Annotated in this window: 58 protein-coding genes and 1 pseudogene (1 of these 59 running past the window's edge); 27 read left to right on the top strand and 32 right to left on the bottom strand. The window is 65.2% G+C overall.

Translation table 11 applies throughout. The annotated features are described in order from the left end of the window. Positions 1–152, top strand: a pseudogene (earP, locus tag GCN75_RS29670) (elongation factor P maturation arginine rhamnosyltransferase EarP); the annotation flags it as partial. On the opposite strand, the gene GCN75_RS23995 reads toward earP, so the two are convergent. Together GCN75_RS23995 and GCN75_RS24000 are read right to left on the bottom strand one after the other, a co-directional pair. Beyond that, the gene (locus tag GCN75_RS23995) at positions 85–822 is read right to left on the bottom strand and encodes a YbfB/YjiJ family MFS transporter (RefSeq protein ID WP_405002835.1); all 738 of its coding nucleotides are present in this window, start codon (positions 820–822) and stop codon (positions 85–87) included. The pseudogene earP and the gene GCN75_RS23995 overlap by 68 nt on opposite strands. Next, entirely contained in the window at positions 753–1,628 is an 876-nt protein-coding gene (locus tag GCN75_RS24000) for a LysR family transcriptional regulator (RefSeq protein ID WP_152284633.1), read from the bottom strand. Before GCN75_RS24000 ends, GCN75_RS23995 begins: the two co-directional genes overlap by 70 nt. Before the next feature lie 87 nt (positions 1,629–1,715). Between GCN75_RS24000 and GCN75_RS24005 the strand changes: the two genes are divergently transcribed. Beyond that, positions 1,716–2,777 (top strand): NAD(P)H-dependent flavin oxidoreductase, encoded by a 1,062-nt coding sequence (locus tag GCN75_RS24005; RefSeq protein ID WP_152284634.1) that lies wholly within the window; start codon positions 1,716–1,718, stop codon positions 2,775–2,777. 90 nt (positions 2,778–2,867) lie between these two features. Here GCN75_RS24005 and GCN75_RS24010 read toward each other — a convergent pair whose 3' ends face one another. From GCN75_RS24010 to GCN75_RS24020, 3 genes are all read right to left on the bottom strand, one after another. After that, positions 2,868–3,071 (bottom strand): hypothetical protein, encoded by a 204-nt coding sequence (locus GCN75_RS24010; protein WP_152284635.1) that lies wholly within the window; start codon positions 3,069–3,071, stop codon positions 2,868–2,870. Positions 3,072–3,166: 95 nt separating this feature from the next. Further along, on the bottom strand, positions 3,167–4,276 hold the full coding sequence (locus GCN75_RS24015) for an agmatine deiminase family protein (RefSeq protein ID WP_152284636.1): 1,110 nt from the start codon (positions 4,274–4,276) through the stop codon (positions 3,167–3,169). Positions 4,277–4,298: 22 nt separating this feature from the next. Continuing rightward, positions 4,299–5,456 carry an agmatine deiminase family protein gene (locus GCN75_RS24020; protein WP_152284637.1) on the bottom strand — a complete coding sequence of 386 codons (1,158 nt, stop codon included), beginning with the start codon at positions 5,454–5,456 and terminating at the stop codon, positions 4,299–4,301. 130 nt (positions 5,457–5,586) lie between these two features. On the opposite strand from GCN75_RS24020, the gene GCN75_RS24025 reads away from it, so the two are divergent. Further along, complete coding sequence (locus GCN75_RS24025; protein WP_152284638.1) at positions 5,587–6,483, top strand: LysR family transcriptional regulator; 897 nt, start codon at positions 5,587–5,589, stop codon at positions 6,481–6,483. Here GCN75_RS24025 and GCN75_RS24030 read toward each other — a convergent pair whose 3' ends face one another. Continuing rightward, positions 6,484–7,035, bottom strand: coding sequence for a phospholipase D family nuclease (locus tag GCN75_RS24030; RefSeq protein WP_405002836.1), 552 nt, complete (start codon positions 7,033–7,035; stop codon positions 6,484–6,486). Positions 7,036–7,807: 772 nt separating this feature from the next. Between GCN75_RS24030 and GCN75_RS29330 the strand changes: the two genes are divergently transcribed. Then, entirely contained in the window at positions 7,808–7,990 is a 183-nt protein-coding gene (locus GCN75_RS29330) for a hypothetical protein (RefSeq protein ID WP_193317633.1), read from the top strand. A 253-nt stretch (positions 7,991–8,243) separates the two neighbouring features. Beyond that, positions 8,244–8,768 (top strand): nuclear transport factor 2 family protein, encoded by a 525-nt coding sequence (locus GCN75_RS24040; RefSeq protein ID WP_152284640.1) that lies wholly within the window; start codon positions 8,244–8,246, stop codon positions 8,766–8,768. A gap of 126 nt (positions 8,769–8,894) precedes the next feature. On the opposite strand, the gene GCN75_RS24045 is transcribed toward GCN75_RS24040, so the two are convergent. Continuing rightward, positions 8,895–9,698, bottom strand: coding sequence for a TOTE conflict system archaeo-eukaryotic primase domain-containing protein (locus tag GCN75_RS24045; RefSeq protein WP_152284641.1), 804 nt, complete (start codon positions 9,696–9,698; stop codon positions 8,895–8,897). A 279-nt stretch (positions 9,699–9,977) separates the two neighbouring features. Further along, on the bottom strand, positions 9,978–11,381 hold the full coding sequence (locus tag GCN75_RS24050) for an MFS transporter (protein WP_152284642.1): 1,404 nt from the start codon (positions 11,379–11,381) through the stop codon (positions 9,978–9,980). Positions 11,382–11,474: 93 nt separating this feature from the next. Between GCN75_RS24050 and GCN75_RS24055 the strand changes: the two genes are divergently transcribed. The 3 genes from GCN75_RS24055 to GCN75_RS24065 all read left to right on the top strand — a co-directional run bounded on the left by GCN75_RS24055 (position 11,475) and on the right by GCN75_RS24065 (position 13,924). After that, complete coding sequence (locus GCN75_RS24055) at positions 11,475–12,371, top strand: LysR family transcriptional regulator (protein WP_152284643.1); 897 nt, start codon at positions 11,475–11,477, stop codon at positions 12,369–12,371. Between the two features lie 109 nt (positions 12,372–12,480). Further along, entirely contained in the window at positions 12,481–13,095 is a 615-nt protein-coding gene (gene gstA, locus GCN75_RS24060; RefSeq protein ID WP_152284644.1) for a glutathione transferase GstA, read from the top strand. A gap of 256 nt (positions 13,096–13,351) precedes the next feature. Continuing rightward, positions 13,352–13,924, top strand: a complete 573-nt coding sequence (locus tag GCN75_RS24065; protein ID WP_193317634.1) for a DUF4337 domain-containing protein — start codon at positions 13,352–13,354, stop codon at positions 13,922–13,924. A gap of 24 nt (positions 13,925–13,948) precedes the next feature. On the opposite strand, the gene GCN75_RS24070 is transcribed toward GCN75_RS24065, so the two are convergent. Both GCN75_RS24070 and GCN75_RS24075 read right to left on the bottom strand, forming a co-directional pair. Further along, entirely contained in the window at positions 13,949–14,569 is a 621-nt protein-coding gene (locus GCN75_RS24070; protein ID WP_152284646.1) for a ParB-like protein, read from the bottom strand. Positions 14,570–14,617: 48 nt separating this feature from the next. After that, positions 14,618–16,279: a SulP family inorganic anion transporter gene (locus tag GCN75_RS24075; RefSeq protein ID WP_152284647.1), complete on the bottom strand. Its 1,662-nt coding sequence runs from the start codon at positions 16,277–16,279 to the stop codon at positions 14,618–14,620. Between the two features lie 161 nt (positions 16,280–16,440). On the opposite strand from GCN75_RS24075, the gene GCN75_RS24080 reads away from it, so the two are divergent. Together GCN75_RS24080 and GCN75_RS24085 are read left to right on the top strand one after the other, a co-directional pair. After that, positions 16,441–16,770: a hypothetical protein gene (locus GCN75_RS24080; protein WP_152258680.1), complete on the top strand. Its 330-nt coding sequence runs from the start codon at positions 16,441–16,443 to the stop codon at positions 16,768–16,770. A 136-nt stretch (positions 16,771–16,906) separates the two neighbouring features. Further along, entirely contained in the window at positions 16,907–18,016 is a 1,110-nt protein-coding gene (locus GCN75_RS24085) for an acyl-CoA dehydrogenase family protein (RefSeq protein WP_152284648.1), read from the top strand. 32 nt (positions 18,017–18,048) lie between these two features. On the opposite strand, the gene GCN75_RS24090 is transcribed toward GCN75_RS24085, so the two are convergent. From GCN75_RS24090 to GCN75_RS24100, 3 genes are read right to left on the bottom strand one after another with little or no spacing between them, the layout of a single operon-like run. After that, the gene (locus GCN75_RS24090; protein ID WP_152284649.1) at positions 18,049–18,528 is read right to left on the bottom strand and encodes a (R)-mandelonitrile lyase; all 480 of its coding nucleotides are present in this window, start codon (positions 18,526–18,528) and stop codon (positions 18,049–18,051) included. Between the two features lie 42 nt (positions 18,529–18,570). Further along, complete coding sequence (locus tag GCN75_RS24095) at positions 18,571–18,984, bottom strand: carboxymuconolactone decarboxylase family protein (protein WP_152284650.1); 414 nt, start codon at positions 18,982–18,984, stop codon at positions 18,571–18,573. Next, positions 18,981–20,066 (bottom strand): alpha/beta hydrolase, encoded by a 1,086-nt coding sequence (locus GCN75_RS24100; protein WP_152284651.1) that lies wholly within the window; start codon positions 20,064–20,066, stop codon positions 18,981–18,983. The genes GCN75_RS24095 and GCN75_RS24100 overlap by 4 nt, the downstream gene beginning before the upstream one ends. A gap of 240 nt (positions 20,067–20,306) precedes the next feature. Between GCN75_RS24100 and GCN75_RS24105 the strand changes: the two genes are divergently transcribed. From GCN75_RS24105 to GCN75_RS24115, 3 genes are all read left to right on the top strand, one after another. Continuing rightward, complete coding sequence (locus GCN75_RS24105; protein ID WP_226941543.1) at positions 20,307–21,140, top strand: HDOD domain-containing protein; 834 nt, start codon at positions 20,307–20,309, stop codon at positions 21,138–21,140. Between the two features lie 112 nt (positions 21,141–21,252). Beyond that, entirely contained in the window at positions 21,253–21,684 is a 432-nt protein-coding gene (locus tag GCN75_RS24110; RefSeq protein ID WP_152284682.1) for a hypothetical protein, read from the top strand. 8 nt (positions 21,685–21,692) lie between these two features. Beyond that, positions 21,693–22,601: a DUF2145 domain-containing protein gene (locus GCN75_RS24115; RefSeq protein WP_152284652.1), complete on the top strand. Its 909-nt coding sequence runs from the start codon at positions 21,693–21,695 to the stop codon at positions 22,599–22,601. Here GCN75_RS24115 and GCN75_RS24120 read toward each other — a convergent pair whose 3' ends face one another. From GCN75_RS24120 to GCN75_RS24140, 5 genes are all read right to left on the bottom strand, one after another. Beyond that, positions 22,602–23,177, bottom strand: a complete 576-nt coding sequence (locus tag GCN75_RS24120) for a flavin reductase family protein (RefSeq protein ID WP_152284683.1) — start codon at positions 23,175–23,177, stop codon at positions 22,602–22,604. Between the two features lie 5 nt (positions 23,178–23,182). Next, positions 23,183–23,644, bottom strand: a complete 462-nt coding sequence (locus GCN75_RS24125) for a GNAT family N-acetyltransferase (RefSeq protein WP_152284653.1) — start codon at positions 23,642–23,644, stop codon at positions 23,183–23,185. Between the two features lie 46 nt (positions 23,645–23,690). Continuing rightward, positions 23,691–24,320 carry a Rossmann-fold NAD(P)-binding domain-containing protein gene (locus GCN75_RS24130; RefSeq protein WP_152284654.1) on the bottom strand — a complete coding sequence of 210 codons (630 nt, stop codon included), beginning with the start codon at positions 24,318–24,320 and terminating at the stop codon, positions 23,691–23,693. A 45-nt stretch (positions 24,321–24,365) separates the two neighbouring features. Next, on the bottom strand, positions 24,366–25,646 hold the full coding sequence (locus GCN75_RS24135; RefSeq protein ID WP_152284655.1) for an arsenic transporter: 1,281 nt from the start codon (positions 25,644–25,646) through the stop codon (positions 24,366–24,368). Between the two features lie 120 nt (positions 25,647–25,766). Further along, the gene (locus GCN75_RS24140) at positions 25,767–27,422 is read right to left on the bottom strand and encodes a DUF4394 domain-containing protein (protein WP_226941544.1); all 1,656 of its coding nucleotides are present in this window, start codon (positions 27,420–27,422) and stop codon (positions 25,767–25,769) included. A 194-nt stretch (positions 27,423–27,616) separates the two neighbouring features. Between GCN75_RS24140 and GCN75_RS24145 the strand changes: the two genes are divergently transcribed. Genes GCN75_RS24145 through GCN75_RS24160 form a run of 4 tightly spaced genes read left to right on the top strand, consistent with a single transcriptional unit; the run spans position 27,617 to position 29,899 of the window. Next, a complete protein-coding gene (locus tag GCN75_RS24145; RefSeq protein ID WP_152284656.1) occupies positions 27,617–27,904 on the top strand; it encodes a DUF6150 family protein in 288 nt (95 codons plus the stop codon). A gap of 21 nt (positions 27,905–27,925) precedes the next feature. Continuing rightward, complete coding sequence (locus GCN75_RS24150) at positions 27,926–28,501, top strand: Hcp family type VI secretion system effector (RefSeq protein ID WP_152284657.1); 576 nt, start codon at positions 27,926–27,928, stop codon at positions 28,499–28,501. A 4-nt stretch (positions 28,502–28,505) separates the two neighbouring features. Next, on the top strand, positions 28,506–29,036 hold the full coding sequence (locus GCN75_RS24155) for a contractile injection system tape measure protein (protein ID WP_152284658.1): 531 nt from the start codon (positions 28,506–28,508) through the stop codon (positions 29,034–29,036). Positions 29,037–29,083: 47 nt separating this feature from the next. Then, positions 29,084–29,899, top strand: coding sequence for a hypothetical protein (locus tag GCN75_RS24160; RefSeq protein ID WP_152284659.1), 816 nt, complete (start codon positions 29,084–29,086; stop codon positions 29,897–29,899). Positions 29,900–29,902: 3 nt separating this feature from the next. Here the strand turns inward: GCN75_RS24160 and GCN75_RS24165 are convergent, their stop codons facing one another. From GCN75_RS24165 to GCN75_RS24175, 3 genes are read right to left on the bottom strand one after another with little or no spacing between them, the layout of a single operon-like run. Continuing rightward, entirely contained in the window at positions 29,903–31,285 is a 1,383-nt protein-coding gene (locus GCN75_RS24165) for an efflux transporter outer membrane subunit (protein WP_152284660.1), read from the bottom strand. After that, positions 31,285–34,437: an efflux RND transporter permease subunit gene (locus tag GCN75_RS24170; protein ID WP_152284661.1), complete on the bottom strand. Its 3,153-nt coding sequence runs from the start codon at positions 34,435–34,437 to the stop codon at positions 31,285–31,287. The genes GCN75_RS24165 and GCN75_RS24170 overlap by 1 nt, the downstream gene beginning before the upstream one ends. A 26-nt stretch (positions 34,438–34,463) precedes the next feature. Next, positions 34,464–35,636, bottom strand: coding sequence for an efflux RND transporter periplasmic adaptor subunit (locus GCN75_RS24175; RefSeq protein WP_193317635.1), 1,173 nt, complete (start codon positions 35,634–35,636; stop codon positions 34,464–34,466). A gap of 133 nt (positions 35,637–35,769) precedes the next feature. Here GCN75_RS24175 and GCN75_RS24180 point away from each other — a divergent pair, with 133 nt between their 5' ends. Then, positions 35,770–36,519 carry a response regulator gene (locus GCN75_RS24180; protein WP_152284662.1) on the top strand — a complete coding sequence of 250 codons (750 nt, stop codon included), beginning with the start codon at positions 35,770–35,772 and terminating at the stop codon, positions 36,517–36,519. Then, positions 36,519–37,604, top strand: coding sequence for an ATP-binding protein (locus GCN75_RS24185; protein ID WP_152284663.1), 1,086 nt, complete (start codon positions 36,519–36,521; stop codon positions 37,602–37,604). Before GCN75_RS24180 ends, GCN75_RS24185 begins: the two co-directional genes overlap by 1 nt. Here GCN75_RS24185 and GCN75_RS24190 read toward each other — a convergent pair whose 3' ends face one another. Further along, positions 37,605–38,513, bottom strand: a complete 909-nt coding sequence (locus GCN75_RS24190) for a LysR family transcriptional regulator (RefSeq protein ID WP_152284664.1) — start codon at positions 38,511–38,513, stop codon at positions 37,605–37,607. A 101-nt stretch (positions 38,514–38,614) separates the two neighbouring features. On the opposite strand from GCN75_RS24190, the gene GCN75_RS24195 reads away from it, so the two are divergent. Together GCN75_RS24195 and GCN75_RS24200 are read left to right on the top strand one after the other, a co-directional pair. Next, positions 38,615–39,613: an aldo/keto reductase gene (locus tag GCN75_RS24195; RefSeq protein WP_152284665.1), complete on the top strand. Its 999-nt coding sequence runs from the start codon at positions 38,615–38,617 to the stop codon at positions 39,611–39,613. A gap of 121 nt (positions 39,614–39,734) precedes the next feature. After that, complete coding sequence (locus tag GCN75_RS24200) at positions 39,735–40,373, top strand: NAD(P)H-dependent oxidoreductase (RefSeq protein ID WP_152284666.1); 639 nt, start codon at positions 39,735–39,737, stop codon at positions 40,371–40,373. A 61-nt stretch (positions 40,374–40,434) separates the two neighbouring features. On the opposite strand, the gene GCN75_RS24205 is transcribed toward GCN75_RS24200, so the two are convergent. From GCN75_RS24205 to GCN75_RS29335, 3 genes are all read right to left on the bottom strand, one after another. After that, entirely contained in the window at positions 40,435–41,745 is a 1,311-nt protein-coding gene (locus GCN75_RS24205) for an ATP-binding protein (protein WP_152284667.1), read from the bottom strand. Further along, on the bottom strand, positions 41,739–42,404 hold the full coding sequence (locus GCN75_RS24210) for a response regulator transcription factor (RefSeq protein ID WP_152284668.1): 666 nt from the start codon (positions 42,402–42,404) through the stop codon (positions 41,739–41,741). Before GCN75_RS24210 ends, GCN75_RS24205 begins: the two co-directional genes overlap by 7 nt. Positions 42,405–42,481: 77 nt before the next feature. Further along, positions 42,482–42,658: a hypothetical protein gene (locus tag GCN75_RS29335; RefSeq protein ID WP_193317636.1), complete on the bottom strand. Its 177-nt coding sequence runs from the start codon at positions 42,656–42,658 to the stop codon at positions 42,482–42,484. Positions 42,659–42,933: 275 nt separating this feature from the next. Between GCN75_RS29335 and GCN75_RS24215 the strand changes: the two genes are divergently transcribed. Further along, entirely contained in the window at positions 42,934–44,799 is a 1,866-nt protein-coding gene (locus tag GCN75_RS24215; RefSeq protein WP_152284669.1) for a LodA/GoxA family CTQ-dependent oxidase, read from the top strand. Then, the gene (locus GCN75_RS24220; protein WP_152284670.1) at positions 44,796–45,896 is read left to right on the top strand and encodes a tryptophan 7-halogenase; all 1,101 of its coding nucleotides are present in this window, start codon (positions 44,796–44,798) and stop codon (positions 45,894–45,896) included. The genes GCN75_RS24215 and GCN75_RS24220 overlap by 4 nt, the downstream gene beginning before the upstream one ends. Before the next feature lie 52 nt (positions 45,897–45,948). Here GCN75_RS24220 and GCN75_RS24225 read toward each other — a convergent pair whose 3' ends face one another. Then, the gene (locus GCN75_RS24225) at positions 45,949–46,533 is read right to left on the bottom strand and encodes a TetR/AcrR family transcriptional regulator (protein WP_152284671.1); all 585 of its coding nucleotides are present in this window, start codon (positions 46,531–46,533) and stop codon (positions 45,949–45,951) included. Positions 46,534–46,625: 92 nt separating this feature from the next. On the opposite strand from GCN75_RS24225, the gene GCN75_RS24230 reads away from it, so the two are divergent. After that, complete coding sequence (locus GCN75_RS24230) at positions 46,626–47,474, top strand: siderophore-interacting protein (protein ID WP_152284672.1); 849 nt, start codon at positions 46,626–46,628, stop codon at positions 47,472–47,474. Positions 47,475–47,502: 28 nt separating this feature from the next. Here GCN75_RS24230 and GCN75_RS24235 read toward each other — a convergent pair whose 3' ends face one another. Further along, on the bottom strand, positions 47,503–48,132 hold the full coding sequence (locus GCN75_RS24235; protein ID WP_152284673.1) for a hypothetical protein: 630 nt from the start codon (positions 48,130–48,132) through the stop codon (positions 47,503–47,505). A 401-nt stretch (positions 48,133–48,533) separates the two neighbouring features. Here GCN75_RS24235 and GCN75_RS24240 point away from each other — a divergent pair, with 401 nt between their 5' ends. Beyond that, complete coding sequence (locus tag GCN75_RS24240) at positions 48,534–49,733, top strand: YbfB/YjiJ family MFS transporter (protein WP_152284674.1); 1,200 nt, start codon at positions 48,534–48,536, stop codon at positions 49,731–49,733. Positions 49,734–49,772: 39 nt separating this feature from the next. Beyond that, complete coding sequence (locus GCN75_RS24245) at positions 49,773–50,306, top strand: ankyrin repeat domain-containing protein (RefSeq protein ID WP_152284675.1); 534 nt, start codon at positions 49,773–49,775, stop codon at positions 50,304–50,306. A 133-nt stretch (positions 50,307–50,439) separates the two neighbouring features. Here the strand turns inward: GCN75_RS24245 and GCN75_RS24250 are convergent, their stop codons facing one another. After that, the gene (locus GCN75_RS24250; protein ID WP_152284676.1) at positions 50,440–51,180 is read right to left on the bottom strand and encodes a hypothetical protein; all 741 of its coding nucleotides are present in this window, start codon (positions 51,178–51,180) and stop codon (positions 50,440–50,442) included. A 349-nt stretch (positions 51,181–51,529) separates the two neighbouring features. Next, positions 51,530–51,946 (bottom strand): hypothetical protein, encoded by a 417-nt coding sequence (locus tag GCN75_RS24255; protein ID WP_193317637.1) that lies wholly within the window; start codon positions 51,944–51,946, stop codon positions 51,530–51,532. A gap of 204 nt (positions 51,947–52,150) precedes the next feature. Here GCN75_RS24255 and GCN75_RS24260 point away from each other — a divergent pair, with 204 nt between their 5' ends. Then, positions 52,151–53,014 (top strand): transposase, encoded by an 864-nt coding sequence (locus GCN75_RS24260; protein ID WP_152284678.1) that lies wholly within the window; start codon positions 52,151–52,153, stop codon positions 53,012–53,014. Positions 53,015–53,052: 38 nt separating this feature from the next. Here the strand turns inward: GCN75_RS24260 and GCN75_RS24265 are convergent, their stop codons facing one another. The 3 genes from GCN75_RS24265 to GCN75_RS24270 form a co-directional block, all read right to left on the bottom strand. Then, positions 53,053–53,400: a hypothetical protein gene (locus tag GCN75_RS24265; RefSeq protein ID WP_152284679.1), complete on the bottom strand. Its 348-nt coding sequence runs from the start codon at positions 53,398–53,400 to the stop codon at positions 53,053–53,055. Positions 53,401–53,408: 8 nt separating this feature from the next. Continuing rightward, positions 53,409–53,567 (bottom strand): hypothetical protein, encoded by a 159-nt coding sequence (locus tag GCN75_RS29340; RefSeq protein WP_193317638.1) that lies wholly within the window; start codon positions 53,565–53,567, stop codon positions 53,409–53,411. A 153-nt stretch (positions 53,568–53,720) separates the two neighbouring features. Beyond that, on the bottom strand, positions 53,721–54,581 hold the end of the coding sequence (locus GCN75_RS24270; RefSeq protein ID WP_226941545.1) for a hemagglutinin repeat-containing protein. Its footprint extends 4,758 nt past the window's final position; 861 of the gene's 5,619 nt are visible here — the last part of the coding sequence; the start codon falls outside the window, past its right edge; its stop codon occupies positions 53,721–53,723.

Genomic DNA, 54,581 nt, shown 5'->3' on the forward strand with positions numbered 1-54,581 from the left:
CGACCACCTTGTTCAAGTACGGGTCCGGCGCCTTGGTCGACGGCCAGGATGGCGTGTTTGCGCCCGCCGATGTCGCCGATATCGTCATCGAGTTTTTTGCCTGCGACATTCCGCCCGGCTATATCGCCGCCATGGCGCAGTGCGCGCCGCAGCAAAGGCGCGCAAGGCCTGGAGCGGCAGGGGATGTTTCATGGATTTAGTTTTTCTATAGTCTGCGGCGGGCGCGGCCGCCAGTCCCGCCAGCGCGGTGACGCCGGCCAGCAACAGCCACATGCCGGCACTGTGCCAGCCCAGGTACGATGCCAGCACCAGCAATTCGGCCGACACGGCGATGCCAGCCCCCACGCCCGCATACAGCAGCGGCGCGCCGCGCGCATGGCGGCGCTGCTCCAGCAGCCACAGCGAGGCGGCCACCATGGCCAGCGCGCTGAAGACGCCCGCCACGCCCCGCACCGTCACGATGAGCCAGACGGGCATGGGCAAGGCCAGCACGCCCAGGCACAGCGCCGTGCCGGCCACGGACCACAAACACAGCCGGTGCGCGCTGTGCGCCCGCGCGCGCATGGCCAGGATGGCGCCCAGCAAGTAGCCAGCATAGTTGGCCGAGGCGGCCAGGCTGCCGCCGCGCAAGCTCAAGACGCCTTCCTTGACCATGTGCGGGTAGATGGCCGTGAAGGCAAAGCGGCCGAAGCCCATGCCGATGGCGAGGATGGCCGCCCCGGCGATGGCCGCGCGCAGCCTGGCGGCCCCGCTCACGGCGCCGCCGCGCCGAGTTGCGCCAGCAAGTGCTGGAACGCGGGCACGTCGAAGCCCGCGCGCCACACCAGCACGGTGTCAATCTGCCCTGCGGGCAAGGTTTTCAAGCTTGCCGGCGCGTCCGACAGCGCCAGCACGCTGGCCGGCAGCAGGGTCACGCAGGCGCCGGCCGCCACGCAGGCGATCATGGTGTGATACGAACTCATTTCCTGCACCCGCCACTGCGTGCTGCCCGCCACGCCCAGCAAGTCTTCCGCGATGCCGCGGTAGGTGCAGCCCTGGGGAAACGCCGCCAGCGAACGCGCGGCCACGTCCGCGGCCCGCCGCGCCTGCGCTTCGCTGGCCGGCAGCAGCAGGCACAGCTCCTCGCGCCACACGGCCCTCGATGCCAGTCCCAGCTCATCCAGCGCGGCGGCGCCGCCGAACGCTGGCGGCAAGGCAACAAACGCGCAATCGAGCAAGCCCGTGCGCACCTGCTCGATCAGGGGGCGCGACGGCCCCGTGCTCAGCGCCAGCCGCGTCGCCGGATACCGCGCATGATAGGCGGCCAGCAAGGCCGGCAAGCGGCTGGCCGCCGTGCTTTCCATGCTGCCGACGCGCAAGGTACCGCCCTCGCGCCCGCCCGTGACGACATGCCGGGCCTCGTCCGCCAGCGCCAGCAGGCGCTGCGCATACTCGAGAAAACGCTCGCCCGCCGCCGTCAGGGCCATGCGCTTGTTGGTGCGCACGAACAGTTCGGCGCCGATATCGGCTTCCAGTTGCTGGATGCGCGTGGTGACGCTGGACGGCGCGCGGCCCAGGCGGGCGGCGGCCTGGGTGACGCTCAGTTCACTGGCGACCGAGCAAAAAATCCGCAATGATTCCGGGTCCATCGTATTCTCTCTTTGAAAATGATTGTGCTATTATATTCTCAAAATACGAATTAAATGCAGCATCCTCAACTTCATGAAGGAATCATCATGACTTCATCCCAGCCCTTCCTCGACCGCCTCGGCCTGCAATACCCCATCATCCAGGCGCCGATGGCGGGCGTCTCCACGCCGCGCATGGCCGCTGCCGTCTCGGATGCGGGCGGCCTGGGTTCCCTGGCCATCGGCGCGGGCACGGCGGCGCAGGCGCGCCAGATGATCGCGGACACGCGCGCGCTGACGGACAAGCCCTTCAATGTGAATGTGTTCTGCCATGCGCCGGCCGTCAGGGATGCGCGGCGCGAAGCGGCCTGGCTGGCCCATCTGGCGCCCCTGTTTGCGGAGCTGGGCGCGGCCCTGCCCACGCAGCTGGACGAGATCTATCAAACCTTCATCGGCCATGCTGCGGCATTCGACCTGCTGCTGGAACTGCGTCCCGCCGTCGTCAGCTTCCATTTCGGCTTGCCGGCGGCGCAGCAGATCGCGGCCCTGCGCCAGGCGGGCATCTACACGATGGCCACGGCCACCAATGTGCGCGAGGCGCTGCTCATCGAACAGGCCGGCGTCGACGCCATCGTGGCGCAGGGCGTGGAAGCGGGCGGGCATCGCGGCGTCTTCGATCCGCAGGCGCAGGACGAGCGCCACAGCACTTCCGTGCTGCTGCGCCTGCTGGCGGGCAGCACCGCCCTGCCCCTCGTCGCGGCCGGCGGCATCATGGATGGACAAGGCATCCGCGCCGCGCTGGACCTGGGCGCCGCGGCTGCCCAGCTGGGCACGGCGTTCGTGCTATGCCCGGAGTCGGCGGCCAATGCGGGCTACCGCGCCAACCTGAAAAGCGGGCGGGCGGCCAGCACCCGGCTGACCAGCGTGCTCTCGGGCCGCCTGGCGCGGGGCATGGTGAACCGCCTGATCGCACATGGCGAAGCGCCGGGCAGCCCGCCGCCGGCCGACTATCCCGTCGCCTACGATGCCGCCAAACAGCTGAATGCAGCGGCCAGCCTGCGCGGCGACAGCGAATTTGCCGCGCAATGGGCTGGCCAGGGCGCCCCGCTGGCGCGGGAAATGGGCGCGGCGGAACTGGTGGCCACCCTGGCGCGGGAAATGGCCCGCTGATTCCAGGATGGCGTCGAGGCGACGTAGGACAAGGACAGCCTGCGGGCTTGCCAGGCGCGGCTGGCAGTGGACGGATGGCTGCCCCGTGTCCTATTTTTTATACCGCGTGGCCAGCAGATAAACGCCGGCAGCCAGGCAGACCATGCCGACCAGGCTCAATCCCGCTCGCGACAAGCCGGACCAGAACAATGAGCTGGCCAGGGCGGCAGTCATCACCGGCTGCAATTTAAAGGCACACATGCCGATACCCAAAAAAAGCAGTCCGCGGACGGTGCGAGGAGACCAGCTATTCATTTTCTTCCCATTCTTGTAAGCGCATGCGCGCGGCTGGCAAATCTTACACGAGCCACGCATCAGGAAAGCAGCGAATTTCCCTCTGCGATCCGCGTCTACGCCGGCTGCTGCTGCGTGGTGCAGTGGATGCCGCCGCCGCCGGCCGCGATGGCGTCGATGTTCAACTGCACGATGTCGCGCCCGGGGAAGTGTTCGCGCAGGATGGCCCTGGTGTTGCGGTCGGCTGCCGCATCGCCGAATTCCGGACACAGCACGGCGCCGTTGCAGACATAGAAATTGATGTAGCCGGCGGCGAAATCCTTGTTTTCATATTGCGGGCGCACCTGCCCCGGACCGGGCAGGACCACCACCTGCAGCGGACGGCCGCGCGCATCCGTGGCCTTGCGCAGGATGTCGAGGTGGCGCTGGGTGACGGCGCGCTCGGGCGAAGCAGGGTCGTTTTCAAAGCCGGCCGCGACGACGCCGGGAGCGCAGAAGCGCGCATAGAAATCCGTGTGGCCATCGGTGATGTCCTGGCCCGCGATGCCGGGCAGCCAGATGACTTTCTCGATGCCCAGCAGCCGGTGCAGTTCCTGCTCGCACTTTGCCTTGCCGACGCCAGGGTTGCGGTTGGCGTTCAGCACGCAGCTTTCCGTGATGATGGCCGTGCCCTGGCCATCGACTTCGATGCCGCCCCCTTCCAGCACCAGGCTACTTTCCAGCACGGCAACGCCGGCGCGCCCTGCAACAAAACCAGCCACCAGCGCATCGTCGTCATAATCCTGCTTTTCGCCCCAGCCATTGAAATTGAAATTCACGCCGGCCAGCGCGCCGCCCGCCTTCCTGACGAAGACGGGGCCCGTGTCGCGCATCCACAGGTCGTCGATGGGCTGCACCAGCAGCTTGACCTTGTTGCCGCACAGGCGAGCGGCCACGTCGTAGTCTTCCTCGTTGACGAGCATGTGCACGGGTTCGACGCTGGCAATCGCTTGCGCAATGCGCGCCAGGTTCGCCTGCGCGCCCGCCTTCAGGCGCTTGCCCCACACCTCGTCATTCGCGCCAAAGGCCATCCACGTGGCCGCGTGGCGCTCGCCTTCGTCGGGCATGCGCCAGCCGGCCCCTGCGGCCAGGGCCGACGAGGCCGACGAGGCAGGCATGGCGGGCAAGCCCACGGCGGCGCCTGCCGCCAGGCCCATGGCGCCCGAGAGAAAATGTCGTCGTTGCATGCTGTTCTCCTGTGATGCGCGTTTATGCCGGTTCCTGCTGCGTGGTGCAATGGATGCCGCCGCCGCCGGCCGCGATGGGATCGATATTGATCTGCACCACGGCGCGCCCAGGATACAGCTGCGCATACTGCGCCCTGGCGCTGGCGTCCGCTTGCGCATCGCCGAATTCCGGCAGGAAAATGGCGCTGCTGGTGGCATAGTAATTGATATAGCCGGCGGCGAAGGTGTTCGGGTTGTTTCCGGGCCGAATTTTCTCGGGACCGTCGATGACGACGATCTGCAGCGGCTGATTATCGGCATCGGTGGCGCCGCGCAAGATCTCCAGGTGGCGGCGGGTCACCGCGTAGTCGTACGATTCCGTGTCCATCTCGCGGTGCGCCACCACGACGCCGGGGCGCACGAAGCGGGCGTAAAAGTCCGTATGGGCATCCGTGATGTCCTTGTTCTTGATGCCTGGCAACCAGATCACCTTGCGGATGCCCAGCAGGCGCTGCAGTTCCGCTTCGCAGTCGGCCTTGCTCCAGCCCGGATTGCGGTTATTGTTCAGCACGCAACTTTCCGTGATGATGGCCGTGCCCTTGCCATCGACTTCCAGCGCCCCGCCTTCCAGCACCAGGCGCGTGGCCAGCAGCGGCACCCGGGCCTGGGCGGCGACCATGTCCGCCACCTGCCCATCCTTGCCGAACTGCTGCTTGTTGCCCCAGCCATTGAAGTTGAACTTCACGCCGGCCCGCTCGCCGTTCGGCTTGCGCACGAAGACGGGGCCCGTGTCGCGCATCCATAAATCGTCCATCTCGGCGGCAATCAGATTCACGCGCGCGTCGAGCAATTGCCGCGCGCTGGCCAGTTCCGCCGGGCGCACCAGCATGTTGACGGGTTCGTAGGCGGCTATCGCATTGGCGATGCGCACGAGGGCCAGCTGCACCTGCGGCACTTGCGCGCGCGTCCACACGGCGCTCGAGGCGCCATACGCCATCCACGTCGCCTTGTGGGCTTCGGCCTCGTCGGGCATGCGCCAGCCGTCGGCCTGATTGACGCCACCGCCGCTAATGCTGGGCGGCGTGGGCGTAACGGGGCCGGCTTCCGCAGCACCGCCGCCACACGCGGCCAGCATGCCGCCCATGGCCAGCGCGCTGCCACCCACCATGCAATGACGCAAGAAATATCGACGTGTATTCATATCCATCCTTGATTAGTTAGTCAGAGTGCCGCGCACCGTTTGCCGATGCGTTGGCATGCACGGCATTGTGGCGGGATCAAGATATGAAAACAAATGATATGATTTGCTTTAATTCATTAAGTTTTCTCATATGTCAGAACATCGCATTCCTTCGCTGAAGTTATTGATGGGCTTTGAAGCGGCTGCCCGCCACGGCAATTTTTCGCGCGCGGCCGACGAACTGCACGTGACGCAATCGGCCATCAGCCATCAGGTGCAACTGCTGGAAGAACAGGTCAAGCAGCCGCTGTTCCGCCGCGCGGGACGGGGCGTGGAGCTGACGGTGGCGGGCGAAGTGCTGCTGCGCAGCGTGCAGCGCTCGATGACCGTGCTGCGCAGCGGCCTGGGGCGCATCGCCACCTATCTCGATCCCGGTCTCGTGGTGCTGGTGTGTCCGGCGCCCGTGCTGCACGGCTGGCTGCAGCCCCGGCTGCGGGCGCTGGAAGCGCAGCTGCCCGAACTGTGCCTGCTGCTGTCGGTGGACGAGAGCGCCCGCTTCGTCGATGAAATCGACGTCGATATCGCCATCGGCGACCGTCCCCTGCTGCAGCCGGACTTGCAGGAAATCCCCCTGCTGCACGATGAATGGGTGATGGTGGCCAACAGCGAGCTGGCGGCGCGGCTGGCCGGCGTGCCGCAGGAGGCGCATCACCTGCACGCGGATCTGGTGTGCCTGGAAGAAAGCTTGACGGGCGATGCGACGGCGACCCTGTTCCTGGGTCCGCTGGCGCGCTTTCGCAAGCGGGCCATCTACGACGACGCGCGCCTGTTGCTGGACGCTACGCTCGACGGGCGCGGCATCGCCTGCCTGCCGCGCCTGCTGGTCGATGCCAGCCTGGCGCGCGGCCTGCTGCACGTGCTGCCCGCTTACCCCAGGGTGCCGGGCGCCACCTGGTGGCTGTCGGGCGTGGCGGAACACCCGCGTTCGCCCATCGTCGGGCAAGTATTCGACTGGCTGCGTGCGCAAGGCGCGGCGCAGGGGGCGTGATCAGGGCTGCGGCACGCGCGCATAGTCGACGCCGCTGGCCCAGCGGTTTTCCCAGTGCGCCAGGTACGATTGGGCCAGGACCGCGCTGTGCCACACGACGAGCACATTTTCGCTGTTGGCGGTAGCGGCATCGGCCGTGTAATTGAAGCTGCCGTTCTGCACGGTCACGCCATCGGCAACGATGTACTTGTCGTGATGCAGCGCGTAGCGGGAAATGATGCGGGTGGGAATACCCGCATCGACAAGCCGGTTCAAGGCGGCCCGGCTGTTCTTGCGCGCGTTGCGCCGCGCATCGACGAGCACCCTGATGTCCACGCCCCGCTGGCGCGCGCGCAGCAAGGCCTCGACCACATGGGGCGAGCTGAACGAATAAGCGGCCAGCCGGATGCTCGACGCCGCGCTATCGATGACCTTGAGCACCAGCGCCTCCGCCCCGCCATCGGGCGAAAACGCGTTCTCGATGGTGACCGTGAGCGCGGCGTCGGCGGCAAGCGATACTGGTGACGCCGGCGACACGCCCGCGGCCAGGCACAGCGCAACGGCAAGCAGGATGTTCTTCACGCTGGCATTCCCCTGTTTCAATGAGTAGAATTCTACAAGACGCTACACCCAGCGCAGACAAACACAACTTCGCCATGCCCAAATGCGCCCCATAGCTTATCTCTACAAAGACGTGGCATCGCGACCTGAATGGCTGCATGCACCAAACGTTACCGACGTATATTCACTAAGCGCTTGCGTTTCCACGAACTTTGCGGACTATATAAGCGACTGGAAACACAACGGATATTGGCTTTTCGACTCACCGTCCGTCATGATCAAACTGGCGGCCGACAATGCGATTGTACTCGACGGCCTCAAGCTCTTCTACTATGAAGTATTCGAAGAAGAATTTGACGGTGAGAGCAGAGAATGGAGAACCTTCGAACCCGAGTCCTCATTCGAACTGAACGTTGTCTTACCTCAAACCAACGTTTTGGAGGGTTTCGACGTAACCTTTTTACGTGCCATACCTCACCGGAATGCTCTCCCCTCTCGTGCAATTCCTTCGCTGCGACGCTTCCCACCAATCAGCATTGTCTATTCAACACATTCCATGTAGCCAGGCAGGCAATAGAAAACAATGGATTTCCCGCATGCGGGCCTGGGCCATACCGCATTATTGCGGTCTATTCAATACGATAGATACTGGCTGGAGCACCTGTTGCTGGCCGGTTGCCGTCGTTGGCAGATGCCGCCCCCAAGCAACCTGTGCCAGCTGTGGCACAGGCCAGTCTTGAAGCCAGATTTGAGACAGTGCCGTTACCACTGAAACAGAAACCACATGCGCCGTACGGCATATGGAGATGCAGATCTCTCGATGAAACGCTGGCGCCAACAAAACGCGAATGCCTTCCTCAGCTTTGGCCAGTTGCCAATCGTTTGCAAAGCCGCCAAGGCCAAGCGCTCGGCAGATGTTTTCGGATGTGTAATTGGCGTTGAGCATAATCGCAGAAAAGTACTGTAAAAATCGGGAAACGATAAGGTATAAGGCAATAGGCGGCAAGACACAACCATTCGAACGTGCGCATCTGGCTGCGGCCACTGCCCGGCGATATACAACGCCCCCTGTTGAAAAACCCGAGATGCAACTCATCCCTCGATTCGCGCAGTCCGTCGCAATTTACATCAAGCATGTCACATTTTCCATAAAATCGGCCTGCACGAATAGAGACAGCCAGCCGCCGATAACTTTCATCCAATTCTAAAAGGAACAACTCATGTGGAAATCTGTATCCGCGCGCTCTTGCCTCGCAGCGGCGTCGCTCGCCGCTCTAGCTGCCTGCTCCACTTCGAATGAAACGGCACATCAGCAATCGTTCTCAAAAGCGCCGGAGCAATTAAAGAAACAAATAGAACACATGGATGAAGCCTTGTTCGGTGCTTTCAATGCCTGCGATGTCGCCGCATTTACAAATTACCTGACTCCGGATGTCGAGTTTTACCATGACGAAGGTGGCCTCATGCTGTCGGCCGATTCTCAGGCGGAAGGCTTGAAAATGCGCTGTGCCGAGCAATCGAAAAACGGTGAGCTGCGGCGTGAATTAGTCAAGGCCAGTCTTGAAGTCCATCCAATTAAAAATTATGGTGCCGTTGAAATCGGCACGCATAATTTTTACAGGACTCTGCCGGGCAAACCGGAAAAATTGACCACGGTGGCGAAATTCATGCATATTTGGCAGCAGGATGGCAAGCAATGGCGTGTCTCGCGCATCATCAGCTACGCGCATTCGGCACCAAACTAGCAATGGACAAAGAAGACTGGCAGACCCAGTCTGTCTGCAGAATATCGGCCCATATCACTTGCGTCCGACTCCATCGTTGTGTGCCCGGCTTTACTGCCTGTCCGCCTCATGCCAGGCATGCGGCGGTTACGGCAGCCGGTGCCGGAACGTGGGTTCGATGTTGCGCGCGTGCAGCCAGCGCACGATGTCTTCCAGGGTGGCGTCCTGCAACAGCAAGCCTGGCTGGGTAGCGGGCGCGATCGCTGGTGATGGGGCGACGGGAGCGGGAGCGGCGGCAGGCACTGCCTCGGCCAACCCCGCATGCCCCTGCAACTGCGCCAGCGCCTGCGCGAACTGGGCCGGGTTGATGCTGCGCAAGCTTTCCAGGAAGCCCAGCTGCGCGGCGGGCGGCGGGGCCATGTCCAGGCCCGGTTCGTCGACGAAGGCGGCGCCCATGCTGGGGTGGATGAAGGCGGCCCACTTGCCGGACGGCTGCAGGCAAGGCGGCAGCGCCACCTGCTCCACGAAAGCGGGCGGCGCGACGGCGAGGATGTCGGTCGAGGCAGGTAGAAAGGTCGAGCGCAGCAGTTGCGCGAACTGGCGCGCCTGGGCGACGGGCACGGGCGTGGCCAGCGACAGCCATAACTGGAATGCCGAACCCGAGATGCTGACGGCGGGCGCCGGCAAATCCAGCTCGTGCTGCACGGCATTGGCGATCGTGCACAGCGCGCTCCAGTGCGCTTCGCCGCCGCCCTTGCCGCCGAATTCCAGCACCAGCGCGCGCGCCAGGCCGCTCCCGGTCACGAGGCGCACCGCTACCGTCTGCTCGCCCGACAGATGGCGTGCCAGCACGGCCGGCGTCAGCGGCTGCGCGCCGCCATCCGCATCGACGTATTGCTGCTGTTCATCGAACAGATACAGGCGGGTGAGTTCGGAAATCAGTTTATGCATGGCAGCCTCGTAATGACGTTGAGCAACACTTGTCAACGTGCCCAGATTATAGCCTCCCCGCGCCATGGATCTCAGCGCGCAGGCAAGCCGGCCGCCTGCCCCGCCCGTCCGACCTTGCAACGATAACCATGCGGCGCCTTGGACAGCCCGATGAAATGGCCGCCACAGTTGCTTTCCGGTTATCGGCGCTAGCCAGTTAGTTGACAGGCCAGGGAGTCGCAGTCGATGGCGGAGGCAGTCTCGGCGGCCAAGCCTGAAGTCGGCAGTGGCCGCCTGGCCTCAAGCCACCTTGCCTTCCGTCCTGGCGGACAGCACCAGCAGCAAGGCCAGTGCCAGCATGGCGCTGGCGCCGCCCAGGGCTACCGTAACGCGGTGCGCCAGCAGCGGCACGCCCGCCAGCTGGCTTGCGCCCAGGCCGGCCACGGCCACCAGCACCGCCAGTCCCAGCGCATTGCCCATCTGGTGCGCCACGTTGACGAGGCCCGAGGCGGCGCCCGCATCCTGCGCGGGCACGCCGGCCACGCCGGCCGCCGTCAGCGGACTCAAGGCCATGCCCTGGCCCGCGCCGATCAGCACCATGGGCAAGGCCACGCCCAGCCAGTAAGCCGTGCCCGCATCGACGCGGCTCAGCCATGCCATGCCCAGCGCCGTTGTCGCCAGTCCCACGGCCAGCAGGCGCGCATTGCCCAGGCGGCGCGTCAGGCGCGGCACGCACAGGGCCACGCCAAAGTTCACCAGGGTCATGGGCAGGAAGGCCAGGCCCGTCAACGATGGCGGATAGCCGAGCACCACTTGCAGGAATTGCGTGGTAAAAAAGAAGAAACCGATCATGGCGCCCAGGAACAGCACGCGGGCTCCGTACGCGGCATTGCGCTGGCGGCTGGCAAACAGGCGCAGCGGCAGGATCGCGTGCGCGGCACGCCGCTCGATGGCGATGAAAGCGGCCAGCAACAGCACGCCCGCCGCCAATGCACCCTGCGTCAGACCGTCTCCCCAGCCGGCGCCGGCCGAGCGGATCAAACCGTACACGAGGGCCGCCATGCCGACGGTGGAGCTGGCCGCGCCGGCCACGTCGAAGCGACCCTGCTTCATTTCACTCTCGGCGAGGTAGCGGCGGGTTGCCGCCAGCATGGCGGCGCCGATGGGCAGGTTGATGAAAAATCCCACGCGCCAGGACAGCCATTCGGCCAGCACGCCGCCCAGCACCAGGCCCACGCTGGCGGCAATGCCCGCCACGGCGCTGTACAGGGCGATGGCGCGCGTGCGTTCGCGCCCTTGCGTAAACGTGGTTTGCAGCAAGGCCAAGGTCGATGGCGCCACGATGGCCGCACCCACGCCCTGGATGGCGCGTGCGGCGACCAGCATGGCCGGCGACTGCGCCAGGCCGATGGCCAGCGACGCCACGGTAAACAACACCAGGCCCAGCTGCAGCAGGCGCCGCCGGCCATGGATATCGCCGGCGCGCGCGGCCAGCAGCAGCAAGCCGCCAAAGGTCAGGGTGTAGGCGCTTTGCACCCAGGCCAGGCCCGTATCCGTAAAGCCCAGTTCCTGGTGGATTTTCGGCAAGCCCGTCAGCACGATGGACGTGTCGAGCACGATCATCACGTAGCTGACGAGGATGATGGCGAGGATGGCCGCCTTGTGCGGCGCGGCGGAGGGAGTAGCAGCTGGCGGATTGTTCATGCCGTCACTGTAAGCCGTATGCATTACGATGAATAGATGGTAAAGTCTGCATGAACTTATTAGCGCAACTAATGAATTGGAAAGACATCCGCCATGGCACAAACCAACTTCAACGACATCCTCGCCTTCGTGGCCGTGGCCCGCGAAGGCAGTTTTACCCGGGCGGCGGGCAAGCTGGGCGTGTCGCAGTCGGCGCTGAGCCAGACGGTGCGCGCGCTGGAGGCACGGCTCGATTTGCGCCTGCTGGTGCGCACCACGCGCAGCGTCTCGCCCACGGAAGCGGGCGAACAGCTGCTGCGCACGGTGGCGCCCCGCTTCGACGAGATCGAGGCGGAGCTGGCCCTGCTCAGCGCACGGCGCGACAAGCCGGCCGGCAACATCCGCATCAGCGCGGGCGAGCACTCGGCGCTGACGGTGCTGCAGCCGGCCATCGCCCGCTTGCTGCCCCAGTATCCGGACATCAACATCGAAATCGTCGTCGACAACGGCATGACCGATATCGTGGCCGCGCGCTGCGACGCGGGCGTGCGGCTGGGCGAGCAAGTGGCCAAGGACATGATCGCCATGCCCATCGGCCCGGATTTCCGCATGGCCATCGTCGCCTCGCCCGCGTATTTCAGCCGCCATCCGGCGCCCGTCACGCCGCAGGACTTGATGGCGCACAACTGCATCAACATGCGTTTGCCCACCCTGGGCGGCCTGTTTGCCTGGGAATTTGCCAAGGACGGGCAGGAACTGAAAGTGCGGGTGGAGGGGCAGATGATCGTCAACAATTTGGCCCTGCGCCTGCATTCGGCCCTCGATGGCCTGGGCCTGGCCTGCATGCCGGAAGATGCGGTGCTGCCCTGCCTGGCCGATGGCCGCCTGGTCCGCGTGCTGGACGACTGGTGCCCCGCCTATGCGGGCTACAAGCTGTACTACCCGAGCCGGCGCCACCCGTCGCCCGCGTTTACCGTGCTGCTCGACGCCTTGCGCTATCGCGGGGTTTGAGCCAGCGCAATCCTTTACCCGCAGTGAACTGTGAATTGCACGAACACGCGTTTACCGTGCGCCCAGGCAGGACTATAGTGGCTTCTTTCCCACCTGTTCAAGGATCGTCATGAAACTCTTCTACTCGCCGGGCGCCTGCTCGCAGGCACCGCACATCATCCTGCGCGAAACGGGCACGCCGTTCACCCTGGTCAAGGTCGACCTGGGCCAGCACCGCACGCAGGACGGCGGCAATTACTACGAACAGAACCCGAAAGGCCAGGTGCCGCTGCTGGCGCTCGACGATGGCACGGCCTTGAGCGAAGGCCCCGTCATCGCCCAGTACGTCGCCGAACAGGCCGGCAGGCAGGATCTGCTGCCGCCCGTGGGCAGCCTTGCCCGTTACAAGGTGCTGGAATGGCAGAACTACATCACGTCCGAGCTGCACAAGTCGTTCAGCCCCCTGTTCGATCCCCGCATCGACGCGGCCACCAAGGCCTTGTTCATCGAGCAGCTGGGCAAGAAATACAAGTGGATCGACAGCCGCCTGGAAGGCCGCGCCTACCTGACGGGTGACACGTTCACGGTTGCCGACGCCTATCTGTTCGTCATCACGGGCTGGGCCCCAGGCCTGGGCGTGGATCTGTCCGCGCTCACGCATCTGCAAGCCTTCCTGGGCAAAGTGGCCCAGCGCGACAGCGTCAAGGCGGCCTGGGAAGCGGAAGGGCTGGCCAAGGCCGCTTGAGCGCCATGGTCCCGTGCACGGGCCACGCCTTTGCCGGCTGGCCGTGCACCGCCATGATGGTCAGCCGCAGCGGCGCGCACGGTTTCCGTGCCGTCGTTCAGGGAGGAACGGGTGCGCCGTACGCTAGCCGCTCCTGCCCGCTCGCGCCATGGGACGGCGCCCGCCGGCTTGTACGGCAGATGCGGTAGTATCGTCATGCTGGCGTCCGTGCGCTGCCAGTTCGTTTCCTCCCACCTGCTCCTGCGAAAGATCCGTCATGGAAGAAGAATATGAAGTACCGAGCCCCCATGAACACGCCGTGGAAGAGGCAACGGAGAAGGAACGCGATGGCCTGACGCAGAAAATCGCCCTGATGACGGCCATTCTCGCCACCATCGGCGCCCTGATCAGCTACCAGAGCGGCAATGCGCAGAACGAGGCCATGTTCCTGAAGAACGAGAGCATCCTCAAGCAGGCGCAGGCCAGCGACCAGTGGGCCTTGTACCAGGCGAAGTCGACGAAGGGCCATATTGCCGAAGCGACGGCCGCGCTGGCCAGTGTACCCGAGGTGCGGGCCCGCTTCCTGGCGGAACAGGCCAGGCAGGAACGGGAAAAGGCGCTGGTGCAGGCGCAGGCGCGCCAGCTGGAAGAGCAATCGAGAAAGCTGGGCGAGGAATCGGAAGCCAAGCTGCGCCCGCACGAACGGCTGGCCATGGCCCTGACCTTCATCCAGATCGCCGTGGCGCTGGCCGCCATCACCGTGCTGACGCGGCGCCGCTGGCTGCTGTGGGGTTCCGTGGGCGCGGCGGCGGCCGGCATACTGGCGGCCGGCAGCGCCTTCCTGCTGTAACGGCCCGTTGTTCAGGCGGGTGGTTCAGGCGGGCGGCACGACGCCGCTCCAGCCGGGCAAATAGCGCGCCTGCTGGCTGCGCGCCAGCTTCATCGCTTGCGCCAGGGCCTTGGGGAAGTTTTTTTTCAGCATGGTGGGCGCGATGCGGCTGCGGAAGAAATCGGCCCACAGGAATTCGCTGAACGGCGTCACGTCCTTGGCGTAGCCGCCCGCGCTGCGCAATTCGCCGGCCAGGCTGCGGTAGGGATCATCGTGCAAGGCGCTCAGGTGCCGGGGGATGGCGGAAAAATCGCGGCGCAAGCCTTCGCTGTCGTACGGGTGCACCCACTGGTGGTGGTCCATCACATGCCAGAAGTGCAGCGGTTCCAGCCACGATAAATCCTTCAATATCATCAGGCTGACGGTTTTCACGCCTTCCTGGTGCAGCGCCAGGCCGAAATGGTGATGGTCGACGATGTAGTGGCGCCCTTCCGGGCCTATGATGCTGGGAAACCAGTGATCGGCCAGCGCCGCCGTCCGCGCCTTCCTGCCCAGGCTGGCCCAGTGCGCGCGCTTGAGCGCCACCTCGGCCATGCCGACCGTGATCTGCGTGGGCAGCAGCTTGTTCAGCCTTCCCTTGACCAGTTGCGGTTTCGCGCTTGTCATACTATCTCCCAGATGCGTGGCCTGGCCGCCAGCGTAGCATAGTCGCCGCTACTTTTCAGGCGTGGCGGCGGCCAGCAGGCGCACGGCTTCGGCCACGCTCAATTCGCTGAGCAGCAGCGCCGGCCCCCCTTCGGCGGCCAGCATGTCCTGCAGCGCCAGCTGCAGCACCGTGCATGCGGGCTCCTTCAGCCGCGCCAAGGCCAGGCCCAGTCCCCGCCCACGCACGAACGCGGCAAAGTCGCGCAAGGCTTCGACGCTGCTGCCATCGAGGTCCGGCGACTCTTCCAGGCTGAGGATCACCTGGCGCAGCGGACCGGACCGCTCTTCCACCAGGGCGCGCGCCAGATGCAGGCTGCGCTCGGCATTGACGAAGAACAGGGGCTCGTCGAGGCGCAGTATCAGCAGCGCCGGCTGTGCGCGGGCATCGCGGTGCAGCGCCAGCTTCACGTAGTCGTGGCTGTCGCCCAGCCGCCCCAGCACGGACATGCCGGGCCGCGACAGGCGGCGCAGCATCAGCAGCAGGCTGATGGCGATGGCCACCAGCAAGCCGTCGAGCACGCCGAACAGCAGCACGCCGGCAATCGCCGCCAGCACCAGCAGGCGGTCGCGGCGCCAGGCGAAATACGGCCGCAGCGCCACGGGATTGAGGGTATGGCTGACGGCGTGGATGACGACGGCGGCCAGCACGGGCACGGGTGTGAGCGCCACCAGCGGCAGCAGGGTCAGCACGATCAGCCCCACCACGGCGGCCGCCACCAGTCCCGCCAGGCGCGAGGTGGCGCCCGCCGCCTCGTTGGCCGACGTGGCCGAATAGCCGGCGCCCACCGGCATGGCTTGCAGCAATCCCGCCACCACGTTTGCCGCGCCCAGCGCCAGCAAGTCGCGCTCGGGCGCCACGGGGTCGCCATGCTTCAAGGCAAAACTGCGGATGGCGCCATACGATTCCGCATACAGGATCAGCGCCAGCGCAAACGCCAGTTCGGCCAGGCGCGTCCATTCCTCCTGCGTCAGGCGCGGCAGCACGGGCATGGCCAGGCTGATATCGATGGCGCCCACCAGGGCCACGCCGTGGCCCGGCAAGTCGAGCCACTGGCCGGCGGCCATGCCCAGCGCGATGACGATCAGGCCGGCGGGCCAGCGCTGCCTGCCCCGCAGCAGGAACAGCAACAGCAGCGCCGCCCCGCACAGGGCCGCGCCGCGCCCGTTCCACTGCCCTGCCCGCGCCAGCAGGCCGGGAACGAGATGCAGCATGTCGCCCTGCGGCGGCTGCACGCCCAGCACGCCGGGCAGCTGTTTCACGATGATCACGATGGCCAGGCCGAAGGAAAAGCCCCGCAGCACGGGCTTGGCGATGAATTGCGTGACGCTGCCCAGCCTGGCCACCCAGGCCAGCAGGAAGAACCCGCCCGTCAGTATCACCAGGCCCGCCATCAGCATGAGCCGGTGGCCCGCCGTGCCGCCCGCCAGGGAAGCCATGGCCGCAGCCAGCACGGCGGCCGACGACGACGTGGCCGAAACGATGGCAAAGCGGCTCGTGCCCAGCACGCCATAGCACAGCAGGCCCGCAAACAGGGCCAGGATGCCCGCCTGCGGCGCCAGGTTGCCGATGCTGGCATACGCCACCGCTTCCGGCAGCAGCAGGCCGGCGATCGACAGGCCCGCGCTGACATCCTGCCAGCGGTTCGTTTGCGTCGCAGCCGGTGCGCTCATGGCGATGCTCCTGGTGGGTGGCGCTCATCGGCTCCATGATGCGGCAAAACGGTGTTTCCGGCCACATTTGCTTACATTTTATACATAAAAACTGTCTACCGGCGGCCCCGGCAGCGCGTTCAGGCAGTGTGACATCCCTGATCGACCACCTGGAGACTACAATGAAAACCACCGTCCTGTCCGCCATCACCGTAATCGTGCTTGCCTCGGCTGCCGCCAGCAGCTTTGCCGCAGAAACGACCTGGCAGAAAAACCATCCCCGCCGCGAGCAGGTGAACAACCGCCTCGCGCATCAGAACGCGCGCATCCACAAGGAAGTCAAGGAAGGCGAAATCAGCAAGGGACAGGCGGCCGCCCTGCACCGCGAGGACCGCAGCATCCGCCGCGAAGAGCGCAGCATGGCCAAGCTCGACAACGGCCATATCACCAAGGCGGACCAGCGCGCGCTGAACCAGCAGGAAAATGTGGTCAGCAAACAGATCGGAAAGTGATTTGACGCAAGGGGCGGCGTTGCACGGTGCGCCAACGGCGCGCTGCAACGGCCGCCCCATGGCAACGCGTTCCCGCCGCCCGCGGCATGCAGCTCTGTGCGAAAATGCCCGCCTTCGCCATTGCCCGATACCGCCCATGCCGCACCTTGCCATTGCTCCCCTCATCCCCGCCCTTTCCGTGCGCGACGCGCGCCGCATCGCGCGCCATGCGCCGGCGGCCGACGCCGCCCGCTTTCTGCATCCGGCCCAGCAGGCGCTGCTGCACCGGCGCGGCTGGCTGACGATGCTGGCGCCGCGCAGCGCGGGCGGCGCCGAACTGCCCTTGCCGCAAGTGGTGCGCCTGGAAGAAGCCGTGGCCGCCGTCGACGGCAGCATGGGCTGGGTGCTGACCCTGTGCGCGGGCGCAGGCTGGTTCGCGGGCTTTCTGGCGCCCCCCATGGCGCGGGCAATCATCGGCACGCCCCGCGTCTGCCTGGGCGGCAGCGGCGCGGCCACGGGAGATGCGGAACAGGAAGGCGACGGCTACCGCATCACGGGCAGCTGGGACTACGCCAGCGGCGCACCCATGGCGACCCACTTCACGCTGAACGCCCGGCTGCAACGCGATGGCCAGCCCCTGCTCGATGACGAAGGCAAGCCGCGCATCCGCGCCTTCCTCGTGCCCGCCGCGCTGGTGCAGCTGGTGCCGTCGTGGAACAGCCTGGGCATGCGCGCCAGCGCCTCGCACAGCTACCGCATCGATGGCGAGTGGATAAGCCAGGAGCACGGCTTCGCCATCGATCCTGCGGCCGCCACGACCGATGGCCCCCTGTACCGCTATCCGTTCTATTCGCTGGCCTACGTGACCCTGGCGGCCAACGTGGCAGGCATGGCCAGCCACTTCATGACGCTGGCCGAGGAATGCATGCGCCACCGCCGCCATGCGCGCGCCGGCTTGCCGCTGCTGGAGGTGCCGCAAGTGGCCGCCATGCTGCAAGACAGGAAAGACGCGTTCGCGGCCGCCCGCGCGCATTTCTATGCCGTGCTGGACGACAGCTGGGCGCAGGTAGCGGGCGGCGCGGCGCTCGACGGGGACGCCATGCAAACCGTGCAGGCAAGCTCGCTGGCCCTGGTGGCGCTGTGCCGCGCGGCCGTCGATGGCCTGTATCCATACTGCGGCCTGTACGCGGCGCGCGAAGACAGCACCATCAACCGCGTGTGGCGCGATTTCCATACGGCCAGCCAGCATGCGCTGCTGCTGCCCTAGCGTGCGCGCCCTCGGCGCCGCCAGAAGGCGCCTCAGCGGGGATAGTGCTCGTCCGCCACCTGTTCCAGCCAGCTGACGGCCGTTCCGTCTTGCGCCTCCGCAATGGCGACATGCTGCATGGCGGACGTGGCCGTCGCCCCATGCCAGTGCTTGACGCCGGGCGGTATCCACGCCACGTCGCCCACGGCCAGCGCTTGCAGCGGTCCCTGCCAGTGCTGTACCCAGCCCTGGCCTTGCGTGACGATCAGGGTCTGGCCCAGCGGATGCGTATGCCACGCCGTGCGGGCGCCTGGCGCAAAGCTGACGATGGCGCCGCCCGCGCGGGCCGGAGACGGCTGCTGGAACCTGGCGTCGACTGCGACCTTCCCCGTGAAATAGGCGGCGTCGCCGATGCTGGTGGGCAAGGCGGCCGCGCGCGTGACGGTGACGGCCGCTGGTGCGGCAGCAGCCTCAACAGAGGCTGCCCCGGCGGGCAGGCAAAGCGGCAAGAGTGCCGCAGCGTATCGATGCATGGGTATTTCCTTTCTTGCCGCGCGCGGCGGCGGTCATTGCGGTTATTGTTTACGGAAGACCTCTTTCGCCACGGCCAGCGCCGAGACGGCGTTCGGCCAGCCCGTATAAAACGCCAGGTGCGTGAGCGCCTCGACCAGTTCCTCTTCGCTCACGCCGTTCTGGCGCGCCAGCAGCAGATGCGATTTCAGCTGGTCGGGACGGTGCATGGCCACCAGCGCGCTGACGGTCACCAGGCTGCGGTCGCGTTTGGACAGCTGGGGACGCTCCCAGATATCGCCATACAGCACCTTGTCGGTGAGCTCGGCCATCTTCGGAGCGATATCGCCCATCAATTGCTGCGCACGCGAGGGCGCTTTGCCTTCCCCAGCCAGCGTTTGCGCCGGCGCCAGGGCCGGCAGCGCCAGGCAGGCCGCCAGCAAGCCCGTTTTCATGCCGTTCGAGACGCTGCCCATCATGCCCCCAGGTGCTGGCGGAAGAACGTGTCCAGCCTGGCCAGCGACTGCGCGATATAAGGCGGCCGGTCGTACAGGTCCACGTGCGAAGCGCCCGGCACGACGAACAGTTCCTTCGGCTGCGCCGCCTTGCCGTAGGCATCTTCGCTGAAGTAGGCCGACGGGGCGCGCTCGCCCACGATCATCAGCAAGGGGCGCGGCGCAATCGTCTCGATCTGCGCGAACGGGAAGAAATTCATCATCGGCGCCAGGCTCGTAAAGGCGTACAGGCTGGTCGAGTGCGGGTGGTTGCCGCGCGGCGTGGCGTAGTAATCGAGGAATTCGCGCACGATTTCCGGCGCATCCGGCCCGGCCGACTCGGGCAGCGCGCGGATGTCGCGCCGTGCTTCGCCGCGCGCTTCGCGCGTGCGCTGCTCGCCGATCTCGTCCAAGGTCTGCATGCGCTGCTCGTAGGTGAGCGTGTCGCCCAGCCCCTGGCGGCGCGCGCGGCCCATGTCGTACATGCTGACGGTGGCGATGGCCTTGATGCGGTGGTCGATCTGCGCCGCGCTGACGGCATAGCCGCCGCCACCGCAAATACCGAGCACGCCGATGCGCGCCGGGTCCACGGCAGCATGATTGGCGAGGAAATCGACGCAGGCGCTGTAATCGCCCACGCGCGTGCCCGGCACTTCCGTGTAGCGGGGCAAGCCGCTGCTGTCGCCGTAATGCGAAGCGTCGAAGGCCAGGGTCACGTAGCCCAGTTCCGCCAGTTTTTGCGCATGCAAGCCCGCCGTCTGTTCCTTCACGCCGCCGAACGGGTGGCCGATGACGATGGCCCGATATTTCCTGGACGCGTCAAAGCGGGCGGGCTTGAACAGGTTGGCCGCAATCACCGTCTGCGCGCTGGTGTTGGGGAAAGTGACGCGCTCGATGGCGACGCCGTTGCGCTGGGGGTGGCCCACGACCATGGGCCGGGTGGGCGCGGACGCCGGCGCTTGCGCCTGGGCGGAACCTGCCAGCGCCATGCCGGCGCCGCCGGCCACCACGGCCAGCGAGGTATTGAGGAACGTGCGCCGTTGCGGCTGGAGGACTTCATCACGCATATGCATTCCTTGTAAACATTGATGAGGGACAAGCCGCATGCCCGACAAGGTGGCGGCGGCTCAAGCGTAACCGCCCTCGCCCACCGTGAATAGACAGCTCAATCTACTAAGGTCTATAAGCACAGCTCATGAATCGAGGCCTTGCTCCCCGTGCGTTGCGTACGGGGAGCAAGGCTGGCGGGCGCCGTGCGGCCTCGATTGCCTGCTAATATGGGGCATTGCTACTTCCCGTCCCTATCCATGCACGTCAACACCCTCAGCAGTCTGGCGCAGCTTCTGGCCAGCGCCGAAACGGAAACGCTGGCGTTTCCTACCAGCATCAATACGGCCCTGCTCCTGCAAAAGGAACTGGCCAACCCGGATTGCCACTCGGCCGACATCAGCCGCCTGCTGCTGTGCGAACCCACCTTGTCGGCGCGCGCCGTGGCGCTGGCCAATTCGGCCCTGTTCGCGCCCGGCCAGGCGCCCGCCATCACCAGCGTGCGCGCCGCCGTCGAACGGCTGGGACACCGCAACCTGTATGCGCTGGCGACGGCGGCCGTAATCCGCCAGCTGAACGCGGGCATCCGCGACGACGCCTTGCGCGCCCGCGCCACCCAGCTGTGGGCGCACACCGTGCATGTGGCGGCGCTCGCGCACGGGCTGGCCGCCACCGTCACGCACACGGATGCCGATACGGCGCTGTTCGCCGGCATCGTGCATGAAGTGGCGGGCTTTTATCTGCTGGCCCAGGCCGACAAGACCCCGGGCCTGTACGCCCAGCTGGAAACGCAGATGGCGCCCACCCTGGAAGTGATCGGCCGCGCGCTGATGCGCCAGCTGGGCGTGCCGCTGCCCGTGGCCGATGCCGTCAATGCCTTGCCCGGCTCGACCATCATGCTGCCGCCCGAAGGCTTGCGCGACACCCTGCTGCTGGCCAAGGCGCTGGCGCCCGTGCCCTCGCCGCTGCCGCAGGCGGGCATCACCGTCAGCGCGGCGCTGCAAGCCTACCTGGAACACGATCCCGTGCTGCAGGCGCTGCGCACGCAGCCGTCGGCCGAAGCGAAGGGGCTGATCGAGGTACTGCTCAGCTGATGGCCGATCTGCTATGATGGCGCGGGCCGGGATGGACCCGGCACGCTTTCATTGATGTTATTGCCACTGCCTCTCAGTTCACTGGAAAACTGCCTTGACTACCTCCTTACGCATGCTCGGCCTGGCCGCAGCACTGACCGTGGCGTGCAACGCCAACGCCGACAGCTTCGTCTCCTCGGCCTCCAGCGCCGGTTCCCAGTCGAGCGGCAGCATTTCCGATTCGCTCAAGGGATCGAGCAACAGCTCTTCGCGCGACAACAAGGTGGCCAATGGCCCCTACCGCATCATCGACGTGGCCGCCGTGCCGGGCCGTAAGGGCATGACGCGCCTGACGATGCAGGCCGATGCCACGGCCACGCCCCTGGTGCTGGACTTGCCGCAGGCAGCGCTCGACAAGCAGCAGCTGGCGCAGGGCGACATGGTGCATGCGCAAAACCGCGCCTACGGCATCGAATTCTCGCGCAACGACACGCGCGCCGCCTTCTTCCTCGTGCTGGCCGACGACTGGTACGGCGAACTGGCCACGCGTCCCGTCAGCCTTTGATACGACGGATGACCCTGCGGCTGCTGGCCGGCTGCGCCGCACTGGCGCTGGCTGGCGCCGCCCAGGCAGGCACTGCGCTCGCCTCGTGGCGCTTTTGCGACCGCGCCCAGGAACTCACGGCTGCCGAACAGGACCGCCTGTTGCGCTTTGCGGCCGTCGTGCGCGAAGAACTGGCCGCCACCGAAGGCAGCGTGGCCCTGATCAGCCGTTCCGGCCTGGACCTGGCCCGCTTCGGCATCCGCTATTCGCACGCGGCGCTGGCCTGGCGCCACGACGACGACAGCGGCTGGTCCGCGCGCCAGCTGTACTACGCCTGCGATGAAGGCCGCCCGCGCATCTTCGACCAGGGCACGGCCGGTTTCGCCATGGGCACGGACAATCCCTCGCTCGGCTACATCTCGCTGCTCAAGCTGCCGGCGGAAACCGTGCCGCCCCTGCGCCGCGCCCTGCTCGACCCCGTGCGCGTGCAGCAGTTGCTGGCGGGCCGCTACAGCGCCAACGCCTATGCGTTCAGCCTGAAATACCAGAATTGCAATCAGTGGGTAGTGGAATTGCTGGCCGCCGCCTGGGGCGAGCTGGCCGCGGGCAGCGACTTGCGCGCGCGCGCCCAGGACTGGCTGCGCGCCGCCCCGTATGCGCCCGCCCCCGTCGACGTGGGTGCGCGCTGGCTGATGCTCGGCTCCATCTTCGTGCCCCTCGTGCACATGGATGACCATCCGCCCGAAGCCATCGGCACGATGCAGCTGGCAGTGAGCCTGCCGGCCAGCCTGGAAGCGTTCGCGCGCCAGCGCCTGCCCGCCAGCGAACGCGTGGAAATCTGCCACGACGGCAAGCAGGTGGTGGTGCACCGGGGCTGGGAAGCCATTGCCGACGGCTGCGTGCCGGGCCCCGACGACCGGGTCATCGCGCTCGACTGATCACTGCTGCGCGTCGAGCGCCTCGCCGATCGCATAAAAACGCCCGCCCGCGATGTAGTGCAGGCTGCGCCAGGACGGATCGGCCTCCTCGAAATGCCAGTGCCCGTCGCGGAACACGCGCGTGTCGGCCCAGGCGCCCACCACTTCGCCGATGAACAGGTCGTAGGCGGCCTGGTTGTGCGGCTCGGGGATCAAGCGGCACGCCAGCCAGGCGGAACACCCGGCCACGCACGGCGCCTCAACGCCTTCCATCTGAAACAGCTGCACGCCCGCGCGCGCCAGCTTGTCCGGCTGCGCGTCGAGACTGTGCGTGCCCACGGCGTGCGTCAGCTGCAATTGCGCGGCCGTCGGCACCTGGATGACGAACGTGCCGCTGCCCTCAACCAGCGCGCGCGTGCGCGTGGCCTTGTCCAGCACCACGGTCAGTTTCGGCGGCGCGAAATCGAGGGCGCAGGCCCAGGCGGCGGCCATCACGTTGTCGATGCCGTCATGGCGCGCCGAGACGAGGATGGACGGGCCGTGGTTGAGCAGGCGGTACGCTTTTTCCAGCGGTACGGCGGCGATATGGCTGTCGATGGCTGTCACGATGCGTCCTTTGCAAAGAGTGTCAACAACATGTCCCACTGGTCGATGCCGGGCCCGAAACCATCGGGCGTCACCTTCACCGTCTCGAAGCCGAACGCGGCATAGAAGCCCTGCGTGTGCTGGCTGGTAGTCATGCGCACGCTGACCACCTGCGGCAAGGCGCGGATGGCGTCCAGGCGCGCCTGCGTCAGCGCGCGGCCCAGTCCCTGTCCATGCACGTCCTGCGCCACCATGCCCCAGCACAGGGCGGCGACGGTGCCATCCCCGTCCAGCGCATGGCCGCCGCAGGCGACGAGGCGGCCGTCGCGCAGGATGACCAGGTAGGGATGCGGCGAGGTATCGAGCCAGGCGGCAAAGTCCGCGCGTTCGGACGGATCGAAAAAGCGCGGCGTATTGCCGTCGAACAGGGCCAGGCAGGCATCGCGGTCGCCGGCCTGGTAAGGACGTACAGTCTGCATGTGTTGTACTTTCAGGGACAGAAGCACAAATTATACGGGCGCGCGCTCACAGCAGCCGCTCCGACGCCACCACGTGCACGCCCGGCGCGGCGGCGATGGCCGCTTCCAGCAAGGCGCCGGCGATGCGGTGCACGGGATTGATGCGCCAGCGGCGCGGCAGCACGGGACCGAGCACGCGCAGGATGCGCAAGGCGGCGCCCTCGCCCGTGCGCACTTCGTCGCGCTCGCCGCCGATCAGGCCCGGGCGCACGTGGGTGAGCGAGTCAAACCCCAGCGCTTCCAGGTCGCGCTCCAGCTCGCCCTTGACGCGGTTATAGAAAATGCGCGAAGCGGCGTTGGCGCCAGCCGCCGAGTTGAGCGCATACGTGCGCGTGCCGGCCGCCAGCGCCAGGCGCGCCACGGCCAGCGGATAGTCGTGGTCGACCCTGCGGAACAGCTGCCGCGTGCCCGCCGCCTTCATGGTCGTGCCCAGGGTGCAGATGACGGCGTCCGCCTGCCACCACGATGCGTCGGCCGGCAAGCGGTCGAAATCGACGAGGGGCGCGTCCAGCTTCGGGTGCGGCGGCAAGGCCTTGCGCACGGGGGCGGCGACATGGCTGACGCGCGCATCCAGCAGCGCCAGGCGCAGCACTTCGCGCCCCACCAGGCCCCTGGCCCCCACAAGTAGTAATTTCATGGCTTTCCCGTCAAAATTGCTGTCAGCCACCACCATACACGCAACTCAGCCCAGGCGCAGCGCCAGTGCCGCCAGGGTCACCAGCAGCACGGGCACGGTCAGCACGATGCCGACGCGGAAATAGTAGCCCCAGGAAATGTGAATGTTCTTGCTGTCGAGCACATGCAGCCACAGCAAGGTGGCCAGGCTGCCGATAGGCGTGATCTTCGGTCCCAGATCGCTGCCGATGACGTTGGCGTAGATCATCGCTTCGCGCACGGCGCCCTGCGCCGTGGTCGGATCGATGGCCAGCGCGCCCACCAGCACCGTCGGCAGGTTGTTCATCACGGACGACAACAACGCCGTCAGCACGCCCGTACCCATGGCCGCGCCCCACACGCCGTACTGGGCGAAGTGGTTCAGCATGCCAGTCAGGTAAGCCGTCAAGCCCGCATTGCGCAAGCCGTACACGACCAGGTACATGCCCAGCGAAAAGACGACGATATGCCACGGCGCATGGCGGATCACGTGGCGCGTGGAAATCACATGGCCTCTGGCGGCCACGCCCAGCAGCAGCGCGGCGCCCACGGCGGCGATCAGGCTGATGGGCACGCCCAGGCTTTCTTGCGAGAAAAATCCCACCAGCAGCAGCGCCAGCACCAGCCAGCCCGCGCGGAAGGTGGCCAGGTCGCGGATGGCGGCATCCGGGCGTTTTAATTGCGCCACGTCATAGTCGCGCGGAATATCTTGGCGGAAAAAGAGCAGCAAGGCCGCCAGGGTGGCAAGCACGGCCACCACGTTGACGGGCACCATCACGGACGCGTATTCGGCAAAGCCGATCTTGAAGAAGTCGGCCGAGACGATATTGACCAGGTTCGACACCACCAGCGGCAGGCTGGCCGTGTCGGCGATGAAACCGGCCGCCATCACGTAGGCCAGGGTGGCCTTGGCGGAAAACTTCAGCGCCCGCAGCATGGCGATGACGATGGGCGTCAGGATCAGCGCGGCGCCGTCGTTGGCGAACACGGCGGACACCAGGGCACCCAGCAAGACCAGCAGCACGAACAGTTTGCGGCCGCTGCCCCCGCCCCAGCGCGCCACGTGCAAGGCGGCCCATTCGAAGAAACCGGCCGCGTCCAGCAGCAGGCTGATGATGATCACGGCAATGAAGGTGCCGGTGGCATTCCACACGATATGCCAGACGACGGGAATGTCGCCCCAGTGGATCACGCCGGCCAGCAAGGCGACGCCGGCGCCGATGACGGCGCTCCAGCCGATGCCCAGGTCGCGCGGTTGCCAGATAACAAGAGTCAGGGTGGCCAGGAAGATCAGGAAAGCGGTCAGCATGCGGTAACGGTCCCGTGCAATGCGGCGTCGCGGGCACCATGCGCCGCAGCCTGTGAATTTGAACAATAATTCAATAATACTGGAATTATTGAATCAATGCAAAGCTGCGGCGTCGCTTCCTTATTTTAATGCGATGGCGATATCGACCAGCCCCACCGTGCCGTTACCGATGGCGGACGCCGCTGGCGCCGCCGCGCCGCCGCTCAGCACCGCCGCGCCCGTCGCCAGGTCGATGCGGTACAGGGAGCTGGGGCCAGTGGCGAAAGTGCGCAGGGCCGCCAGCGCCAGGCCGTTGGCGCCACCCGCGATATCGAAGCCGACGTCGCCCGCCGCCGCCACGCCCAGCAGCCCCACATTGACGAGGGTACCGTCATTTGGCGGATTTTGCAGGGCCAGACTGGCGCTGGCCGTGTCGATATCGAACAGCGTGGTGGCCGTCGTGCCGGCAAAGCTGTTGCTGTAGGCAGCCGCCGTCACAACCGGCGCCGCACCCGCGCGGTTGATGGCGCCATCGGTGGTGGTGGCGCCCGTGTCGACATTGATGCGCAAGCTTTGCCCCGTGTTACCGATCACGCGCAAGCGGTCGGCGACGGGATTGAAGTCCACGCCAAAGGCCGTGCCGGCGATGGCCGTGTAGGGCGCGCTGGCGTCCGCCGCATCGGCGGCCAGCGTCGCCTTGACGCTGGCCGCGCCAGTCGCCGGATCGATGGTGACGATGCGCCCCGCCGAGGAGACGCCGTACAGCAAGCCATCCTTGGGACGGATGTCAAAGCCCAGCAGGCGCTCGCCCGCCGCCAGGCCGGTGATGGCCACGTTGGCGTCCAGCGTGTTCGGCGTGGCCGTCTTGAAGGTGACGATGCGGGCGTCGTCCGTCAAGCCATACGCGATGGGTGCTGCCGGCACCGTCAAGGCGATGCCGCGCAGGTCTTCCGTCACGCCGACGGCCGCCACCAGGGTCGCCGGCGCAGTCGCCGCCGCCAGGTTCAGGGTGTACAGATTGCGCACGCCGGCCACCGTCATGACGGCATAACCCGTGTTGGTGCGCGCATCGATGTCGAAACCGGCCACGCCGGTCGCCGCCACGCCCAGCGGCACGGCGCCGGCCAGGGTGCCGTTGTTGGGCGGATTTTGCGTGTACAGGGTGGCATTGGCCGCATCGATGACAAATAAGGTGGTGCTGGCCGTGCCGGCAAAGCTGTTGCTGTAGGCCGCCGCCGTGATGGCCGTCGTGACCGCGCCGCCATTGATATTGCCATCCGTGGTGGTGGCGCCCGTGTCGACATTGATGCGCAGGCTCTGGCCCGTGTTGCTGACGATGCGCAGGCGGTCGGCCACCGGGTTGAAATCGACGCCGAATTCCGTGCCCGCCAGCGCCGTGTAGGGCGCCGTGGTGTCGCTGGCATCGGCTGCCAGGGTGGCTTTGACGGTGGCAGCGCCCGTCACGCCATTCAGGGTATAGATGCGCCCCGTGCTGCCGACGCCATACAGCTGGCCATCGGCGGGACGGAAATCGATGCCCAGCAGGTTTTCGCCCGCTTGCAAACCCGTCACGGTGGCCGTGGTGCGGATGGTGGCAGGCGTGGCGCGGTCGAACGACAGCAGTTTATTGCTGGCGGTGAGCACGAAGACATCGCCGGCCACGACTGCGGGCGGCGGTGGCGTGACGACAGCATCGTCATGGCCGCTGCCGCCGCAGGCGGACAAGGTCATGGCGACCGCGGAAACAAGCAGCAGCCTGGAGAACGGCAAAGATGGCAAGGTCGGTAATGTCGGCATGGTCGTGGCCCCTGTAAGAGTGAGTGAAGGTGCCGCTCATGCCGCGGTCGCAGCGAGCGCACCCCTGTACTACCCGCCATGCCCGCGTTTGGATGCAGCGGCGCAAAAAAATTATTTCGGCGCGATTTATGCTTGTGTTTAGGCAATTTTTTCGGTGTATAGTCGCAGGCACGATTGAAACGGGGGACAGGAAAGTGGCGCGCATCTATCAGACCAACAACATGGGCGAAGCCGACGTGCGGGTGGCCATCGTGCCACGCGGCAATGCCGACTTGCTGGTGCACCGCGCGACCAGCTGGGGCCTGGCGCACGGCGACGCGCAGTGGTTCATCACCCGTGAGCGCCAGGATGCGACGGCCAGCGTATATTTCACTTCGCCAGGCTTCGCGCAGCTGTCCATCAGTTTTGTCGATCACGCCAGCGAAGCGGGCTGGACCCGGCCACACCGGCTCAAGGGCTGCCTGTCGCACAACGGCAGCTGACATCAAGCGGAGGAGTTCTTCATGGATTTGATCTTGCTGGAACCCGGCAACGGGGAATTGGTATTCGGTAAGGCGCCGGACGGTGAAAGCAAGGGTGGCGATATCGACGCCATCTGGCGCGACGCCGCTGCGCTGCGGGGCATGGGCCAGTGCATCGAGCTGGTGTCTTTACATCAAGGCATGAAGCAGCAAGTGACGACGGACGTCAGCAACTCTGCACGCACGTCCGGCCGGCCCGTCATCACGGAATTTACCTGTGTCAAATATGTCGACCAGACGTCCGTCAAACTGTATGAACTGTGCCTGCGCGCCGAGCCGCTGGGCAGGGGCGTGGCCCAGCCGACCAGGCTGTACATCGCCCGCCATACGGGCGGCAAGACGGCCAACCTCATCACCATTTCCCTGCGCGACGCCCTGATCAGCGAAATCCAGCTGCAAACCCACCCCGATGACATGCCCACCGAGCAGTTCAAGCTGAACTTTACGGAAATCCTCTGGAGCCACAGCGTGCAGCAGGCGGACGACCAGCCCGGCGCCCAGCACACGACGGGCTGGAGCCTGGCGCGCAACCGTCCGATCGCGGCATTTACGGGATAAGCACATGAACGACGCGGCACGTTCTCCCGACATCGTTTGCATCGGCAATGCCGGCCTGGCGCTGGTCCATCCCTTTCTGCCGGCAATGTTCCAGCGGCTGGACCTGCTCGCCACTGGCGGCGATGGCAGGCAGCAGCTGCGCGGCGAACAGGGTGCGCGCGCCGTGCAGCTGCTGCACTACCTGACGGATGGCAGGAGCGATGCACCGGAGCCGGCACTGCCGCTGAACAAGCTGCTGTGCGGCCTGCCCCTTGACTTCCCTGCCCCGCCCGTCGACCTTGCCCAGGAAGAACTGGCGCTATGCGACCAGCTGCTGCATGCGGTCATCGTCAATTGGCCCGTCATAGGCGCCGTCTCGATCACGGCCTTGCGCGCGACCTTCCTGCAGCGCGAAGGCCGGCTGCAATGGCGCGGCGCAGACGCCACCCTGGCCGTGCAACGCAAGACGGTCGATGTGCTGATGCGCCAGCTGCCATGGTCCATGACCGTCATCCGGCATCCATGGATGCCGCAGCCCTTGCATGTGGCATGGTAGACCCGCAGCAAACCGACACGAACCGATACTTCCACGAGGAAACCCGCATGAGCAACTACATCCGCATCGCCGGCAACCCCGCAACCGGCATCGTGCTGCTGGGCGACGATGGCGCGGTGCGCAGCCAGGGCCAGGTCGAAACATGGTCGGCATGGCTCGATTCCCCGCCGGCCGCCGGCTTCGTGCCCGGCGAAGCTGCGTTTGCCTGCCTGCACGGCGACGGCGCGGGCTTCGTCACGGTGGCCCATGGCACGGCCATCCGCTATCTCTCCGTCCTGGGCCAGCCGAATGCGCGCTGGAAGGACATCGCCCCGCCGCCCGCCGGCACGGGCATCGCCGGCCTGGCGGGCGGCCCCCTGGAGGGCTACCTGCTGCTGGCCGCCGATGGCCGCCGCCTGTACCGGCTGGACGGCGCCGACGCTGGCGGCGGGAACGCATGGCAAGCCTGCGCCGCCCCGCCGTTCAGTGGCAAGGCCGCGCTGATTGCCGGCGACTGGCAGCATGGCATGCTGGCGCTGGCCGACGGTGCGGCAGCAAAGCTGAAGAGCGGCAGCACCGGCGACGCCTGGACGGCGCTGCCGGCGCCACCGCTCGCCTTCGAGATGGTGACGGGGAATTGTCAGGATGGCTTCATCGCCTACGGCGAGGGACGCTTGTTCATGCTGGACATGGGCGCCCAGCCGAGGTGGAGCCGCCTGGCCATGCCAGGCTTCGACATGCGCGCCCTGTCCGGCGATCCCGTTCACGGCGTGGCGGCCGTGCTGGCCGACTCCAGCGGCGACGGCACCCTGGTCGTCTATGCCCTGCGTCCGGGCAGGGAATCGTGGTCGCTGGTCCTTGCGCCGTCGGCAAGGCGCGCATAGTCCCTACTCTTCCAGCCCGCCTCCCAGCGCCTTGTACAGGGCCACGGCCGACTTGAACTGGTCGCGCCGCGCGTCGAGCAAGGCTTGCTGCGCCGCATACGACTGGCGCTGCGCGTCGAGCAATTCCAGCCGGCTGTCCTGGCCCGCGTCGTAGCGCAGCTGCGACAGGCGCTGGCGCTGTTGCGCCGCGGCCACCACGCGCTGCTGCGCGGCGATCTGCTGCGCATACGTGGCGCTGCCGGCCAGGCCGTCTCGCACCTCGCGAAACGCCGCCTGGATCGCCTGCTCGTATTGCAGCACGGCGACGTCCTTGCGCAGGCGCGACAGCTGCAGTTCCGCGCGCAGCTGGCCGCCCTGGAATAGCGGCTGCGTCACTTGCGGCGCGAACGACCAGCTGCGCGCGCTGCCGCGGAACAAGTCGCCCAGCTCCGGACTGGCAAAACCCAGCGACGCCGTCAGCGACAGACGGGGAAAAAAGGCGGCGCGGGCGGCGCCGATTTCCGCATTCGCCGCCACCAGCGCGTATTCGGCTTGCACGATGTCGGGCCGGCGCGCCAGCAGGTCCGATGGCAGGCCGGGCGGCAGCTGCGTCAGCACGGGCTGGCCATCGAGCGCGCGGCCGGCGGGCAGGTCGGCGGGCAATGGCGCGCCCAGCAGCAGTTCCAGATTGTTGCGCGCCAAGGCACTGGCCCGCTCGCGGGCTTGCACGTCCGCTTCCGCCGTGGCCGCCTGCCCTTGCGCTTGCGCTACGTCCAGGCCGCTGCCCTGCTGCGCGCCGTGCAGGCGCTGCGTCAGGACCAGCGCCTGGCGCCAGTCGGCCAGGGTTTGCCGCGCCAGCGCCAGCTGTTCCTCGGCCAGGCGCTGCTCCAGGTAGGCGTCGGCCACGCCGCCGATCAGGGCCATGTGGGCGGCGCGCTGGCCCTGCTCCGTGGCCAGGTAGCGGGCAAACGCCGCGTCCGACAGGGAAGCCAGGCGGCCGAACAGGTCGATCTCGAACGCGCTCATGGCGATGCCGGCCGTGAACTGTTTTTGCGTTACGCCGTCGGCAGCGCGCTGGCGCACGCCGCCCGCATTCGCGCCGATGGCCGGATAGCGGCCCGCATCCTGGATCTGGTACTGGGCCCGCACGGCTTCCACGTTGAGCGAGGCCACGCGCAAGTCGCGGTTGTTTTCCAGCGCCAGGCTGACCAGGCGCTGCAGGCGCGCATCGAGCAGCATCTGGCGCCAGCCCAGGTCGGCGGCAGTGCCGGCCATGCCTGCCGGCGCGGCCGCCTCGCCCGCATGGTAGCTGGCGGGGATGGGCGGCGCCGGCTTGACCAGCGGCGGCGTCAGCGAACAGGCCGACAAGGCCAGCGCGGCCAGGGGCATGATGAATATCGAACGCATTACGACTCTCCTTCCACCGCGTTGACCGCGGTGCGATTGCGCTTACTGTCTTTTAAGAAATAATTTGCCAGCTTGTCGACGGCGCCCAGCACCACGACAAAGAACACGGGCACGAAAAACACGGCCAGCACGGTGGCCGTGATCATGCCGCCGAACACGCCCGTGCCGATCGCGTGCTGCGTCTCGGCGCTGGCGCCCGTGGCCAGCATCAGCGGCACCACGCCCAGCGCAAACGCCAGCGACGTCATCAAAATCGGACGCAAGCGCAGGCGGGCCGCTTCCACCGTCGCCTCGACCAGTCCCTTGCCCTGCGCCTGCAGCTGGCGCGCATATTCGACGATCAGGATGGCGTTCTTCGCCGACAGGCCGATGATGGTAATCATGCCCACCTTGAAGAACACGTCGTTCGGCATGCCGCGCAGCATCACAGCCAGCACGGCGCCCAGCAAGCCCAGCGGTACCACCAGCATCACGGACACGGGAATGCTCCAGCTTTCATACAGGGCCGCCAGCACGAGGAAGACCACCAGCATCGACAGCGCCATCAGCATGGGCGCTTGCGAGGCCGATTCCTTCTCCTGCAGCGACTGGCCCGTCCAGGCCAGCGCGAAGCCGGGCGGCAATTGCTTCACCAGGCGTTCCATTTCCAGCATGGCGTCGCCGCTCGAGACGCCGGGCGCCGCGCTGCCCGAAATGCGCGCGGCAGGATAACCCTGGTAGCGCACCAGTTGCAGCGGCGATTCGCTCCACACGGGGCGCACCAGTTCGCCCAGGGCCACCATGCCGCCCGCGTTATTGCGGATGCGCAAGGCCAGCACGTCGTTCAGCTGCATGCGCGACGGCGCATCGGCCTGGATGATCACTTGCTGCATGCGGCCCGCGTTGGGGAAATCGTTGACATAGGTCGACCCCATGGCCGCCGTCAGCATGTCGGCAATGGCCGTAAACGACACGCCCAGCGCTTCCGCCTTGGTACGGTCGATATCGAGGCGCACGCTGGCGCCGGGCGGCAAGCCGTCCGGATACACGCCCGCCACCTTGCTGCTTTGCGCGGCCAGGCCCAGCAGCTGGTTCTGCGCTGCCTGCAGGGCAGCGATGCCCTGGCCGGCACGGTCCTGCAGACGCAGGGAAAAGCCGGACGAATTACCCAGTTCATCGATGGCGGGCGGCATCAGGCTCATGATCACGCCCTCCTTCGCCTGCGACATGGCCGCCTGCGCCAGCGCCACTTCTTCCTGCGCCGTGGCGCCGTTGCGCTGCTTCCAGTCCTTCAGCATGGTGAAGGCCAGGCCCGCATTCGGTCCCGCGCCGGAAAAGCTGAAGCCCAGAATGGACTGGTTCACTTCGATGCCGGGCCGCGTGGCCACGTGCTGCTCGTACAGCTTGACGACATCGAGCGTGCGCTCCATGGTGGCGTCGGACGGCAGCTGGATCGAGGTAATGAAATAGCCCTGGTCTTCTTCCGGCAGGAAGGCCGACGGCAGCTGCACGAAGGCCACGCCCAATGCGGCGACGATGGCGCCGTAGACCACCATCGAGCGGCCTGCGCGTTTCAGCATGGCCACCACGCCTTTTTCATAGCGGGCCGTCATGCGCTCAAACTGGCGGTCGAACCACAGGAAGAAGCCTTTCTTGTCATGGTCGTGCGGACCGATGGGTTTCAACATGGTGGCGCACAGGGCCGGCGTCAGGGTCAGGGCCAGGAAGGCCGAGAACAAAATCGACACGGCCATGGCCAGGGTGAACTGGCGGTAGATGGCGCCCACGGAGCCGCTGGCCAGGGCCATGGGGATGAACACGGCCGTCAGCACCAGGGTGATGCCCACCACGGCGCCCGTGATTTCGCGCATGGCCTTCGACGTCGCTTCCTTCGGCGACAAGCCTTCCGTGGCCATCAGGCGCTCCACCGCTTCCACCACGACGATGGCGTCATCGACGATGATGCCGATGGCCAGCACCATGCCGAACATCGTCAGCACGTTGACGGAATAACCGGCCAGCAGCATCACCGTAAACGTCCCCATCAGGGCAATCGGCGCGACGATGGCGGGAATCAGGGTGTAGCGTATCTTTTGCAGGAACAGGTACATGACGAGGAAGACCAGCACCATCGCCTCCAGCAAGGTGACGACGACCTTCTCGATCGAGATCTTCACGAACGGCGCCGTATCGAACGGCACCGAGTACTTGATCCCGGCCGGCATCGTGTGCGCCAGTTCGGCCATGCGCGCGCGCACGGCGGCCGCCGTCTGCACGGCATTGGCGCCCGGCGACAGCATGATGGCGGCGCCCGAAGCGGCTTGTCCGTTTTCGCGGATGCTGAAATTGAAGCTTTGCGCGCCCAGCGACACGCGCGCCACGTCGCCGATGGTCACTTTCGAGCCGTCCGCGTTCGCGCGCAGCACGATGGCGGCAAATTCGGCCGGCGTTTGCAGCTGGCCCTGCACCGTCAGCGGGATGGTGACGCGCTGGCCGTGCACGGCGGGCGAATCGCCCAGACGGCCCGGGGCGATCTGCGCATTTTGCTGCGCCACGGCGGCCGTGATATCGCCCATGGCGATGTTGTACGACACCAGCTTGGCCGGGTCGACCCAGATGCGCATGGCCCGCTCGGAGCCGAACAGCTGCACCTTGCCCACGCCGGGGATGCGGCGCAGCTCTTCCGTCACGTTGCGCGCCAGGTAGTCGCCCAGCGCCACTTCATCGTGCTGGCCAGTCTCGGAAATCAGGCTGACGATCATCAGGAAGCCGGACGATGCCGATTCCACCGTCAAGCCGTTTTGCCGCACGGCTTGCGGCAGGCGCGGCTCGATGGCTTTCAGGCGGTTTTGCACGTCCACCTGCGCCATTTCCGGATTCGTGCCGGGCTGGAAGGTGACGGTGATCGAGGCCGAGCCCGAGGTATCGGTGGACGACTCGAAATACAGCAGGTGCTTGACGCCCGACAGTTCGCGTTCGATCAGGCCCACCACGGAATCGTTCATGGTTTGCGGCGTGGCGCCAGGGTAGCTGGCGCTGATGCTGACGCTGGGCGGCGCCACCGAAGGGAAGCGCGCAATCGGCAATTGCGGTATGGCGATCAGTCCGAACAGGACGATGAAGACCGCCACCACCCACGCAAAGACGGGGCGGTTGATGAAAAATTGAGGCATGTCATTAAGCTTTCAATAAGTACTGGTCAGCGCACGGCGCTGACGGGAGCGGCGGTGGCAACGGCGGCGGCCCGCTTCCACGGCTGGGGCGCGACGGTGGCGCCCGGCTGCAAACGTTCCTGGCCTTCGATGACGACCGTGTCGCCCGCCTTCAGGCCGCCGTTGACGACGTACTGGTGCTCGACCACGTCGCCCACGGTTACCGGTTTCAGGCTGGCCTTGTGCGCGCCGTCGAGTACCCAGGCCTGCGCCTGGCCGTCGCTGCCGCGCAAGACGGCTTGCTGCGGTACCAGCACGCCATCGGCCTGCACGGCGCGGGCGATGCGGGCCCGCACGAACATGCCTGGCAACAGCTGGCGTTGCGGATTGTCGACCAGCACGCGGATGACGGCGTCGCCCGTGCCCGCATCGACGCTGATGCCGGAGAACAGGATGCGCCCCGTGACGGGATGCGGCTGGCCATCGGCGCCCAGGATGGTGACGGGCAGCTTGTCCGCACCGCCCTTGCCCTCCGCGCTCGCGGCCCGCAGCGCGGCCAGCGCGGCGGCCGGCTGGCGCACGTCCACATACACCTTGTCGATCTGCTGGATGCGCGCCATCGGCGTTGCATCGGCCAGGCCCACGAGCGCGCCTTCCGTCACCAGTTCGGAGCCGATGCGCCCCGCGATGGGCGCCTCGATGCTGGCAAAAGCCAGGTCCAGGCGGCGGCGCGCCAGGCTGGCCCGCGCCTGCGCCACGGTGGCCACGGCTTGCTCGCGCTGGGCCACGGCATCGTCATACGCCTGGCGGCTGATGGCGTCCGCCTCGACCAGCGGTTTCAGACGCTCGGCCTGGCTGCTGGCGCGGTTGGCCGTGGCCACCGCATGCTGCAGGGCGGCGGCGGCCGAGTCGACGTCCGCCTGGAACGGTGCGGGGTTCAGCTGGAACAGCTTCTGCCCCGCCTGCACTTCGGCGCCCTGCTCGAACTGGCGGCGCAGCACGATGCCACCCACCTGCGGGCGGATGTCGGCCGTGCGGAAGGCCGCGACCCTGCCCGGCAATTCGTCGCTGAGGAGCACGGGCGCCGCCTGCAGCTTGAGTACCGTCACGGCGGCGGGCGGTGCGGCGCCTTCTTCCGGCGCGGGTTTGGAACAGGCGGCAAGGCTGAGCAGTGCCGCGGCGATCAACATGTTTTTCTTGGTGAGGTGGCTCGGATGCATGGTCTTTCTCTATGGCAGATCCCAACCGGCGGTCCGGTCGACAGATAACAAGAGCATAGAAGGCCAACATGGACGTTCCGTCAAAGAAATGTGGAGATTCGATGGAGAGAGCGAAGAATGCTAGACTATTTGCATGAACTATCTCCACAGCTCCACGCAGCCCTCCTTTCTTGCCACCACGCCGCCTTCCGCTCTCATCCTGATCGCCGAAGACGAACCGCAAATCGCCCGCATCCTGTCCGGCTACCTGGAGCGCGACGGCTACCGCACGGCGTTCGCGCCCGATGGCCAGGAAGCGCTGAACCAGCACCTGGCGCTGGCGCCGGACCTGCTGCTGCTCGACGTGCAAATGCCCCGTGTCGATGGCTGGGGCGTGCTGACGGAAGTGCGCCGGCGCGGCGAAACGCCCGTCATCATGCTGACGGCGCGCGACCAGGATGCGGACAAGCTGGCCGCCCTGCGCGTGGGCGCGGACGACTACATCATCAAGCCCTTCAATCCGGCCGAAGTGGTGGCCCGCGTGGCGGCCGTGCTGCGCCGCTCGCGCGTGCGCCACCACCCGGTGGGCGGCCAGCGCCTGCGCTGCGGGGCCATCGAAATCGACCAGGAAACGTATGTGGCCAGCGTGCTGCGCGACGGCGTGCCCGTCCCCCTCAGCCTGACCCTGACGGAATTCCGCCTGCTGGCCCACCTGGCGCGCACGCCGCGCCGCGTGTGCAGCCGCCTGGAACTGCTGGAATCCTGCATGCCCGAGAGCAATTCGCTGGAGCGCACGGTGGACAGCCACGTCAGCAAGCTGCGCAAGAAGCTGGAGGAAGCGGGCGTGATGAACATGCCGGCCAGCCTGCGCGGCGTGGGCTACCGGCTGGAAGGCGAGCTCTGATGCGCTTCACCGGCTTGAACCGGCAGATCGTGCTGTCGATGTCCGTGCTGATGGTCAGCAGCATCCTGCTCATCTGGATCGGTTCCTGGACCTTCTTTGCCATCGCCTTCAAGATCGACCCCGGCATGCTGTCCGAACCGGACGACTGGTCGCCCACGACGGCCGAATGGCTGTGGATCTTCGCCATCACCATCTTCGGCCTGGGGCTGGCGGCGTTTTTCGCCATCAAGCTCGCTTCGCGCATTCTCAAACCGATCAATTCCGTGATGGACAGCGTGCGCCGCGTGGCGCATGGCGACCTGTCCGCGCGCGCGTTTGCGGGCGACCGCAGCCTGGGCGAGACGGCCATGCTGGTCGATGACTTCAACAGCATGGCCGAACGCTTGCAGCGGGCGGCCAAGGAAAGCGAAACGTGGAATGCGGCCATCGCGCACGAACTGCGCACGCCCGTGACCATCCTGCGCGGCACCCTGCAAGGCGTCGTCGACGGCGTCTTCAAGCCCGAGGAAGTGCCGTTTTCCAGCCTGCTGGCGCAAGTGGAGGACCTGGGCCGCCTGATCGAGGACTTGCGCACCCTGAGCCTGGCCGACAGCGGCTACATGCAGCTGCGCATGGCGTGGACGGACCTGACCCTGGAAATCGAGGAAGTGGGCCGCCTGCTGGCGCCGGACATGGAAGCGGCCGGCTTTGCCCTGCAACTGCACCTGTCCGACCACCCCGTCTGCTGCGACGCGGCGCGCATCCGGCAAATCGTGCTGGCCCTGCTCGACAACGCGCGCCGCTATGCGCATCCGGGCCTGCTGCGCGTGCGCACCCGCGTGCAGGCGGGCCAGTATTGCCTCAGCGTCGAGGATGCGGGCCCCGGCATTCCGGAGGAACTGGCGCCGCACGTGTTCGAAGCGTTCCGCCGCGGCGACAGCGCCAGGGTCGACCTGAATGCGGGCAGCGGCCTGGGACTGGCCGTGGTCGAGGCCATCGCCCGCGCGCACGGCGGCAGCGCCGCCTGCACGCGCGGCAAGGCGGGCGGCAGCCTGTTCACCGTCAAATGGCCCGTCGAGCATGGCGCGCCGCCGGCCGCGGGCTGACTACGCGGCTGCCTGCGGCGGCGTGGCCGCATCGGCGCGCACCATGTCGACAAAGGCGCGCAGCACGGACGGCATCTGCCGCCGGCTCGGGTAGTACAGGAAATAACGGGGCGGCGGCGGCAGGCAGCGCTCCAGCACGCAGACCAGCCGCCCCGCCGCGATATCGGCGCGCGCATCGGCTTCGTACACATACGCAAGTCCCGCGCCGTCGCGGGCCGCGCGCAGCATCAGCTCATCGTCGTCAAACACCAGCGGGCCGCCGACGGCGATGCTGACGCCCTCGCCCGCCTGGCCGAATTCCCACGCATACTGGCGCCCGCTGGGAAAACGCCGGCCGATGCAGGCATGCCCGAGCAGCGCGCGCGGCGTGCTTGGTGCGCCATGCGCCGCCAGGTAGGCGGGCGACGCCACCACCACGAACGGCTGCGGCGCGCCCACGGGCACGGCGATCATGTCGGCCGCCACGTGCTCGCCGAAGCGGATGCCCGCGTCAAACCCGTCGCGCACGATGTCGATCATGCCGTCATCGGTGACGAGTTCCACTTGCACGCGCGGATAGCGGGCGACAAATTGCGCCAGCATGGGCGCCAGCAGCAGCCGGGCGGCGGGACGGGGCACGTTCAGGCGCAGCTTGCCTGCAGGCACATCCTGCAAGGTGCTCAGGTCCAGCAAGGCATCCGTGATTTCGCGCATGGCCGGCGCCAGCCGCGCCAGCAACTGCTGCCCCGCCTCGGTGGGCGTGACGCTGCGCGTGGTGCGGTTCAGCAGGCGCACGCCCAGGCGCTCTTCCAGCGCGCGCAGCGCATGGCTGAGGGCCGAGGCGGACACGCCCCGTTCCAGCGCCGCCTTGCGAAAGCTGCGCAGGCGGGCGACGGCGGCAAAGGCCGTCAATTCATTCAGGTCAGCCATTATTCATGAGTCATATTCAGTAATGCATGCAGGATAAGCGATCTTATCGCATGGTGTTCCTTCCAGCATACTGATTGCCTCTCTTTTGACAAGGAATGGCAATGGAATACAGAACACTGGGCACCTCCGGCTTGCAGGTCGCCCCCATCGGCCTGGGCTGCATGGGCATGAGCTTTGCCTACGGCGGCGCGGACGAAGCAGCCTCGCTGCGCGTGCTGCACCGCGCCGTGGAACTGGGCGTGACCCTGATCGACACGGCGGAAGTCTACGGCCCCTACGCCAACGAGGAATTGGTGGGCCGCGCCCTGAAGCAGCTGCGCGGCAAGGTCAGCATCGCCACCAAGTTCGGCTTCAGGATATTGCCGCACGGCCAGGGCGTGGAACGCATGGCGGGCGTGGACAGCCGGCCAGAGCACATCGTGCAGGCCGTGGAAGCATCGCTGTCCCGGCTCGGCATCGACAGCATCGACCTGCTGTACCAGCACCGCGTGGACCCCGCCGTGCCCATCGAAGACGTGGTGGGCGCCATGGCCGGTCTCGTCCGGGCGGGCAAGGTGCGCCACCTGGGGCTGTCGGAAGTGTCGGCGGCCACCCTGCGCCGCGCCCATGCCGTCCACCCGATTGCGGCCGTGCAGTCCGAGTATTCGCTGTGGAGCCGCGACGTGGAAGCGCAGGTGCTGCCCGCCTGCCGCGAACTGGGCGTCGGCTTCGTGCCCTACAGCCCGCTGGGCCGGGGCTTCCTGACGGGCCAGCTTCCTTCCAGCGCCATGCTGGCGCCCGACGACTACCGCCACAGCCTGCCCCGCTTCCAGGCGCCGGCGATGGCGGCCAACGGTCGCCTGGTGGCTGCGCTGCAAGGCCTGGCGGCGGCGCGCGGCGTTACGGCGGCCCAGCTGGCCCTAGCCTGGCTGCTGGCGCAAGGCAGCGACATCGTGCCCATTCCCGGCGCCCGCAGCCTGGCGCACCTGGAAGAAAACGTGGCCGCCGCGCAGGTCGCGCTGAGCGCAAGCGAACTGGCCGCCATCGGCGCCGCCATCGCGCCCGCCGCCGTGCAGGGCGCACGCTACCCGGCTGTGGAACTTGCCATGGTTGGCCTGTAGACAACAGTGCCCGAGTACGCTAATTTGGGCACGAACGACAAGTTCTTTTAGCCGCCGCACTTGAAATGGCCGAATCCGCTATCATTTCCAATCTGAACTATTCATTATGAAAGGGATTTACATGTCCGATTTGCTCGAAACATTGCAATGGCGCTACGCCACCAAAAAGATGGACCCGGCGAAAACTGTGCCGAAAGACAAGATCGAGCGCATCCTGGAAGCCGTGCGCCTGACGGCCAGCTCCAGCGGCCTGCACCCGTATGAAGTGTTCGTGGTGACGAATCCGGCCCTGCGCGAGCAGATCAAGCCGCATGCGTGGAACCAGGCCCAGGTGACGGATTCCTCGCACCTGCTGGTGTTTGCCGCCTGGGATAATTACACGGTGGAACGCATCAACGCCCGCTTCGACCTCGTCAACGAAGTGCGCGGCTTCAGGAATGAAGGCTGGGAAGCGTACCGCCAGCAGATCCTGGCCACGTATCCGCAGCGCGACGCGGAAACCAACTACCAGCACGCGGCACGCCAGGCGTATATCGGCGTGGGCACGGCCCTGATCGCCGCGGCGCAGGAAAAAGTCGATTCGACGCCGATGGAAGGTTTTGACCCGGCCAAGGTCGACGAAATCCTGGGCTTGCGCGAAAAAGGCTTGCGCTCCGTCGTCATGCTGCCGCTGGGCTACCGTGCCGGCGAAGGCGACTGGCTGGTGGACCTGAAAAAAGTGCGCCCCGCGCGCGCGCAATTCATCACCGAGCTGGCGTAAGCGCTTCGCAAGTGACTGAAAAGCGGATGCCCTCACCGGCATCCGCTTTTTTTTTGTCCGTTCAGGCCGCCTGCGGAAAGCGCACCGTCACCTGCAAGCCCCGCCCCGCCTCCCCGTCGGCCAGCGCGATGTCGGCCTGGTGGTGCTCGGCGATGTGGCGCACGATGGACAGGCCCAGGCCGCAGCCCCAGGCGTCGTTGCCGTCGGGGCGGAAGAAGCGGTCGAACAGACGCGCATGGTGCTGGCGCGGCACGCCGGGGCCGTTGTCGGAGACGCGCAGCAGGGGCCGGCCCTCTTCCAGCGCCGCCTGCAAATCGACCCGGCCGCCCTGCTGCGTGTAGCGCAAGGCGTTGTCGATCAGGTTATTGAGCAGCACTTGCAAGCCGTCCGGGTCCGCTTGCACCAGCACCGTGGCCGGCAGCGTTTCCACCACGCCCAGGTCGATTGCGCGGCTGTCGGCCAGCGCGCTGTGGTCGGCCACGGCCGCTTCCAGCAGCTGTCCCAGGTCCACCGTGTGCAGCTGGCTGGCCGCCAGCGCCGTCTCATGGCGTGCCAGGCTGAGCAGCTGGCGCACCAGGTGCGTGCTGCGGTCCAGCCGTTCATGCAGGCGCGCCAGGGCCACGCGGCGTTCTTCCTCGCTGGCGGCGCGCTCGGCCACCTGCAGCTGCAGTTTCAATGCCGTCAGCGGCGAACGCAATTCATGCGCGGCATCGGCGACAAAGGTGCGCTGCGCCGTCAGCGCCGCCTCGAACTGCCCCATCAGGCTGTTGAGCGCCAGCGCCACGGGCCGCAGTTCGGGCGGCATGTCGTCGGCCGCCAGCGGCGTGAGCGCATCGGGCGAACGGCCCGCCACCGATGCGGCCAGGCGCTGCAGGGGCGCCAGCGCGCGTCCCACCACGACGACGATCAGCAGCCCCAGGAGCAGCGCAAACGCCAGCAGCGGCGCGCCCGCCCGCACGGTCATTTGCCAGGCCAGCTGGTCGCGCACGGCCTGCGCCTGCGCCACCTGCACGTAGCGGCCGCGCCGCGTCACGCCGTACAGGCGCCAGTCCTCGCCCTGCACCAGGACATCGGCAAAGCCGGCCAGCGCATAGCGCGGCAATTGGGGCTGGTCCGGCAAGACGGGCAATGGCTGCCCATCCTCGTCCCACGCCTGCAGCACGAACGCTTCTTCCGGGTCCTGCGCGGCGGGCAAGCCCGTCTGCGGCTCGAATTCGTCGGGCAAGGCCACGGCCAGCTGGCGCAGCTGCAGATCGGCCAGTTCATTGGTTTCTTCCAGCAGCGAGCGGAACAGTGAAATGCCCGCCCCCAGCACGCACAGCAAGGTGGCGGCCAGCAAGCCCAGCTGCAATTGGCGGCGGATGGTCAGCAAGATGCTACCCGCATCTTGTAGCCCACGCCGCGCACGGTCTGGATGCAGTCCGCACCGAACTTCTTGCGCAGCTGGTACACGTACACGTCGACGGTATTGCTTTCCACTTCGCTATCCCAGCCATACAGCTTTTCGCCCAGCTGGCGCTTCGACACCACCTTGCCCGGATGATCGAGCAAGGCGCGCAGCACGGAAAACTCGCGCGGCGGCAGCTTGATCTGTTCTCCCTCGAACGTGACGTCGTGGCTGGCCAGGTCCAGGGTCAGCGCGCCATGCTCGATGACGGAGCGCGAGCGGCTAACCCGGCGCCGCAGCAGCGCGCGAATGCGCGCCAGCAGCTCGTCGAGGTCGAACGGCTTGACCAGGTAATCGTCGGCGCCGCTGTCGAGCCCTGCCACGCGCGCAGGCGTGCCGTCGCGCGCCGTGATGATCAGCACGGGCAATTCGGCGCCCCGCGCCCGCATGGCGCGCAGCACGTCCATGCCTTGCTTGCCGGGCAAGCCCAGGTCCAGCAGCATCAAATCGTAGGCAAAGCCGGCCAGCGCCAGCTCCGCATCGTGGCCATCGCGCACCCAGTCCACGGCATAGCACTCGCCGCGCAAGCCTTCGACCAGGCTTTCCCCGATCATCGGATCGTCTTCCACCAGCAGCACGCGCACCCGGGCCTCTCAAGATCTTGAAAAAGCCGTCATCTTACCTTGGCTGGCGCCGCGCCGCATGCGCTGCTGCAGTGGCCTTACCTGGAGCCAGACCCGCGGAACGGTGGGATATTGCCTTCTTGCGGATACAGCGCCACGCCTTTCGCCAGCGGCGCCGCCGCAGCGAGCGCCTCGCCAGGCTGGGCCGCTTGCGATACCGGCAGAAAGGCCAGCAGAGATACCGCGCCCACACAGAAAATAGCCTTGATTTTCATATCATTCCTTAAAGGTTGCATAGAAAAATATCGGATCAATATATTATTTCATATATTAATAAACAGGCAATACCAACCCACGATAGCTGCATGACGACAACAAGTCAATCTTGGCAGCAACTGAGTTGCCCAGCCCTGCGCCAGCCGGGCTAGCCCGTTTGTGTCCGCACATGCCATGCATGGCGTGCATTCACGATACCGTGACTATGTGCGCATTTGGCGCGTTTTTTATGCGGTATATTTTCCTTCCCTTCACGCATCTGGAAAGGCATGCCATGTCCAGTTCCACCCAAGATACCGTCATCGTCAAGGCGGCGATTTATCCGCCCATCGGCATTGCCCGCGTGGGCAACAGCCCCAGCGAATACTTTCTGGGACCGGAGGTGCCGGAACCGGCGGCGCGGCCGGCCGGGTATTACCGCGATGCGTCCGGGGCCATCAAGCGCCAGGCGGCGGGCTTTCGCCTCTACGGCCTGAATGCCGCCGGCGTGGCAGTGGCCGAATTGAAAGCCGGCAATGCCGACATCGAATGGTCCGTCACCCTGGCCAACACCAAGGCCGCGTGGTACCAGTTCCAGATCGCGCTCGATATTCCCGAGGCGAATGTCACCCAGCCCTCGTTCCTGCGCAACATGGCCGTCACCGACCGCGCGCAACTGTCCATCACGCCGGGCGAGCGCAAGATCAGCGGCAGCGACCGCCAAGGCGTGGCCTTCGACAGCGGCCGCTTCATGGGCACGCCCGTCTACCTGGGCGAATTGCGCACGGATGCCATGGGACGGCTGATCGTGCTGGGCGGCCATGGCAAGTCGGCCTCGTGGAATGGCGCGCGCGCCATCACCTTCGCCAACAATGAAGGCTGGCATGACGACACGGCCGACGGCCCCGTCTGCGCCACGGTGCACTATCAGGGCAAGGCCTTGCCCGTCGACATGGCCTGGGTGGTCGTGGCGCCGCCCGACTACGCGCCGCAGCAAAAGTCGGTGCGCACCATGTGGGACTTGATGCGCGACCTCTTCGTTTCGGAAGGGAAGCTGGCAGCGCCTGCCGTCCCCTCGTTCCAGGACGATATCCGTCCCATTTTCGAGCGCCTGTCCAACCTGCAATGGGTCAATGCCGGTTTCGCCGCCGCCTTCGGCTGGGATGGCAGCACGCCGTTCAGCCGCGACGAATGGATGGCGCGCCTGGCCAGCCCGTCCGAAAACCGCAAGGAATGGCGCAACGTCATCTATAACCAGTTCCGCCAGTTCGAGCGCGATGCCTGGGCGCCATCGCCGTGGCCATGGCTGTATGGCGACGCGATGGCCATCCCGCCGGCAGACACGCCGCGCCAGAACTGCGCGCTGAGCAACTTGCAATTGCGTTTCCTCAAGCAATGGGCGGCCGGCGAGTTCACGGACGACTACGCGCCCGGCAAGGTGCCGCCGCAAAGCCTTGCCGACGTGGATGTGGCGCAGCAACCGGACACCCTGCTGCGCGCTGCCATGGAATTCTGCCTGGCCGACGCCTTCCACCCCGGTTGCGAAATGACCTGGCCCATGCGCCAGGCCAGCATGTACAGCGCGCCGTTCCGCCTGGCGCACCGTCCGCCGGGCTGGGTGGAGCCCGATTACGGCGCCGTCTTGACACCAGACAACATCGGCAGTCCCTGCTCGGCGCAGATCGCCGGCGGCGTGACGCGCTGGATGGCCGTGCCATGGCAGACGGACACGGCCAGCTGCCGCTCCGGCTACCAGTCCGACTACGATCCCTATGTGCCGACCTTCTGGCCCGCGCGCGTACCGAACCAGGTGATGAGCAAGCTCGCCTACGATACGCTGATGAACCGGGAAGTGCCCGTCGACGACCGCCTGGCCGCCTTCGCCCGGCGCGCCGCGTGGATACGTCCGCTGGGCAACATCAGCTATGAAGAGCAGATCAACAACATGATCGCCGACCTGGCGCAAGTGGGCGTGGTCGAGGTGCGCCCCGGCCCCTCGGACGTAGCGGGCTTCCCCGCCTTCCTGCAGGTGGAAAACCTGCCGCAACCCGCGGCGGGCAAGCACCAGCTGCGCGTCGCCGCGGCCATACCCGACGAGTTCGTCGATGTCGACCTGGAGGGCACGGAAAAAGCGCGCCACTTGCAGCGCCACCGCTTGTGACGGTGCTGCAGGCCGATGTGCTCGTCGTCGGCGCCGGCCCGGCCGGCGCCTGCGCCGCCCTGAATCTGGCGGGCCGGCACCGGGTGATGCTGGTCGACCGGCTGGCCGCGCCGTCGGCGCGCATCGGCGAATCGCTGCCGCCGGCCGCCGCGCGCCTGCTGCGTGACATGGGCTTGCTCGAGGCCTTCCTGCGCCAGGGCCATGCGCCCTATCACGGCAACCGCGCCTGGTGGAATGGCGCGCAGGCGGAGCACCATTTCCTCAGCGATCCCGATGGCCACGGCTGGCACCTGGCGCGCGGGGCGTTCGACCAGTGGCTGCGCGACGAGGCGCGCCAGCGCGGCGCCGCCCTGCTGGCGCCGGCCAAGGTCGTGGACATCGCGCCGGAGGACGGCGGCTGGCGCGTGCGGCTCGAGACGCAGCACGGTCCATGCGACACGGCGGCGCGCATCGTCATCGATGCCACGGGACGCAGCGCGCGGCTGGCCCGCAAAGTGGGCGCGCGGCGCCAGCGCAGCGATCAATTGATATCAGTATGGCAATACGGACAAGACCACACGCCTTCCGCGCGGGGCTTTGCCCATATCGAGGCGTGCGAACACGGCTGGTGGTACAGCGCGCCCCTGCCCGGCCAGCGCCGCGTGCTGGCCCTGCATACGGATGCCGACCTGCTCGCCGACAGCGCCATGCGCGATGCCGGCTGGCTGGAAACGGCGGCGCGCAGCGTGCCCGCCACACGGGAATTGCTGGAGCAGCAAGGCTATGCGGCCGATACGCCCGCCATGAGCACGCCCGCCCATACGGCCACCCTGGACGCCGCTGCGGGAGCGGGCTGGTTCGCCGTCGGCGATGCCGCCATGAGCTTCGACCCGCTATCGTCGCAAGGCATCTTCAACGCCCTGTACACGGGCCTGGCCGCAGCCGAAGCCGCCGACCGCACGCTGCGGGGCGACGCTGCGGCTTGCCAGCAATACAACGTGGAGCTTGCAGCCATCGGCACGGCATACGGCCGCCACCTGGCATACTGTTACGGCCAAGAAACGCGCTGGCCGTCGGCGCCATTCTGGAACCGGCGCCAGCCGCCCGCGGCCCGCTGACTCGCCGGCCCGCACAAAAACGCCGCACCGCCGTTCTGCTACATGCTTGCCATTATGGCCGCATGGCCAGCGCCCCGATCACCAGCGCGCGCATGCCCAGGTCAAACTCGGCCTCGATGGCGTTATCGTCCTCGTCCCCGTCTTGCCATGCGTCGCCGGCCGGCGCATACGCGGTGTCGGCCAGCGCCACGCAGTGCAAGGCCACGGTCGACAGCAGCCAGCGGGCGCGCTGCTTCGGCAACTGGTAGGCGTGCGCCACCTGCGTCTGGTGGGCGTCGATCCGGGCCAGCATGGCCGGTGTCGTCGCTTTCCTGCGCAGCAGGTAGGGCGCCAGCCCCGGGTGCGACTTGACCAGTGCGCGCAGCGAAGCGCTGAAACGCAGCAGGTAGTTCTCCAGGTCCCCCTCGCCGGGCGCCGGCAATTGCCAGCGCGAAAAAATCTCCTCCGCCACCAGCAGTTTGAGCGCGGCCAGGTGCGCCACGTGCTTGTACAGCGCCACGTGGCTGACGCCCAGCAAGGCGGCCACGCCCGTGAAGGTCATGGCGGGCAAGCCCAGCGCGATGCCCGCGTCCGCGATGCGCTCGCGCGTGATGCTGGGGGGACGCCCGGGACGGGGCGAAGTTGTGGCAATAGTCATCGTGATTGTCCGTGGCGGCAGCTGCGTTGTCGGTTTCAGATAATTAGTTTAGCATGATGAAACTAATTACCCAATACCAAGGAGTACTTACCATGGCAACACCCCCAGAACAGCAATCCAGCGGCCCCCTGCGCAACGCCGAGCATGACCGCAGCCTGCATGAAGTCACGGCCGCCGTCGTCGCCATCGCACACCCCGTTCCCAGCGTGCTGCGCGTCACGGCCCGCCTGGAGCGTTCCGGAGACGATCCTCACTGGGCGCTGCCCAACGTGGCTTTCCGCATCCATCTCGACGGCCCCGCGTATGGCGGCGCCTCGCGCATCTACACCGTGCGCAGCTTTGACGCGCAGGCAGCAACGTTTACCTTCGATATCGTGCGGCATGCACACGCGAGTCCGATGATGCGCTGGGGTAGCAACCTGCGCGCAGGCGATGTCTTCCGCCTGACGGGACCGCGCCCGCAATTCGTCGTTCCTGCCGGCGCCGAAAAGAAAATCGCCCTCTTCCTCGACGAGACGGGCATTCCCGCCCTGTACGCCATGTTGCAGCAATGGCCCGCCGGCGCGGCCGGCATCGGCTGGGTCGTGACCGATGATGCCGCCGCGTTCGAGGAATTACCCACCGTGCCGGGCCTGGCATTGCAGCGCCTGGGCACGGCCCACGTGGCGCCGGACGGGCCGCTGGCAACCCAGGCCAGGGCCTTGCCGGAACCCCACGATTACGTCATCTGGGGCGCCGGCGAACGCGATGAAATGCGCGCCATCCGCCAGTATTTGCGCATGGACGCGGGCCTGGCGAAAGAGCAGGTGCTGGTGGCGGGCTACTGGAAACGGGGCGTCAGCAACACGGACATCGATCTGCGCCGCCGGCAAAGCTTCGAGCAGCTGATCGCCAATGGCGGCACCCTGGCCGACTTCGACGACCTGGCCGTCGAGGTGTAAGCCGGCGGGCAACGCCGGACCCGGCGCGTTAGCGGGCGCTGAAGTCGAAGTCCCACAGGCCCTGCTTGCGGTTCACGGTCACATCCACTTCGGTGGCCGTGACAGGCACGGTGTAATGCGTCATGTCCGAGAAATTCTGCACGATATAGGTCTGGCCCACCATGGGCGGTGTTGCCACCATGAAGTAGAAATTGGGCAGGTACTCGAAGCTCACTGTCATGCTCGCGTCGACATACGGCATGCTCACCACGGGTTTGCCATTGACGTACCAGTTGCTGACGAACTGGATGTAGGGGTTGGTGTGGTTGATGACGCCACACTGCTGTGGGGTCAGCTTGCTTTGCGCCAGCGCGGCGGAAGCAGGCTGCAGCTCCGGCGACAAACCCACCGGGCTCACGGCCTTCAATAGCTGGCCCGGCACGATGGATTGGCGCTGCGAGCTGATCTTTGCATCCTGGGCGCCCAGCCAGGTCACGTCGGTCGTGATGCTGTCATCGTAGGAAAACTTCTCGGTGGCGCCAGCAGTGCCGTTCAACACCTGCCAGGCGTGGATCTGGTAATTGCGCTGTGGATTCTGCGGCTTCAAAAAGACCAGTACGTTCTTGCCTTGCAGCTCATCGTCTGACACGTTGTAGTGGATGTTGAATTGGGTTGCCATCGTTTGCTCCTTGCTCGGGGTCTGTACGGATTCAGGAAAAACAGCGCTGTCGCAGCAGTCCGTGACGTCTTCCCGCCGCGGGCGCTGGGCGAAGCTGCGCTAACAAATTGATGCAAGTTAATTTCCAAAATGCAATTATATGGCCCTGCATATCTCGCGATTCTCTCCAAAAATCACACCAGCAATCGCAGCATGCATTGTTGCCGACGAAAATAGCCATCATCAATGCGCCCAGCGATTGCTTGACTTGTCAATTAAGATTCATTAACTTACTAGTAAATTATGAGCAATGTACGGTGCGCGGCAAGCGTTGCAGCGCACTGCCACCAACAGACCCAGCCTGCCGTAAAGTCGCACTGCGGCGCCGGTTCCACCGCACGCTTACACCATGACGGGCCGCCATGCCGACACACGATTCTTCCCCGGCCCATCCGCTGGCCACGGCGCTGGCCCTCTCGCTGGGCGCCGCCATCGCGCTGGGCCTGTCGCGCTTTTCCTACGGCTTGCTGCTGCCGCCCATGCGCGCCGACCTGGGCTGGTCCTACCTGCTGGCAGGGTCCATGAACACCTTCAATGCGCTCGGCTACTTTCTCGGCGCCCTGGCCGCGCCGGCGCTGATGCGCCGCCTGGGCGTGTGGCGTTTGCTGATCGCCGGTTCCGTGCTGGCCAGCCTCTTCATGCTGATGTCGGGCCTGGTCAGCGACACGGCCGCCCTGTTCCTGCAGCGCGTGTGCGCGGGCGTCGCCAGCGCCTTCATTTTCATCGCCGGCGGCGTGCTGGCGGCCCGGCTCGGTTCCATGCACAGCCAGCGCGCCGGCTTCTACATCGGCCTGTACTACGGCGGCACGGGTTTCGGCATCGCACTGTCGGCCCTGCTGGTGCCGGCCGCGCTGGCCTCCGCGCACGCGCACGGCGCCGCCCATGCATGGCAATGGCCCTGGCTGGCACTGGGTATCGCCTGCCTGGCGGCTACCGCCCTCATGGCCGTGCCAGCGAAAGCCATCGGCGAAGTGCCGCGCACCCTCGACGCCCCGCGCCCCTTCGCCTGGCGCGATTTTGCCCCCAGCCTGGCCGGCTATTTCATGTTTGGCGTCGGCTACATCGGCTACATGACCTTCGTCATCGCCCTGCTCAAGCAGCAAGGCATGCCGCCCACGCAGATTACCGTGTTCTACACGCTCCTGGGCCTGGCCGTGGTGGCATCGTCGCGCATCTGGGCGCGCATGCTCGACCGCTACATGGGCGGCGAATCGCTGGCGATCCTGAACGCCGTGCTGGGCGCAGTCACCATCCTGCCCGCGCTGACGAGCTTTGTGCCCGTCGTGTTCATTTCCGGCCTGGTATTCGGCGCCGTATTCCTGTCGGTGGTGGCGTCGACCACGGCCCTGGTGCGGCATAACTTGCCGCAGCCATCGTGGACGGCCGGCATCAGCGCCTACACGACCGTGTTCGCGCTGGGCCAGATCGTCGGCCCCATCGTCGTCGGCTGGATTGCCGACGGCCCCGCGGGACTGGAGCGGGGCTTGATCGCCTCGGCCATCGCCCTCTTCATCGGCGCGGCACTGGCCGCGCGGCAAAAGGCGCTGGCGCCAGTCGCATAGTAGACTGCAAGCCTGTCCCACTTTCGCAGGAAACACACGATGAACACCGATGCACGCAAACTCCCCGCAACGATGGATGCCGAAACCCTGGAATTCATCCGGGGCCTGTTCGCGCTGGTGCGCGAAGGCGATACGCAGCAACTGGGCGCCATGGTCGCGCAAGGCGTGCCCGTCAACTTCCGCAACGAAAAAGGCGACAGCCTGATCATGCTGGCCAGCTACCACGGCCACCTGGAAACGTCGCGCCTGCTGCTCGAAGCGGGCGCCAACGCCAACGTCCCCAACGACCAGGGCCAGACACCGCTGGCCGGCGTGGTCTACAAAGGCTACCTGGACATCGCCGAACTGCTGCTCAAGCAGGGCGCCAGCGTGGAAGGCGCCAGCCCGGACGGCAAGACCCCGTTGATGATGGCCGCCATGTTCAACCGCCTGGCCATCCTCGACCTGCTGCTGCAGCACGGCGCCCGCATCGACGCCGTGGACAGCCGCGGCATGAGCGCCGTCTCGCTGGCCAAATCCATGAATGCGCAGGAGACCCTGGCACGGCTGGTCGGCTTGGGGCAGACGGCGTAAACGCGACGGCTTGGGCACCGCCACTGTCGCTCCGCAGAATGGGCACGGCTGAGTAGATGTAGCCTATCACCGGGGGCCATAAAAAACGGACAAGCTTAACCAGCTCGGGGATCCCTTTCTCGGTTTTCTATTTTCACTCATCATCTGCGACTTTGAAAAAATTTTTCGGAAACAATTTCCTCATTTCTTCGCGCCGACCTGAAAAAATAGCGAAACTATCATTAACGTCCGAAATGTTTTGAGTCACTCTGACTATAAATCCATCACCGATCTTTTCCACAAAAAATCCTGCCGCTTCCATTTTTTGAATGTCGATATCCTTGCAGAAATCAGGACCATAGTACATAGCCCATCCAATTCCACAAATTTCCGGATTCAGGGATGCATTAAAGGACCCCAATCGAAAACTATCGTACTTACCAAGCCCTTTCAGCTCTTCTTCAACAAATAAATGCAACATGCCAATTTGCGGGGGAAGAATACAGCACCACGACCTGAATAGTTCATAAAAATTCACTTTTGATGTGTAATCAGAAGTAAAACTAATTTCACCTGGAACAACCTGAGATTTTACATTTCTCTTTATATGTGTTATATCCCCAAAAGATTTTATCGATTTCTTCCGTCGCCATGCAAATGTATCCGCAACTTCAAACGTGCCACCGCTATAATTTAAAGTGACACGAGTCGCCCAGAAATTTTCAACAGATTTCTTTCCAAGAAATGGCCCACAAAATTTATCTGGATTGTGAGAAATCTGCTCCGGAGCGAGACTTCCTTGGTATTCATGCAACGTATCTACAATAGCTTCCCCGACACACAAATTAATTGTTTCGGCCTTCGTCCTGATGTTAATTTTTATATACTCTTCCATAATTATCACATTTTCTTAATTGTTTTCGCAACAGGATCATATACACATATATCGCCACCCGTTTTTTAATTTCAGCAACAAGATTCTTGGATATGGTTTTATTTCTTGTGGGGAGACGGGAGACGCACGGAGACGGGGTCAGGTCCGCCATTACGACACGGCCTGAGGCATACCGACATAGGAACCTCTGCGCAAGCTCAGTGCCAATGTGCATTGTTCAGGCACCGTCTACCGCATGACGCGACCACTACGACTTGAGTTCGCCGCTGCTCTCTAGCACGTTACTTCACGCGGCGACCGGCATCTGTCCGCGCCAAGCATCCTCATGAAATTTATCAGAGACAAAAGACTAAGTAACCGCCCCACCCGATTTACCTTCAATATCCCGCAACTTATAAAGTTCATCATAAGGTAGCGAATGAAATTCAATGATTGATAGCTCTTCCCCTGCAATCTTCAAGACATCTGCAAGTCGAGAAAACGATTCGCGAGGTCCATAAAGATCAATATTTGATACCGGCACTTCACGATTGACTAACTGACCGCTGAACAAGCGCTGAGCAGATCGCAGTTCCAATTCCAGCCAACAATCCTTAACCCTCTTAAAAATATCAGTTACATCACCTCGGATTGATTCCAAGTCGATGCTAATTCTCCCCCAGTCAGGATTGCCAATTATGCGATCAGTTCCAGAGTCGTCTTCCGAAAAAATTCCGCCACAATTTTCACATATATTTTCACCCTGCGGGATTGTTGCCCCGCACATCTCACAATGCTTCATTCTGACCCCATATGGTAAGTTCGCATGTTTTTATAAATAGTACGCAGGTCATCATAGGTCTTAGTTCCGCCCCAGATCTGAGGGAGACGGGGTCAGGTCCGCCATTACGACACGACCTCAGCCATACCAACATCCAAACCTCTGCGCAATCTCAGTGCCAATGTGTACAGCTCAAATACCCTCTACTACATGACGCGACCACTACGACTTGAGTTTGCCGGTGCTCTCTACCACGTTACTTCGCGCGGCGACCGGCGTCGTGCCATTTACCGGGACGATACTGATCGCCTTGCCTGGCAAAAAGTGCTTGCCTTGGTATGCGAGCGGCACCATTTTGTCGTGTATAGCTTTTGCCAAATGGGCAATCATTATCATCTGCTCGTTGAAACGGTCGAGGCAAATCTGTCACAGGGCATGCGTCAACTGAACGGCTTATATACCCAGCATTTCAATCGGCGCCACAAGCATGTCGGGCACGTATTGCAAGGTCGTTACAAAGCTATTTTGGTGCAGAAAGAAAACTATCTGTTGGAATTGGCCCGCTACATCGTCCTGAATCCAGTCCGGGCGCACATGGTCGTATCGCCAGATACCTGGCCCTGGAGCAGTCATCGCTACTTTTTGGACGACGCGGCGCCTCCATGCTGGTTGGCACGTGACTGGCTCTTGAGCCAGTTTGGCGCTACGCGCGACGAGGCAGTTCCTGCTTATTGCCGGTTTGTCGCGGCAGGTATAGGCGAGGCGAGTCCGCTCTCTCGCATCTGTCACCAGATTCTTCTTGGCGATGAAGCCTTCGTTTCAGCACATCAGCAATCGCAGCGTTCCGCAGCATTCAAAGATACGCCAAGGCAGCAACTCCGCGCTGTCGCACTATCACTCGCGCAATATCAAGCCCTCTATAACAACAGAGACGAGGCAATGGCACGCGCTTACCTCTCAACCGCTTTTACCATGTCTCATATCGCCGCCGCTTTTCATGTCTCGAGCAGGACAGTCAGCCGGGCCGTATCGGCATTTAGCAAAGCTCAACTTTCCGCGGATGGACAAAGCTGAGATCGTGTACGAATGGCGGACCTGACCCCCCTCGCAAATTACCGCAAGAATCCGTCTCTGAATGCATCCTCCTCATAACCCAATTCCATAGAGAATTTATTGGCATCAACATTTACCGTGAATTCACAACGTGTCCATGCTGGCTGCTTGTTAGCAACCATAAATTTCTGATGTGCGCCAGCCAAGTAATGAAGTTTCATCGTATCGGAATCATTGATGGAAAATTCGCTCTCATTGATTCCATTGTTCGAATAAAATTCAAACTGACTGACATCCCCCTCGGGAGAAAGGGCTGCAATCATCAGAATTGTTTTTGCATCTTCCGGAGCGATGTCATACAAACATTGTCCAATCTCTTTAGATATTTCAACATCTTTCGAATCCATTTTTATCCTCATGCTCTATTTTTAAAAACAACTTTATACAGAATATTATCCACCTTGTATTCCAGCATAAATGAAGTGGCTCTGGCGCCAGCACCCACATAGGCGGGCAGCGTATCAACGCTTACATTCTTTCCATCTTTTAACGCATCAGCTCTTGGCTTTTCCATGGCTTTTCACTGACACCTGAGCAGTTAGCGCGTGTTCTCGAGATCGCCATGCATGCCGGGGCAGCCTCGGGCTCCCGCAAGCTTCCCCTGTTTTCGCCAAGGAAGCTTGTGTTTGAGTGCCTCTGCCAGAGCCGGCAAAATCAGGGCCCGCTACTATTGCGTTTTCTTTTCCTCTTTTTTCACCAGCTTCCCGTTGATAAAGGTAACGATATTGTTCGGGTCCTGTTTCTTAGGAAAATCGTAACCCGGCACCGGATTGCTGACCGTGACGCACCCGAGAGCACCCGTGCCATAGCAGCTATGCGCGCTGTATGAAGTGTTGTATACATTGATAAACTCCACAAGGGAAGCGATGATGTTGCCGGGATTCATGGTCGTCAGCACAGGAATCGGATCATTTTTCATGTACGTATAGCGGTATAGCTCCTTGTCCGACGACGTTTGCGTGTTCACCTTGCCGAACGAGGAATACAGATCCGTGTTCGAAATGCCCGGACCGAAGGCCTGCAGCGTCAGGTTCGGATTGACAAAACCATTGCTCGCGGCAATATCCAGGCCATTCCTGGCGACGATCGCGCCGCGGCTGTGCGCCAACAGCAGGTTCTCCGTATCCTGGCGCCCCATCAGTACCTGCGCCAGTTCCTTGTCGCCAGCCGAATAGCCCAATACGGGCGCCAGCAATTTTTCATAGCCAGCCAGGAGCACATCCGCGAAGCCGTCTTTCGTCTGCTCGATGTGCATCAGGACGATGACATCCGGCTTTTTATTGTCGGCATCGAGAAGCACGTTCTGGTAGGCCAGTTCCGCGGCGCGGTCCATGCCATTGCGAATGCCATTGACGGCCAGTACTCCTTTCATGGCGATGGCCTCCTCCTTGGTGATCTCTTCCTTCACGAGCAAACGGGGGTCCTTGATGCAGGCATTGCGGTCGCCAGAACAGCTCAGCTTGTAGAACTTGCTGGGGGTATTTGCCGCAATAAAGGTTTGATCCGTGTAGTAGGTAGCCTCGCCATA

The organism is Janthinobacterium violaceinigrum, assembly GCF_009208555.1.
GTDB classification, from domain to species: domain Bacteria; phylum Pseudomonadota; class Gammaproteobacteria; order Burkholderiales; family Burkholderiaceae_D; genus Janthinobacterium; species Janthinobacterium violaceinigrum.

Coding starts and splice junctions, on each gene's coding strand:
- GCN75_RS24000 (WP_152284633.1), bottom strand. CDS start 1,628: ATGGACCCGGAATCATTGCGGATTTTTTGCTCGGTCGCCAGTGAACTG.
- GCN75_RS24005 (WP_152284634.1), top strand. CDS start 1,716: ATGACTTCATCCCAGCCCTTCCTCGACCGCCTCGGCCTGCAATACCCC.
- GCN75_RS24010 (WP_152284635.1), bottom strand. CDS start 3,071: ATGAATAGCTGGTCTCCTCGCACCGTCCGCGGACTGCTTTTTTTGGGT.
- GCN75_RS24015 (WP_152284636.1), bottom strand. CDS start 4,276: ATGCAACGACGACATTTTCTCTCGGGCGCCATGGGCCTGGCGGCAGGC.
- GCN75_RS24020 (WP_152284637.1), bottom strand. CDS start 5,456: ATGAATACACGTCGATATTTCTTGCGTCATTGCATGGTGGGTGGCAGC.
- GCN75_RS24025 (WP_152284638.1), top strand. CDS start 5,587: ATGTCAGAACATCGCATTCCTTCGCTGAAGTTATTGATGGGCTTTGAA.
- GCN75_RS29330 (WP_193317633.1), top strand. CDS start 7,808: ATGCGCCGTACGGCATATGGAGATGCAGATCTCTCGATGAAACGCTGG.
- GCN75_RS24040 (WP_152284640.1), top strand. CDS start 8,244: ATGTGGAAATCTGTATCCGCGCGCTCTTGCCTCGCAGCGGCGTCGCTC.
- GCN75_RS24045 (WP_152284641.1), bottom strand. CDS start 9,698: ATGCATAAACTGATTTCCGAACTCACCCGCCTGTATCTGTTCGATGAA.
- GCN75_RS24050 (WP_152284642.1), bottom strand. CDS start 11,381: ATGAACAATCCGCCAGCTGCTACTCCCTCCGCCGCGCCGCACAAGGCG.
- GCN75_RS24055 (WP_152284643.1), top strand. CDS start 11,475: ATGGCACAAACCAACTTCAACGACATCCTCGCCTTCGTGGCCGTGGCC.
- gstA (WP_152284644.1), top strand. CDS start 12,481: ATGAAACTCTTCTACTCGCCGGGCGCCTGCTCGCAGGCACCGCACATC.
- GCN75_RS24065 (WP_193317634.1), top strand. CDS start 13,352: ATGGAAGAAGAATATGAAGTACCGAGCCCCCATGAACACGCCGTGGAA.
- GCN75_RS24070 (WP_152284646.1), bottom strand. CDS start 14,569: ATGACAAGCGCGAAACCGCAACTGGTCAAGGGAAGGCTGAACAAGCTG.
- GCN75_RS24075 (WP_152284647.1), bottom strand. CDS start 16,279: ATGAGCGCACCGGCTGCGACGCAAACGAACCGCTGGCAGGATGTCAGC.
- GCN75_RS24080 (WP_152258680.1), top strand. CDS start 16,441: ATGAAAACCACCGTCCTGTCCGCCATCACCGTAATCGTGCTTGCCTCG.
- GCN75_RS24085 (WP_152284648.1), top strand. CDS start 16,907: ATGCCGCACCTTGCCATTGCTCCCCTCATCCCCGCCCTTTCCGTGCGC.
- GCN75_RS24090 (WP_152284649.1), bottom strand. CDS start 18,528: ATGCATCGATACGCTGCGGCACTCTTGCCGCTTTGCCTGCCCGCCGGG.
- GCN75_RS24095 (WP_152284650.1), bottom strand. CDS start 18,984: ATGATGGGCAGCGTCTCGAACGGCATGAAAACGGGCTTGCTGGCGGCC.
- GCN75_RS24100 (WP_152284651.1), bottom strand. CDS start 20,066: ATGCGTGATGAAGTCCTCCAGCCGCAACGGCGCACGTTCCTCAATACC.
- GCN75_RS24105 (WP_226941543.1), top strand. CDS start 20,307: ATGCACGTCAACACCCTCAGCAGTCTGGCGCAGCTTCTGGCCAGCGCC.
- GCN75_RS24110 (WP_152284682.1), top strand. CDS start 21,253: ATGCTCGGCCTGGCCGCAGCACTGACCGTGGCGTGCAACGCCAACGCC.
- GCN75_RS24115 (WP_152284652.1), top strand. CDS start 21,693: ATGACCCTGCGGCTGCTGGCCGGCTGCGCCGCACTGGCGCTGGCTGGC.
- GCN75_RS24125 (WP_152284653.1), bottom strand. CDS start 23,644: ATGCAGACTGTACGTCCTTACCAGGCCGGCGACCGCGATGCCTGCCTG.
- GCN75_RS24130 (WP_152284654.1), bottom strand. CDS start 24,320: ATGAAATTACTACTTGTGGGGGCCAGGGGCCTGGTGGGGCGCGAAGTG.
- GCN75_RS24135 (WP_152284655.1), bottom strand. CDS start 25,646: ATGCTGACCGCTTTCCTGATCTTCCTGGCCACCCTGACTCTTGTTATC.
- GCN75_RS24140 (WP_226941544.1), bottom strand. CDS start 27,422: ATGCCGACATTACCGACCTTGCCATCTTTGCCGTTCTCCAGGCTGCTG.
- GCN75_RS24150 (WP_152284657.1), top strand. CDS start 27,926: ATGGATTTGATCTTGCTGGAACCCGGCAACGGGGAATTGGTATTCGGT.
- GCN75_RS24155 (WP_152284658.1), top strand. CDS start 28,506: ATGAACGACGCGGCACGTTCTCCCGACATCGTTTGCATCGGCAATGCC.
- GCN75_RS24160 (WP_152284659.1), top strand. CDS start 29,084: ATGAGCAACTACATCCGCATCGCCGGCAACCCCGCAACCGGCATCGTG.
- GCN75_RS24165 (WP_152284660.1), bottom strand. CDS start 31,285: ATGCGTTCGATATTCATCATGCCCCTGGCCGCGCTGGCCTTGTCGGCC.
- GCN75_RS24170 (WP_152284661.1), bottom strand. CDS start 34,437: ATGCCTCAATTTTTCATCAACCGCCCCGTCTTTGCGTGGGTGGTGGCG.
- GCN75_RS24175 (WP_193317635.1), bottom strand. CDS start 35,636: ATGCATCCGAGCCACCTCACCAAGAAAAACATGTTGATCGCCGCGGCA.
- GCN75_RS24180 (WP_152284662.1), top strand. CDS start 35,770: ATGAACTATCTCCACAGCTCCACGCAGCCCTCCTTTCTTGCCACCACG.
- GCN75_RS24185 (WP_152284663.1), top strand. CDS start 36,519: ATGCGCTTCACCGGCTTGAACCGGCAGATCGTGCTGTCGATGTCCGTG.
- GCN75_RS24190 (WP_152284664.1), bottom strand. CDS start 38,513: ATGGCTGACCTGAATGAATTGACGGCCTTTGCCGCCGTCGCCCGCCTG.
- GCN75_RS24195 (WP_152284665.1), top strand. CDS start 38,615: ATGGAATACAGAACACTGGGCACCTCCGGCTTGCAGGTCGCCCCCATC.
- GCN75_RS24200 (WP_152284666.1), top strand. CDS start 39,735: ATGTCCGATTTGCTCGAAACATTGCAATGGCGCTACGCCACCAAAAAG.
- GCN75_RS29335 (WP_193317636.1), bottom strand. CDS start 42,658: ATGAAAATCAAGGCTATTTTCTGTGTGGGCGCGGTATCTCTGCTGGCC.
- GCN75_RS24215 (WP_152284669.1), top strand. CDS start 42,934: ATGTCCAGTTCCACCCAAGATACCGTCATCGTCAAGGCGGCGATTTAT.
- GCN75_RS24225 (WP_152284671.1), bottom strand. CDS start 46,533: ATGACTATTGCCACAACTTCGCCCCGTCCCGGGCGTCCCCCCAGCATC.
- GCN75_RS24230 (WP_152284672.1), top strand. CDS start 46,626: ATGGCAACACCCCCAGAACAGCAATCCAGCGGCCCCCTGCGCAACGCC.
- GCN75_RS24235 (WP_152284673.1), bottom strand. CDS start 48,132: ATGGCAACCCAATTCAACATCCACTACAACGTGTCAGACGATGAGCTG.
- GCN75_RS24240 (WP_152284674.1), top strand. CDS start 48,534: ATGCCGACACACGATTCTTCCCCGGCCCATCCGCTGGCCACGGCGCTG.
- GCN75_RS24245 (WP_152284675.1), top strand. CDS start 49,773: ATGAACACCGATGCACGCAAACTCCCCGCAACGATGGATGCCGAAACC.
- GCN75_RS24250 (WP_152284676.1), bottom strand. CDS start 51,180: ATGGAAGAGTATATAAAAATTAACATCAGGACGAAGGCCGAAACAATT.
- GCN75_RS24255 (WP_193317637.1), bottom strand. CDS start 51,946: ATGTGCGGGGCAACAATCCCGCAGGGTGAAAATATATGTGAAAATTGT.
- GCN75_RS24260 (WP_152284678.1), top strand. CDS start 52,151: ATGACGCGACCACTACGACTTGAGTTTGCCGGTGCTCTCTACCACGTT.
- GCN75_RS24265 (WP_152284679.1), bottom strand. CDS start 53,400: ATGGATTCGAAAGATGTTGAAATATCTAAAGAGATTGGACAATGTTTG.
- GCN75_RS29340 (WP_193317638.1), bottom strand. CDS start 53,567: ATGGAAAAGCCAAGAGCTGATGCGTTAAAAGATGGAAAGAATGTAAGC.